The following is a 55,676-nucleotide window of genomic DNA, read 5'->3' as shown; positions in this document are numbered from 1 at the left end:
CGTGATGGCCCGGTCTTTGTGAGTCTCTGTCATTGGTCTGCTCCGCTACCTTGGTTGACGATGGGTTCTCATCATCGCTTATTGTGCCCGCTCGGGGTGTGTTGGAGGAGCGGGGCGGACCATTCCATTACTGTTTTTGCTCTGCCCAGTATCCGGGAACTGCCTCCTGCTGCCGATAAGCTAAGTAACAGTTAGAGGAGCACGGCAATGTACAGCGACCAGATCCAGACTCAACTTCAAATCCAGACTCAAGTCATCCACTCGGAACCGCAGAGTCGCGAGCACGCACAGCGGATGCACGGCGCCCTCACTGAGCTGGCGTTGCGTCATGAGAATGATCTCTATGCAAGAACGCGCGGCATCAGCCAAGCGAATCGTGCGTTTGGATGGCGGCCTGGCTACCTCAACCGTGCCACAGGCGAGATCGAGCTGTCACGGTTTGGTGACGGCAGGCCGGCGCCGATCCACGTCCTCGATGGACTTCCGGAATCATGGGTGCAGAGCCGAGACGCCGAAGGCCATGTGATCGCGACCGAGCCTGAGATCATCTCTGGCTTCATACGAGACGGCCGATTCTTTACCCGTGAGCAGGCTGCACGCGCAGCAGCCCACTGATCGACGCCGTTTCGTGAGATCATGGCGGGATGATCTGCCTCGTCTTGCCATTCTCCTGAACCGGTGGTCCGATGGCGCCGCGGCCATGGTCTTGGCGGAGCGGTAGGGTCCGGCTCGATCCGTCTGTCTTCACAGGGTATCGATCGCTTCGCGCAGGCTCAGTACAGGGCGGATCTCCAGGCCGTCGATACCCCCTTTCGGCACATTGGCTTTGGGCACGACGGCTTGCTTGAATCCATGTTTGGCGGCCTCGCGTAGTCGGTCCGGGCCGTTCGGCACCGGCCGGATCTCGCCGGATAGACCAACCTCACCAAAGACCGCAAGATCCACTGGTAACGCCTTGTCGCGAAAGCTCGAGAGCACGGCGAAGAGCACCGCGAGATCAGCGGCGGTCTCGGTCACGCGGACCCCGCCGACGACGTTGGTGAAGACATCCTGGTCGAACATCGCGATGCCGCCGTGGCGGTGCAGCACGGCCAGTAGCATCGCCAGTCGATTCTGCTCCAAGCCCACCGCCAGCCGGCGCGGATTGGCCAGCGGGCTTTGATCCACGAGTGCCTGGACCTCGACCAGCATCGGCCGTGTGCCCTCGCGCGTGACCAGCACCACCGAGCCCGGTGCTGGCTCGGAGTGGCGCGACAGGAAGATCGCCGAGGGGTTCAAGACCTGGCGCAGGCCGCGATCGGTCATCGCAAAGACGCCTAGCTCGTTGACGGCGCCAAAGCGATTCTTGACCGCCCGCACCAGCCGATGGGCATTGCCGGATTCGCCCTCGAAATAGAGCACGGTATCGACCATGTGCTCGAGCACGCGTGGCCCTGCCAGCGCGCCCTCCTTGGTGACATGGCCGACCAGAAATACCGTGGTGTCGGTGAGCTTGGCATAGCGCACCAACTGAGCGGCGGTCTCGCGCACCTGCGAGACCGAGCCGGGCGCAGAGGTCAGAGCCTCGGTAAACAAGGTCTGGATCGAGTCGATCACCAGCACGCGTGGCGCTTCGGCGGCGGCGGTCGCCAAGATCTGCTCGATGCAGGTCTCGGCGAGCAGATTGAGCCCGCCCGGCTCGAGCCCAAGCCGCTGAGCACGGAGGCTGACCTGCTGCGGTGATTCCTCGCCGGTGACGTAGAGCACCGAGCCCTTGCTGGAGGCGAAGGCCGGATTGGCATCGATCGCGGCGCTGGCCTGCAACAGCAAGGTCGATTTGCCAATACCCGGATCACCGCCGATCAGGACCACCGAGCCTTGCACCAGCCCGCCGCCGAGCACCCGGTCGAGCTCAGCGATGCCGCTCGGGGTGCGCACCTCCTGTTCGGGCGCGATCTCGGCGAGGCGATGGATCGCACTGAGATCAGCGCGCGCCGCATTACCGGCCGCGCCGGCGTATCCGCCGCCGCCCGGACGAGTTTGGGTTTTCGGCGGCAATACCCCCTGCTCGATGCTGTTCCAGGCACCGCAGTCAGTACAGCGTCCGCTCCATTTCGGTGACTGAGCGCCGCAGCTGTTGCAGACATAGACGCTGCGCGACTTTTTGGTGGTCGCGTTCAAGGCCCCTGCTCCGGTCCTTGCTGCCCGAGCGGCTCCTGCTTTTGCGTCGGCGCGAGCGCCGATTCGAGTTCTGATGCTTGCTCAGCCGCCTGGCCTTGCCCCGGCTGCCTAACCAGGGCCGGCGTCGTCTCTCGTGCCGATGCGGCGGACTTCGAAGATGGCCCCTGCTCGTGAACGACTCTGACTCGTGGCGAGAGTCTGCACAGCAGTTCATAGTTGATCGTGCCGACCTGCTCAGCCACTTGCTCAACCGGCAAGCCCTGACCCCACAAGGTGACGCTATCCCCCACCTCGGCCCCCGGTATCGGCCGAAGATCGATGCTGATCATGTCCATAGAGACGCGCCCAAGCAACTCTGCACGCTGGCCGCGGACCAGCACCGGCGTACCCGTCGGTGCATGGCGGGGGTAGCCATCGCCATAGCCAATCGCCACCACGCCAACGCGCATCGCTTCTGGGCAGCGATAGGTGCTGCCGTAGCCGATCGGCGTGCCGGCCTTGAACTCGCGCACGGCGATCAACGGGCTCGACAGGGTCATCACCGGCCGCAGATCGAGCGCTACCGCTGACCGGTTCAGTAAGGGCGAGCCACCGTAGAGCATGATCCCCGGCCGCACCCAATCACTGCGTGCCGCAGGATGGGCCAGAATGCCGGCCGAGTTACCAATGGATAACGGCAGATCAAAGCGTTCGGCGAGCGCCCTCGCCTGCTCGCATTGCCTGTCGGTCATGGCATGCGATGGATCATCGGCATTGGCCAGATGCGTCATGATCCCAGCGAGCTCCAACGCCTCAGCCAGTCTCGATGGCAGCGCGCGCAGGCGCTCGATCAGCGCCACCGCCTCTTGAGGCTGCAGGCCGAGCCGTCCCATCCCGGTGTCGAGCTTGAGCCAGATGCGTTGGGGTCTCGACTGCGGGTTTGTCTCGAGCTCGTTGAGGATCAGATCCAGATGCCGAGTTGCATGAACCACCAGCTCGACCTGCATGGGGAGCACCGCACTGGCCTCGGCCTCGTTGGCGATGCCCTCCATCACCAGCAGCGGCTTGCTGACACCGGTCGCCCGCAGCAACAGTGCCTCCTCCACCCGCGCCAGCGCAAACCCATCTGCTGCGTCGAGTGCAGCGGCGCACTGCCCCACGCCGTGACCATAGGCATTGGCCTTGATCACCGCCCAAACGCGGCTAGTCGGTGCCACGGCTCGGCAAATTGCAAGGTTATGCCGGAGTGCCTCGAGATCGATCTGTGCGACGGGTCCGACGATCATTGGTACCCCAGATCGCCGTACAGGTCTTCGGCTAGGTTCTCGAACTTGGTGAACTGCCCGAGGAACGCCAGCTTCACGACACCGATCGGCCCGTTACGCTGTTTGGCGATGATGATTTCAGCGACACCTTTATCCGGGCTGTCCTCATTGTAGACCTCGTCGCGATAGATGAAGGCGATGACGTCTGCATCCTGTTCAATCGCCCCACTTTCCCTCAGATCGGACATCTGAGGGCGTTTGTTGGGACGCTGTTCGAGGCTTCGATTGAGCTGCGACAAGGCCACAACTGGCACATGGAGCTCCTTTGCCAGCGCCTTGAGTGAGCGTGATATTGTCGAAATCTCGGTCGCGCGATTCTCCCCTTCGCTCGAGGCCTGCATCAGCTGCAGGTAATCGATGACGATCATGCCCAACTCTTTCTCTTCGCGCTTGAGATCACGCTGCAGCCGGCGCACCCGCGCACGGAGATCGGTTGGTGACAGCGCCGGGGTGTCATCAATATACATCGGCGCTTGTGAGAGCATGGTCACCGCCGAGGTCAGCCGCGGCCAGTCTTCTTCGGTCAGCTTGCCGGTCCGCACCCGATGCTGGTCGATCTGTCCTAACGACGACATCATGCGCATCGCCAGCGCATCGCCTGGCATCTCCATACTGAATACGGCAACGCCCTTACCCGTCTTGATCGCAACGTTCTCGGCGATGTTCATCGCGAAACTGGTGTTGTGCACGCAGATGTCGTTAGCGACAAAGTTGTGCGTCTCCGGGATGGTCAGGTCGTAAACCTGCCGCAAGCCGATGGGCTCAATGGATACGATCTGGTCCCAAAAGAGTTCGCTGTTGGCAAGATCGCTCAGCGTAGGTTCGTTAAGCGCTTCAGCGAGCTGTCCCAAGCGCTGCCGAGACAGCGCGCGTTTTCCGGCATGGATATTGGAAACCCCGGTAAGCCCAGCCCGCAGAGCTAACCTTGACCAGGATTCATCACCCTTCGCGGCCTGCAGCTGCTCCCAAACAGCGGCCGGAATCAGATCTACATTCGTCTGTCGGCGTTTCTGATCAAGGGCTTCCAAGACGCGTCCGAGAGCGGCCTCCTTCGAGTAGATTCCGATCTCGGTCGCGAAGGTGCGGATTGAGTCTGCGTCAGTCAAATCGAGTTGCCAGGCGCTGAACTCGGTCTGCGCTGCCGGCTGCTCGCCCAACTGCTCGCCTAGCTGTGCGCCTAGCTGTGCGCCTAACTGCTTGCGGCGAATACGGCGGTAGCGAAGCTTGGCGATGACGCCAAAGCGCAGCAGGAGATGCTGAACCTGCCGCGCCAAACGTTCACTGGCTGAGGCATAGCCAATCTGGCACTGACCGCTCGCAAGCAGCGTCGCCCAACCATCGGTTGCGAAGAGTCGATTCAGAAACAAGGCAAGTTGTGCCTTAGGCAGTTCGAAGACCGGCGCTGGAATGCACTTATCATGCGCATCGCGTTCCCAGAGCTCGAGCTCTATCAGCCAGCGAGTCAGTGCATTGGGGCCGTTCTTTACCCCGCGCTCGCGGGCGCTCGGCGCCCAAGCGACTCTGGCATTGGCAAAGAATCGTTCGATCCCATCAAACAACGCCGCACCTGGCATGTTTCGCCCTTGGAGCCAATAGCAGACGGTTGCCGGACTCGCTCCAGTGGCGAGTGCAAGCTGGCGCTGAGAGCGGCCAGACAGCGCGAGAGCATCGCGCAATGCTGTGCTGAACGCACTACTGCGCTGAGTCTCCGTTGCGTCGTGATCCGCGACCACGCAGACCTCAGACGTACGGTTTGGGCGTCGCTTCAGCAGAGCACGCACACCGCCGAAGGCATTGGCTGCGTCGATGAAGTCGCTCTGGAGCTGAGGGCTGTCGTTGATGAACGTCGGCGTTGCGCCTCTGAGGCATCCGTCACCGATCAAGCAGCCGAGCAGCCTGACCTCACAGTCGCGCATCGACTTGTTGCCGAAGACCGGCAGGCGTCGCGGCACAGCGATGCAGTCACCGACGTCGAGTTCGCTGAGCGCCTGCCAGCCATCCATGGTCAGAAACGGATGAGTGACTGTCGTATCGACGACGCGCCCGAGTCTGGTGGTGACCCGAAACACCGGTTTATGCCCGTCATCAACAAAGGCACTTGGCTGCGTCGTTCTGAAGTGCAGGCGCTGATCCAACGTCAGCAACGCTGCTTGGCGTTCCTGAACGATCGCTTCGATGGTTGTGACCCGGCCATCCGCGAGCAGGATCTCACTGCTGGCCTCTAGGCACTTGCCCATCGACGGCCTCCCAGCGCAGATGATCAGATCGGCGGGCTGCAGGCCGGAGGTCTTCATGTCGAAGTCGATGAATCCCGTCGGCAGGCCGGTGATCGGTTCATTACGGTGATAAAGCTCATCGATCTTGTTGACCGCAATAGTCAGCAGGTCTTCGATCGACTTGAAACCGCCGCCGCGGGTGAGTTGTTCGGCGATCTCGAACACCTTGGCCTCAGCGGCGTCGAGGATCTCGGCCTCGCTGCGGCCCTTGGTGTCGAACGCCAGATCGGCGATGCCGGTGCCAGCGCGTATCAGCTGCCGTAGCACTGAGTTGAAACGGACGATGCGCGCATAATGCGCGGCATTGGCGGCCGAGCCAGTGTTGCGATCGATCTCGGCCAGATACTGCATTCCGCCCATGTCGTCGAGCAGCTTGCGCTTCTCCAGCGCCTCCGCCAACGTGATGACGTCGAACGGCTGATCCTGCTCGGCCAGGATGTGGATCGCGCGGAAGATCAGCTGGTGTTCTTGGCGGTAGAAATCGGTCTCGCGCACCTTGTCCGCGACCTGCTCCCAAACGCTGTTCTCAAGCATCAGGGCGCCGAGCAGCGACTGTTCAGCCTGCAGGTTATGCGGCGGCACCCGCATCCCTGGCATGGCCTCGGCCAGCTCTGACAGCGAATCGGTCGGTGTGCTGGCCGGGGTCAGCCCAAAATCCTCAGGCAACAGCGGCGGCGGGCCTTCGGCTGTGTCCTGATCCGGATCATCAGGATGGTAGGGAGTGCTGGGCAATGCGGTCGACCTCTTCACGCTGACGGCTGTGCCGTCGATCTGGTCGCCATTCTCAGGTGTTCTGCCCGATCGAGCAATCCTAGAACCTGCTTTCAGCGCGTTACTTTAGGTTGGGTCTTACAGTATTCTCAGAGCAATTTTTCGATTGCCGCTATGAACTTCTTGCTATCAGGTGATGTGATACTTGAGAAGTAGTCGACGACCTTTCCGTCGCGATCGATCAGGTACTTGTAGAAGTTCCATTTCGGGTAGGCTCCAGTTTGGGCGGCAAGGTACTGATAAAGCGGATCAGCCACGCCCTTCTTGACGTGGATCTTCTCGAACATCGGGAACTCGACCGAGTAGGTCAGGCGGCAGAATTGCTGAATCTGCTCCTCGCTGCCCGGCTCTTGGTTGCCGAAGTCGTTGGAGGGGAAGCCCAGCACCACCAGTCCGCGCTCCTTGTACTTGTCGTAGAGTGCCTCAAGACCCTCGTACTGACCGGTGAACCCACACTTGCTGGCGGTATTGACCATCAGCACCACCTTGCCTTGGTAGGCATCGCAGAGCCTCACGGATTCATCACCCGCGAGACGTCGCAGTTCGAAATCGAGTGCTGGGCCGCAGTTAGCGGTTGCGTTCGTCGTCATGGTTAAGCCTCCTAGAACGGCGATTAGAGCCAGAAGTCGCATGGATTGGCCTCTTATATGGTTGTGCAAAGTCTTGACAACCCTGAAATGGGATGTCGATCCGCGAACACAACCGGTCGAGCGCTGGCGTTCAAACACCTGACCCTGATAGGGTTTAGCAGAAAATCAACACTGAAGGCTCGGTTTGCGAGGTCTTTGAGCCAGCGATCCGTCACTGAACATTCGCTGTACAAGGTTTGAAAAGGTCGTTCCGGAGCCACCTAGGCAAACTAAACACGTTATTGAGGTAAAGATCGATGGTTGATTGGATCGAAGGGAGAATCTCGGGGAAGCGGCATTGGTCGCAGGCACTCTACAGCCTGCAGATCGACGCACCGCTCACAGACTTCCAGGCCGGGCAGTACATCAAGGTCGCGCTAGATGTCGATGGTGAGCGTGTCGGGCGGCCCTACTCGCTGGTCAACGCACCGCAAGAACAACCGTTGGAAATCTATTTCAATGAGGTGCCGGAGGGGCCGCTCACACCCAAGCTGTCCGACCTCGAGATCGGCGATCGGATCTGGATCTCAGCGAAGGCCAGCGGTGTGTTTACGATGGACAACGTGGTCTCGCGTCGAGACCTGTGGATGTTGGCGACGGGGACCGCACTAGGCGTCTTTCTCTCGATCCTGAAGACCGCCGAGCCCTGGGAGCGCTTCGAGCGGATCATTCTGGTGCACGGGGCGCGCAACACTGGCGAGTTGGCCTACGGCGAGACCATCGCTGAACTGCAAGCCAAACACGAGGGTGCCTTCACCTTCATCTCCGCACTCACCCGCGATTCAAGCGAGACCGCCCTCCAAGGCAGGATCACGAATCTGCTCGAAAATGGCGTGCTCGAGGATGCAGCAGGCGCCAAGATCACCACCAACGATAGCCATCTGATGCTCTGTGGTAATTCAGAGATGATCAAGGACGTCCGCGCTTGGCTCGAAGCGCATGGACTACATCGACATAAGCGCACCGAGCCCGGCCACTACACCACTGAGCAGTATCACTGATACCACCTGGTACACAGCACTGACGTCGAGTCCGCGCGTCGCACAGCCATCGTCCGCGTCAGGTGCATGCCAAGCATGCTAAGGCCAAGCATCTATTGGAGAATCACTTGAACGCGGATGTCATCATTATCGGCGCAGGATTAAGCGGCTTGGCCTGTGCGCGCGCACTGCATGAGTCCAGGATCAGCTACCGCCTCCTAGAGGCCAGCGACCGCATCGGCGGCCGCATCGCGACCGACCAGGTCGAGGGTTTCAGACTCGACCGCGGCTTTCAGGTCTTGCAGACCTGGTATCCGGAAGCGCAACGGCAGCTCGATTATGCTGCGCTCGACCTGCGCCCGTTCTATCCCGGCGCCCAGGTGCGCATCGGCAATCGCTTCCATCGCGTCAGCGATATTTGGCGGCATCCAGAGCGCTTGCCAGAGATGGTGCTGTCCCCAGTCGGTAGCCTTGCGGACAAGCTGCGCTTGCTGCGCCTGCGCCAACGAGCCATCCGGGGCGATCTCGATGCCCTTTACGGCCGACCCGAAACCTCAGCGCTCACGCTGCTGCGCGAGCTTGGGTTCTCAGAGCGCATCATTCAGCGCTTTTTTAAGCCATTTTTCGCTGGGGTCTTCTTTGAGCCCGAGCTGGACGTCTCAAGCCGAGCCTTCGAGTTCGTGTTTCGCGCCTTTGCGCTCGGCGACACTGCGCTACCGGCTGAGGGGATGGCGCAGATACCGCTGCAGCTTGCGCAGCGGCTTCCCCCAGAGACTATCGAGCTAGGGCGCAAGGTCGAGCGCCTGATCGTGTCCGATCGGGCTTCAGGGGGTGGAGCTGGGGTTGTCCTCAGCGATGGTTCGGTCTGCACTGCCAAGGCCGTCATCGTTGCAACCCCAGGGCGCGAGTCCGCACGCCTGTTGGACCAACCGGCACCGGCGACGCGCGGCACAACCTGCTTCTACTTTGCGGCGCCGGTCGCGCCCATTGATGGCCCTTATCTGGTTCTCGACGGCAACGGCCAAGGTCCCATCAACAGCCTGCTCTGCCCGAGCAACCTCGCGCCAGCCTATGCACCACCCGGACAGGCCTTGGTGACCGTCAACTGCTTTGGGCATGAGCGCGCTCCTGAGCAGCTGGCGCCATTGGTCCAGCAGCAGTTGCGCTCCTGGTTCGGCAATGCGGTCGATGCCTGGCGCCGACTCGCGGTTTATCGCATCGACGACGCGCTGCCGGTGCAGGCTCCGCCAGTCACTGCAGCAAGCGCGTCTGACACCTTGCAGCCGGTTGCTGAGCGGGTTTGGGTCTGCGGTGAGCTTGCTGCGCCGCCATCGATCCATTGGGCGCTGAGCAGTGGTCGGCGCGTCGGCGAGGCTGTCGCGCGCCAGTTACATGCCGATCGCTCTTGAGCGAGATCGATCACTCAGCGCCGATCAGCACCATCGGTATCGACGGCTGCCGGGGCGGTTGGATCTGGATAGGTGATATCAGCGCAGACTGAGCCGTTTATCCACTATTTATTTCATGGTTATGAACGCGGTTGCAGCCCCCCGGGCAATCGCCTATGTTAGTGGCGCCGAAAACAACGATGAAGGCTCGACCTATTCACGCTTGAGACCTTCTCAAGCTTCGCGCAAGCGAAGCCCTACCAAAGAGAGAACGGAGCAAGTTTCGATGTCGCTGACGCGTTCGCTTCTCGCCGCGCTGGTTGCGGTTCCACTGGCCTTGATGGCAATGACCTTGCCCGTGCAGGCCGCTGACGATAACGAGGCCCGCAACGAGGCCCTAGACGACTACGAGCCAGACCTCGGAGCTGGCGAGGTGATGTTTCGCCAGTGTGCGCTCTGTCACGGTCAACGCGGCCAGGGCATCCTGGGCGGCAAATACCCTCGGCTTGCTGGGCTCCCCGAGTACTACCTGGTGAATGCGCTGCGCGACTACCAGACCGGTGCGCGCGGCTACGACGCCATGCTCGTGGTTGGTGGTCTGAAGACAGCCAATGACCAAGATCTGATGGATCTGGCTGGTTATATCTCCGATATCGATATCGAGCTCGATGTGCCGGGGCCAGAAGAAGGCAGCGCTCGCTCAGGTCGGAAGCTCTACAAGTATGATTGCAAGAGCTGTCATGGACGCAAAGCCGAGGGCAAATCACGCAAGGATTCGCCGCCGCTGCGAGGTCAGTACTACGAATATCTCGAGCGCCAGATTGCCCTGTTCAAGAGCGGCGAGCGCATCCACGCCGACGACCCTGAGGATGAGACCTTCGCTGCCTACGAGGAAGACGAACTGCTCGACATCCTCGCCTTCGTCGCATCGCTCGACGATGATCTCGGCGGCGACGATGATGACAACGAAGACAACGATAACGACGATTAACGTGAGTTGCTTCAGCGCTCGCGGATGAACACCCAAGGAGTTCTGCCCATGCTCAAACGCACCCTTGCTTCGGCCGCATTGCTGTGTCTGTTACCGCTCTCACTGCCGAACGCCTTGGCCTCTGGGGTCGCTAATGCGCCTGAGGTCAACATGTACGAGATTGGCCAAACCGTGCTAAAGATCGGTCTTGCGGATGGAGTGAATCCAGACGACGCCATCGACGCGATGAATTCAAAGGCGGTCGAGCTGAATATGAAACTGGTCGGCCATCAAAACGTCGGTGCCGAGCTGGAAGCGCGCGGCCTCGAGTCACCGAGGCTGGAGATCTTCCAGTTTTGTCGGCCCGAAGACGCCATCAAAATGGTGCGCTTCAACACCATCTACGCCGCCTACATGCCTTGCTCCATTGCGCTTATCGAAGATAACGATGGCCGCTATTGGCTCGAGATGCTCAATCTCGACATGATCATTAATGCCTATGAACTCCCGGCAGAGCTGCAGGCGATTGCGATCACGATCAATGGCGAGATGCTCTCGATTATCACCGCCGGGGCAACCGGTAATTTCTGAACGGTTGAGCACCGAGCAGCGGATTGGCACTCACAACCCGCATTGCCGCTTGCGCGACTGTGGGCCGACCGGTTGGTCGGCCCAGCGCAGTTGGCTACATCGCCATTTCAAGATCATCCTGAACCGCATCCACACCGGCCTGTGCGCATTCCTCGTCAGTCTCACCGGCAGGTGCGCCACTGACACCGACGCCGCCGACCAAGGCACCGCTGACCTGGATTGGCAGCCCCCCGGCCGACATGACCAAGAAGTCTTGGCGCCCAACAGCGGTGTCTGCGCGTGGCTCAAGTGCCGAGGTCGCGGCATTGAAGGCTGCCGCGGTATAGGCCTTCTTGTAGCTGATCGGAACGGTGATCGGTGAGGCGATGGTATCGCGCAGTTGGGCCTGGACGACGCCGTCGCGGTCGACGACGGTGACGCCGACCTGAATCCCCTTCTCGCGGCAGGCGTCGATGGTCGCCTGAGCGATCTGCTGTGCCGTCGCCAGAGACAGGCGTTTCACCGACACCATCATCGGATCATCGGCCGCAAACGCAACGCTCGTCGATAAACTCCCAGCCAGTGCGATGGCAAGGGTTGAGGCGGCCAGTACCGTTTTTTTCATTAATCGTCTCTCCGCAGTTAACGTCTTGGTGGTCGTGCGTGATGGATTCGTGCGCCATGGGCATGCGCCATGGATAACGGGCCGGGAGCAGCTTAGCCGACGAGATTATCGAGCCCCGAAACGCTCGCTGATGTACTCGTTCACCATCGCCTTGAACTGTTCACTAATGTTCGGTCCCTTGAGCGTTGTGGCCTTTTCACCATCGATATAGACCGGCGCCGAGGGCTGTTCACCCGTACCCGGCAGGCTGATGCCGATGTTGGCATGCTTGCTTTCGCCGGGGCCATTGACCACGCAGCCCATCACGGCCACCTGCAAGGTCTCGACCCCGGGATAGGTCTCGCGCCAGATCGGCATCTGATCACGCAGATAGTCCTGAATGTCTTCGGCCAGCTCCTGAAACACGGTGCTCGTGGTCCGACCGCATCCCGGGCACGCGGTAACCATGGGGGCAAACGAGCGCATTCCCATGGTCTGCAGGATCTCCTGTGCCACCACCACCTCGCGGGTGCGAGATTCGCCTGGGGCTGGGGTCAAGGAGACGCGGATGGTATCGCCTATCCCTTCTTGCAGGATCACCGACAGCGCCGCCGTTGAGGCGACGATGCCTTTCGATCCCATGCCGGCCTCGGTCAAACCGAGATGCAGTGCGTGGTCGCTCCGCGCGGCGAGCATCCGGTAGACCGCGATCAGATCCTGCACGCCACTCATCTTGCACGAGAGGATGATGTGGTCGCGGCCAAGCCCGAGTTCTTCGGCGCGCAGCGCACTGCCCACCGCGGATTCAACCATCGCCTCGCGCATCACCTCCTCAGCGGGACTGGGATTCTCGGAGCGCGCATTCGCATCCATCATCCGCGCGATCAGCTCCGGGTCGAGGCTGCCCCAGTTGACGCCGATGCGCACGGGCCGATCGTAGCGGCAAGCGATCTCGATCATGGTCGCGAACTGGGTATCGCGCTTCTCGCCACGGCCGACATTGCCGGGGTTGATCCGATACTTGGCGAGCGCCTCGGCACAGGCCGGATAGTCGGTCAGCAAGCGGTGGCCATTGAAGTGAAAATCACCAATCAATGGTACCGGCGAGCCCATCGCCTCAAGGCGATCGCGGATGCGTGGCACGGCCGCCGCGGCGGTCTCGTTGTTGACCGTGATCCGGACGAACTCAGAGCCGGCGCGGGCCAGCTCGGCGCATTGGGTCACGGTGGAATCGATGTCGGCGGTATCGGTGTTGGTCATCGACTGCACGCGCACCGGCGCGTCGCCGCCGACCGCCAGCCCGCCGATCATGACCTGAACCGATTGCCGACGCGGAATGCCAAACTGAATGCTCATAGTGCCCTCAAGACTCAAGAGTGTTGCCGGAGATGAAGTGATGAGCAGGAGATCCTGCCGCAATCAGGCCAGCGAGCGCAGCCGTTGGACGATCTCCAGATAATCGGGATGTTCGGGTGTTAGCACGCCATGGCGCACGAGGAAATCGATAATGACCAGATTGCAGTTGAGCTTGAACGCGTCGGTGTCGCGGACGATCTCAGCCACCTGTTCGATCGGCAGCAGCTCGAAGCCGGCCACCTCGCCATCTTGGCAGCATGGCTCAAAATCTACGGGCAGCTCCAGATCGTAGCAATACATCACGTCTGGCTTGAGGCCGCGCTTGGAGGCCCGACAATACGTAATGGCTCCAACCGCGATGGCGCGATTGGCAAGCTCTGCTGGCATCCCCGCCTCTTCTGCGCACTCTTTGCGCAGGTTTTCACGCAGCGCGATGCCCCAAGGCAAGCCGCCAGCCACCATATTATCGAGGTGGTTTGGGTAGACGCGGCGGTCCGCTGAGCGCCGGGCAATCCACATCATGATCCCCCCTGGGCGACGGACAAAGCCATTGATGTGCTGCCCGAAGGCGCGCACGCCGAAATAAGGGGCGCACGCGCGATCGATCAGGAACCTCGCATCCTCACGACGACCGGCCGTAACCGGGTACTGCTCGCCATGTTGATGACTAATAAGCCCGCGCGCGATCAGCTCGCTGCAAAGTCGATGCATTGCGTCGGTCCGCGCATCAAACCCGTTCGGCGCGCCCGCCCAGCGCAGCCCAGCGCTCTCTAGGACGAACGCCTGATCGTCAAGCTCGCAAAGGGCTCTGGCAAACTCAATGCGCGCCATGCCGAGCCGTTCGCCGTCGACGACGAAGGCTGTGAAATCGCCAGGCGCCCAGCGATTGCACTCGTCGATGCGCGCGAGGAAGCTCATCGGAAGATCACCTCATCACCCTCTTATTCGTCTCCAAGGCAACCAGCGCAGACGGATTTGAGACGAGTCTGAGACGAGTCTGGGCTGAGCGCGGCAATGCCCTGAAGTTCAATGTTGTTCGTTCTTGATGATCTCCCACAGCCGGTCCATCTCGGCACGTTGAGAGTGCGCTGGCACCCGCCCAGCGGCGCGAAGGCAGACTTCGATACGCTGAAAGCGCCGTTCGAAACGATGGTTGGCCGCACGCAGCGCCTGCTCGGCATCGACGCCCAGATGCCGAGCGAGATTAACGCAGGAGAACAGCAGGTCACCGACCTCGTGCACGCGCTCGGTCGGATCAGCGTGCTCGGCGAAGGTCTCCTCGCATTCCTCGAGCTCTTCCCGGATCTTCTCGACCACATGATCGAGGTCGTCGAGATCGAATCCGACGTTTGCAGCGCGCTTCTGCAGCTTCTCGGCGCGCACCAAGGCCGGCAGTGCTTGCGCGACGCCATCCAGCACGCTGATGTGAGGACGCTCGTGTTTAGCCTCGCGCTCGTCCGCCTTCATGCGTTCCCAGTTCGCTCGCACCTCGGCCTCAGAGTGCACGCGCACATCGCCAAACACATGCGGATGGCGACGGATCATCTTGTCGCAGATCGCCTCGATGACATCCTCGAAGCTGAAGACGTCCCGTTCCTCGGCCATCCGCGAATAGATCGCGACCTGGAACAGCAAGTCACCGAGCTCCTCGCGCAGCTCCGGCATATCGTCGTTCTCAATCGCCTCGGCGACCTCGTAGGCCTCCTCGAGCGTGAACGGCAGGATGCTGCGCATGGTCTGTTTGAGGTCCCAAGGGCAGCCGTGCTCCGGGTCTCGCAAGCGCGCGACGATTTGCAGCAGCGCATCAATCCTGCGGATGTCCTGGGGTGGCTGATTGTTCGGGGGATTGCTCATAAGACTGTCTTAAAACTCAATGGTCGCGCGCGGCGATCGGCTTTGGCGTTGCCTGCTCAAGGGCGGACGAGGACATCGAACAGGATGCCCAACAGCACCGCGGCGAGCCCACCCCACTTCCAGTAGCCAAGCGGGATACCGACAACCTCACCTGGCTTGATCCGACTCGGCTCCTTCAAGATGCCCCAGAGGTGCGGCCCAGCCAAGAACCAAGGAATAAAGCCAAAGAAGACCGGGACAGAGACCCACAAGGGCACCGGCTGATTGATATACATCAGCACCAACAGCGCCGGCCAGCCCACCAAATAGGCAGCGCTCAGCTTCGCATCGGTCGGCCGATCGCGCGTCTGCAAAAAGGCAACAAGTGCTCCCACAGCCCATAGGCCCGCAAGTGCGATCAACACCAGACGCATCAGAACCCTCCGAGCCGTTATCTAAGTCGCTTTCAAGCGAGCGCCTTCAAGCACCGCTCCTGTAAAGCTGGTAAAGGATACAGGATGCAAGGCCAAACTGTGGCCTGAGCGACAATCTGAACTGCGCTGATCGACCTAGCAACAAATGCTTGACATCACCACGCGCAGAAAACATAATTTGCTGCTCGCCGCGCCCGTAGCTCAGCTGGATAGAGTACCTGGCTACGAACCAGGTGGTCGGGAGTTCGAATCTCTCCGGGCGCGCCATAAAAATCAAAGGCTTAGCATCCACCAGATACTGGGCCTTTTTCATTTTGCACCGGAAAGCCAAAATCTGGGAGTGGGAGTAGCATCCGTCTATCTCCTGTCGACTGGAGGCTCCCCGCATGCCTGTTGTCGAAGCCGAGCCAACCGCACCGGCGGCTGGATAGGATCGCTGGCAGAACGCCAGGAAGGGCGCCTGCTGGACCTCGGCAGGCCAAACGCCAGTTTCGGCGGTGACTGGCCCGATGGCCAGCTCATAGCGGGCCAGAAGGTCAATGTAGTCCTTGCGGTCGCGCAACTCGATCACCACCGGGAGGTAGCTGGACCGCAACACCAGGATGTTGCGCGGATTTGGTTCAGCAGCGATTGTTGCAGGTCGTGGTCGAGTCCTTGGAGTGCTTTAGCTTGGATATCGTCATCGCTTTAGGTATCGGGCTGCGTTGGATTGCTTCGGCGATGACGACAGATGCACCGTTCCTGGCGGCAATTTCGAACGTGGCTGCGCGATCGGCACCGGATGCCGAAGTCCACCTCACCACCGGAGTACAACCTCTTGCTTACCCCACTCCCGTGCACGCTCGAGGTCATTGCCCATATAGATATCGATCCGTCGTTTCCAGCGCTTGTTCATCTTGTCACGGACGGTATAGATACCGGGCAAGCCTTCGATCTTGACCTCAACGCCGTTGGTCAGGCCACGTTTAAGGAGATCACGTGAGACGGCGATCGACTTCTCGCCGGGGGTGAGCTTGTTGTTCCAGGCGGCCGTGTACGGATCACCACTGGTTTCCGAGACGCGTGACGTGTAAGCCGTCGCCGTCACCTCGAGGCTCTTGCTTGGTGCGAACAGCAGATAACTGATGATGGCGAAGCTCAGCACCAACAGCGCAACCGAGCCGGCGAGCCAAAGCCGGCGGTTGGAGACTTTCGCTCGCTCTTCTCCAGCTGTTGTTGCCATCAAATCTTCAGTACCACGCCGTTGAACGAAAGGGCCACCGATCAGGCGACCGACCTCAGCAGCCCTAATGCTCCGAGCGGGCAGCGAGACATTCAGCGCCGCCCATCGCGACATCGCGACAGAGCTGAGGCCGCATGCTGTAGATCGAGCACCGCAAGCGTTGGCGGTCGAGCGCGATACACCAACCGTCGTCAAGGCGCTCCATCACCTCCGCGCCCCAAGCGTCAACGACCACGAAATGACTGGGGACTCTCGCATCGCCGAGCAATAACACCTCCTTGCTACAACAGCAAGCGAGGCAGTCCTCGCAATGAACCGTCGGATCGATGACTTCACTCGACTCAAACATGGCTTGGGTGAACACGGCTTGGATGGCGTCGACAACGCTCGCTACAGTATTTCACTTAATTCCAACAGGCCGCCCATTTGCGACGCCAGCTGAACGGTGGCGACGCGCTATGTACGCTAGTATAACGCCCTCGACACAAGTCACGGTTGCGCAGGGTTGCAGTTGACGTCATCGACCGGAGAAGCCCTCGCGACTTGGAGCCACGACTGGGCTTCTAGACCCTGCTTGTTGGCCCAACTTAACGTGAATTGCGCGCGATTCATCTGCCGGGGTGGCGCGGGCGCCATGAGAGTGAGTTGAACCAGATTACAACGCTGAGGAGAACATATCGTGGATACAGGCTCTTTAAAAGCCCTCGAGCTACTGGTCATCGTCGGGGTTGTCGGCTACTTCTACATTAACCAGCGCAACAACCTGCGGCGCCTCAAGGAGGAGCGTGAGGCGAAGCAGGCAACAGAGGCAACAGAGGCGAACGAGTCCAACGCGAGCAACGCGAGCAACGCCGACAAGGCTCCGCCAGCTAACGACTGATGACGATGTCCGCCACCGCCACCGCAGAGACCCTCTACCAACGCCACCGCCTCAGCGTCGATGACTACGAGCGCATGGGCCAGGCCGACATCCTCGGCGAAGACGACCGCGTCGAGCTGATCGACGGGGAGATTATTGATATGCCGCCCATCGGCAGCCCACATGGCGGTGCCGTCAAGCGCATCGCCAATCGTCTCGCGCGCGCTTTCAGTGAGACCGACGCCATCTTGGCCGTGCAAGATCCTTTCCGACTCAGCGATTTCTCCGAGCCCGAGCCCGATATCGCCCTGCTCCGTCCGCGCGATGACTTCTATGCCAAGAGCCATCCAAGGCCCGCGGATGTGCTGTTGCTGATCGAGGTCGCCGAAACCTCGCTGCGCTACGATCGCGACAAGAAACTGCCGCTCTACGCGCGCGCGAGCATCCCCGAATGCTGGCTGGTCGACCTCGCCGGCCAAGCCCTTTGGATCTATCGCGACCCCCGCTCACAGGGCTACGCTCAGGTCAGCCAGGCTGCGGATCTTTCCGCGCTGCGCCCTCTCTGCCTGCCACAAGCTGTGATCGATCTAACCGGCCTGTTTTAGCGAGAGGCCGCTGCCATGGCTCAGATTTAGCGCCCCCCGTGTCCAACGCCCACGACTGCATCCGCCTGCGCGGCGTCCGTCAGAACAACCTCAAGGACCTTGATCTCGACCTGCCGCTCGGCGAGCTGATCGTCGTTACGGGCGTCTCGGGCTCGGGCAAATCCTCGCTCGCCTTCGACACCGTTTACGCCGAAGGCCAGCGTCGCTATGTCGAGACCTTCTCGCCCTACGCCCGCCAGTTCCTCGACCGAATGGACCGGCCCCAGGCCGACCGCATCGAGGGTATCCCGCCGGCGATCGCGATCGACCAGACCAACCCGGTCCGGACTTCCCGCTCCACGGTCGGCACCATGACCGAGCTGACCGATCACCTGAAGCTGCTGTTCGCCCGCGCCGCGCAGCTGTTTTGCCACGGCTGCGGCCGTGAGGTGCGGCGCGACAGCGCTGAAGCGATCTGGGCGACGCTCCAGCGTCGCTTCCATGCGGCAGAACGGCCGGCCGAGCAGAGGCCTCATCGTCAGCCTGTTCAAGATTGCTCGGATGAGGTGGCAGCAGACAGCGCGCCCAATGAGACGCTCGAGACAAGCGAGCGCAACGAAGCGCCACCCCGTGCGCTCATCTGTTTCGAGCTCGCGATACCAGACGGCCTGAGCCCCGAACAGCTCAAGGAACTGCTCGCGCAGCAGGGCTACATCCGCTTCCTGCATGAGGACGACAAACGGCTCGAGGTCATCCAAGACCGGCTGCGGCTCGATGAGGATAACCGCAGCCGCGCCCTGGAAGCACTCGAGGCGGCGCTCGCGCACGGTGGCGGCCGGGTGCGGATCTATCCGCTCGATGCCGAACGCAATCCTGGCCAGCCCTGGCACTTCTCGCGCGACCTGCACTGCCCCGACTGCGACATCGATTACCGCGACCCGATCCCGAGCCTGTTCTCATTCAACTCGCCGGTCGGCGCTTGCGAGACCTGTCGCGGCTTTGGTCGCGTGATCGGTATCGATTGGGATCTGGTGGTTCCGGACGCGCGCAAGTCGCTGCTCGACGGCGCCATCAAGCCGATCCAGTCCGATGGCTATTCGGAGGTCCAAGAAGACCTCATCGCCTTCGCCCATCGGCGCGGCATCCCGACCGACGTCCCCTGGGCCGAGCTGACCGAGGCGGATCGACAGTGGATTCTAGACGGCGAAGGCGACTGGGACGACGACCCGCACAAGCGCGTCTGGTATGGCATCCGCGGCTTCTTCGCCTGGCTCGAAGGGCGTAGCTATAAGATGCATGTGCGGGTGCTGCTCTCGCGCTATCGCAGCTACGACCCCTGCCCCGACTGCGGCGGCGCGCGACTCAAGGACAGCGCCCTAGACTTCCGCATCGGCGATCATGCGCTGGCCGATGCGACGATGGATCGACGTCAACGCTTCCGCCATGCGCGCAGCCGCCTGCCGGAGCAGGCCTGGCTCGGGCTCCCCGGCCTGAACATCCAGGATCTGATGGTGTTGCCAATTGCTGACTTGGCGCGGTTCTTCGGCGGGCTCGCACTGCCCGGCAGCCTGGATCAGGCGATGGAGCTGCTGCTCACGAACATCCGCAGCCGACTGCACTATCTGACCGAGGTCGGACTCGGTTATCTCACCCTCGAGCGCCAATCGCGCACGCTCTCGGGTGGCGAGGTGCAACGCATCAATCTGACCACCGCACTCGGCACCGCCCTGGTCAACACACTCTTCGTGCTCGACGAGCCCAGTATCGGCCTGCATCCGCGCGACATGGATCGGGTCGTGCGCATCCTCGAGCGGCTGCGCGATACCGGCAATACACTGCTGGTCGTCGAGCATGACCCGCAGGTGATGCGAGCCGCCAACCGCATCCTCGACATCGGCCCAGGTCCCGGTGAGCGAGGCGGTCAACTGGTGTTTCAGGGCACGCCAGCAGCCTTGATGCGGGAGCCCGCATCGCTGACCGGCGACTTCCTCGCCGGACTGCGTCAGGTTGCCGAGCCGCGCGATCCACAACCACCGAGCCCAGATGAGCCCAAGCTGCGGATTCGTGGCGCGCGTGAGCACAACCTCAAGGACGTCGACCTGGAACTGCCGCTGCAACGGTTGGTGGTGGTCACCGGCGTCTCCGGCTCGGGCAAGTCGACGCTGGTGCAGCAGGTGCTGTTCCATCATCTGGCCAAGCAGAAGGGCCATCCGGAGGGACCGCTCGGCGACTGCAGCGCGGTCGAGGGCGAAGCCTTGATCAAAGACGTGGTCATGGTCGATCAATCCCCGATCGGCCGCAGCTCGCGCTCAAATCCCGCCAGCTACGTCGGCGCGCTGGACGCACTCCGCAAGCTGTTCGCGGCTGCACCGCTGGCGCGCGAGCGAGGCTTCAAGGCCGGCCACTTCAGCTTCAACGCCGGCCCCGGCCGCTGCCCGACCTGCTCCGGCTCCGGTTTCGAGCACGTCGAGATGCAGTTCCTCTCCGACGTCTACCTGCGCTGCCCAGACTGCAACGGCCGCCGCTACCGGCCTGAAATCTTGGAGGTGCGGTTGCCGCTGCTCGCCTCGCAGCCTGCCGAGGCAGAAACGCGCAAGCCGGCAATCAAGAGCCAGACCGGTTCTGCAACAGCCGACGCCGGTGCCAGCGGCGATGGCAGTCCTATCGGTCCAGCGAAAGGCCCCAACATCGCCGATGTGTTGGAGATGACGGTCGCAGAGGCGCTCATGGCATTCCCCGATCAGCGTGAGCTGCAGCGATCCTTGCAGCCACTCGTCGATGTCGGCCTAGACTATCTGCGCCTTGGCCAGCCGGTGCCGACCCTCTCAGGTGGCGAGGCGCAGCGCCTGAAACTGGCCGGTCATCTGGCGAAGACCGCGGGCCGCAAACCAAAGCGAAACACCAAGGACCAGGGAAAGCGCAAGGGCAAGGATAAGAGCGAGCAGGACAGCAATGCTTCGAGCAAGCTTCAGCCCGGCCTGCTGTTCTTGTTCGACGAGCCGACCACCGGCCTGCATTTCGCCGACATCGCCACCTTGCTTGGTGCCTTTCGGCGCCTTATCGACGCCGGCCACTCGCTGGTCGTGATCGAGCACAACGTCGATCTGATGCGCGCTGCCGACTGGATCATTGATCTCGGCCCGGAGGGCGGTGATGGCGGCGGCGAGATCGTTGCCTGCGGCACACCAAGCATGATTGCCGCCGATCTCAGCAGCCATACCGGAAGTGCGCTGCGCGAAGCGACTGCGCCGCATCACGCGCCCGAGCGGGCGCCGGCCGTCGCCGAGGCACCAGTCGGCTATTCGACCCCGCTCGCCGATAGTCAGCAGGCCCCGGCCGAGGCATCGAGTCAGCAGACCCGAGCCGAGGCATCGAGTCAGCAGGCCCCGGCCGAGGCATCGATCCTGATCCGCCATGCCCGCGAGCATAACCTAAAGGATCTGACCCTCTCGATCCCTCGCGGCCAGTTCATCGTCATCACCGGGGTCTCGGGCAGCGGCAAGAGCACCCTCGCCTTCGACATCCTGTTCGCCGAGGGCCAACGCCGCTACCTGGAGTCGTTGAACGCCTATGCCCGACAGTTCGTGCAACCGGCGGCGCGCGCCGATGTGGATGCCATCTTTGGCATCCCGCCCACGGTCGCGATCGAGCAGCGCAGCAGCCGCGGCGGACCCAAGAGCACGGTCGGGACCAGCACCGAGATCCATCATTTCCTGCGCCTGCTCTACGTGAAGCTCGGCATCCAGCACTGTCCCGAATGCCAGGTGCCGATCCAGCCCCAGAGCCGCGCCGAGATCCTGAACCACATCAGCGATGATTTCCGCGGCCGGCGTTTACGCTTGCTGGCGCCGTTGGTGAGTGCGCGCAAGGGCACCTACGCCGAGCTCGCCGACTGGGCCAAACGGCGCGGTGCCGAGCAGCTCTATGTCGATGGCGCGCTGCAACCGGTCGACCCCTGGCCCAAGCTCGACCGCTTTCGCGATCACTGGATCGATCTACCCTTTGTGCCGCTCGAGATCGATGGCTCGCATCAAGGCCTGCTCGCCGAGCAGCTCGATCAGGCCCTCGCCCTCGGCAAAGGGCTAGTGCGTGCCGTACTTGCCGAGCGGCTCGAGCCCAATCCCAGCGGAACTCCTCGCCCCGCGGGCGATCAACCGCTCACTGGCGCCACCGGACAGGTGATCAGCAGCGACAGCCGGCCGATGCTCAACGGCACCAGCAGCCAGGCGCTCAGCGAGCCGGCGACCAAAGCGAGCGATGAAGCCGACAGTCAAGCGAGCAGCCAAAGGAACGACCAAACGGTGCCGCGCACCTATTCGACGCAACGTACCTGCCCCAGCTGTGGCACCGGCTTCGATGAACCTGATCCGCGTCTGTTCTCCTACAACTCAAAGCATGGCTGGTGCCCGGCCTGTTTCGGCACCGGGCTAAAGCTAAGCGGCTTCGATGCCGAGCAGAGCGGCGAGGAAGGGCAATGGCTCGCCAGCGACGGTGGCAGCCAAGCGCCCTGCCCCAGCTGCCAGGGTCAGCGACTCCGACCGGAAGCCCTGGCGGTGACCTTCCGCGAGCGTTCGATCGCCGAGCTGTCAGCGCTCAGTGTGACCGACGCCGGCAAGCACTTCGCAACCCTAACGCTGAGCGAGCGCGAGGCCGCCATCGGCCGAGACCTGCTGGCCGAGCTGCGCGCCCGCCTCGGCTTTCTAGACCGCCTCGGTCTTGGCTATCTGAGTCTGGACCGGGCCGCTCCCACCCTCTCCGGCGGCGAGGCACAGCGCATCCGGCTCGCGGCGCAGCTCGGCTCCAACCTGCGTGGTGTCTGCTACGTGCTCGACGAGCCCAGCATCGGCCTGCATGCGCGCGATAACGAGCGACTGCTCGAGACCCTTGGCGAGCTGAAAGACAAGGGCAACAGCCTGATCGTGGTCGAGCACGACGCCGCCACCATGCGCCGCGCCGACGAGATCATCGACCTTGGCCCCGGGGCCGGCATCCATGGCGGCAAGATCGTCGCCCGCGGCAACGCCCAAGTGCTCGCCACCAACCCGGCCTCCCTGACCGGTCGTTACCTCGAGTCGCAGCGCAGCCTGGATACAAGCAGCCTGAATACAGAGGCCACCGACTGGCTTCACATCGAAGCGGCCTCGCTGCACAACCTGCAACAGCTCGATGTCGAGATCCCGCTCGCCCGCCTGGTTTGTGTGACTGGTGTCTCCGGCTCCGGCAAGTCGAGCCTCGTGCGCGATGTGCTCGGCGCCTCGCTCAAGACCTTGCTCAGCCAACTATCCGGCAGCACCAGCAGCAATCGCAGCAAGGGCACCAACAGCAGCAGCGGCAGCCGCGCCCCCAAGGCAGCGATCAGCCAACTCATCGGCTGCAATGGCTTACGCGGCTGGCAGGCCCTGAGCCGCGTGCTCGAGGTCGATCAAACGCCGATCGGCAAGACCCCGCGCTCCTGCCCAGCCACCTACATCGGCATCTGGGATCGCATCCGCCGCCTGTTCGCCGCCGCACCGGAGGCGCGCATGCTCGGCTGGGGACCAGGCCGGTTCTCGTTCAATACCGGCGGCGGTCGCTGCCCGGCCTGCGAAGGCCAAGGCGTGCAACGCATCGAGATGAGCTTCCTGCCGGATGTCAAACTGCCCTGTGAGGTCTGCGACGGCACCCGCTTCAATGCCGAGACCCGGCGTATCCAATACCTGGCGAAGGACATCGGCGAGATCCTGGCCATGAGCGTCGATGAGGCCGTCGAGCTCTTTCACGCGCATCCAGGCATTCGTCATCCGCTCGAACTGCTGCAGGCGGTCGGGCTCGGCTATCTGGCGCTCGGCCAAGCCAGCCCGACCCTCTCAGGCGGCGAGGCGCAGCGTCTGAAACTGGTCACCGAGCTGGCCAAGGCACGCCCCACGGCCGATGGCAGCAGCAGTCGTCCGACCCTCTATCTGCTCGATGAACCGACGGTTGGCCTGCACATGGCCGATACCGAGCGCCTCATCGGCGTGTTGCGACGCCTGGCTGAGGCCGGCCATTCAGTCCTGGTGATCGAGCACGATCTGGACCTGATCGCCGCCGCTGACTGGGTGATCGACCTCGGCCCTGAGGCTGGGGTCGAGGGCGGACGACTGGTTGCCGAAGGTCATCCCGCCGAGCTGATCGCCCGAGGGGTCGGCTACACCGCCGAGGCGTTGCGCCAGCATGCGACGGCCGAGACCTTCGTACCATCCAAACCCTGCGGACAATAGCGCACCGGAGCTAAGCCGCAGCTGGCCTGCAAATCGCCAAGACCGAGGCGATCGAGAAAGCCGGGGCAAGCGCCGGTCAGGCCGGGTGCAGCGCGGTCCAGGCTCAGTCAGAGATCAATGCTCAGATTCTGCTCGCTGACCTTACGCTTTAGCGCCTGGCGCCGTGACTGCAGCCAAGGCGTTGGCTCGACGAGCCCCTGCCAACCCCAACGCAGCCAGTCCAGCAAGCGCCAGGCGAGCCAGAGTGCCCAGGCCAGCATCAGCAGTCGATAGATCCAGATCGGCGCCGAGATCACGCTGACCGGTGCCGTCTGCTCGCCGTTGCGATCGAGGTACCAATTCAGCTCGGTTGCACTCGAGCCATTTCCAGCGACCTGCATCGACGGACTCCCCAGCAGCCCCTGTTGCACGGCGACTAAGAGCGCAGCGAGCGCGATGATGGTCAGCCCCACCAGCGCGACCTGGGTGAGATTGAACCGCCACGGCGCGATCGCTGTTCCAAGCCGCCGGCGCGCGCCGAGCGCAAACAGCCAGAGCACGACGAGCGCGCCCACCCAGACCGAGACCTGACTAAGGCCAACGCCAAGCAAGAGCCAATCGGCAAAGCCCAGCGGTGTCAGACGCGCGCGAGCGAGCAAAAAGGCGATGATGGCAATCACCACCAGGAGGCCCCAGAACTGCACCGCCGGTCCGATGCCAGGTCCAGCGGTCCACAACAGCCAGCGATCGGCGCCGAGCCGCACCTGGGTCTCGGCATTAACACCCGCAACGCCGAGACCGACCGGGCTCGGTCGATAAACCAGGCCAAGCCCTTCGGACGCCACCCAATCGAGCGCGATCTCCTGGGTTCCCGGCGTCAATGCCAGGTCCACCGCGTTGCCCTGGGTGATCAATGGCCATTGCTGCCCATCAACGCTGAGTCGAGTCGGCTCGGCCCCCTGCGGGAGCCGCAACAGATGCCGACCGCCCTGACTGCTGCGTAGACTCAGCTCGAGCCGGGCCTCGGTCGAGTGCGAGCTCGGCCGCACCTGATAGCGGCTACGATCCAAGGTCAGCGTGGGTCCAGCGACGGCCAGCGGCCGTGACAGACTCAGGCGCAGCACCTCGCCTGGCCAGGGCCGATAGGTCGGCAGCCAAGCAGCGTCACCCGCGGGCGGCTGCACGGCCGGCACACCCTCGGCGCTCAGGTGCCAGATCGGACTGACCTGGAGACGCCATGCTTCGGTCAGCCGCGGGTCCGTCGACGCGCTGAGCGCCAGACGATCAACCGGACGCAATGCGGAGTTCCAGCGCATGCGCGCACGCCCCGGGGGCAGTGAGACCAGAACCCCGGCCTCGTTGACCTGGGCCCCAGCCGTCGTCACCGACTCGCCTGGAATCAGGGCCACTCGCACCGTGACCGACTGGTCGAGCGGCGAGAGCCGCTCGACCTCAGTCGTCAGGCCCCAGTCGATGCCGAAGCGCAGCGTCCGCGTGATCTTGAGCAGTGGCGGTAACGCGGTCTCTGCGTCCGACGCATCCGGTACACCTGATACGCCTGATACACCTGATACATCCGACGATAGGCCCGAATCGAGGCCGTTGCTCGGCACGGCCGGCACACCGCCATTGCTCGGCACGCCGCCTTGACGGCTAAGCCGCAGCTGATCGCCAGGCGCACCATCCGCCCCAACGCCTTCCAGCTGCCAGCTTGCATCAAGACTCGCCTCGACCAGGCGTGGGCGCAGCGGCAACGGGATCTCGATCTGCTCGGCGCTGCCCAGCGGCCCGGACAACAGCAGCAGATGGCGACCTTGCGGCACCGGTACCGCAAGGTCGCCATTGGGCAGCCGCAGCAAACGCCCCAAGGCCTCGCCGTCCAGCTGCACCAAGGCCGGTGACCAGCCACTGCGGGCGCCTGGGACCGGTAAGGCCACGGCCTCAGCAGCATCTATGGCCAGCAGCAGGCGTAGCTCGGTCGCCGATGCATCCAGCACCAGCTGTGCGATCTCGGCGCAGTGCGGAACGCAATCCGGTGGCTCCAGCAGCCGCTCTCGAAGCTGCTCGAGCAGCGCTGCCGGAGGGAATGCGGCATTTACCAGCGGAAGCGAAGGCGTCGGCTCCGGGTTGGAAGCCGGCTTTGGCGTGACGCTGGCCAAGAGCTTCGGCGTGACAGCGGTAGCCAAAGGCCTCGAGGTAACGGTGACCAACGGCTGGGCATCTGAGCCAAGCGACGGCACTGCTCGAGGCGCTAGGTGTCGATCGGGCGCGGACTCAAGACCCGCAGTAGACCAAGAAGCAGCGAGAGCAGGGCTTGGCGCGAGCCAGATGCCGGCGATCAGGCCAATCCCGAACAGGGACAGGACCCCGCGTTGATCAGCCTTCATCCGCATCGGCAGCCGATCAGCGAGCCGCAGCCCCAGCAGCGGCACAAGCAGCAGCGTCACGATCGCTAGCCCCAGCGCCGCCGAGGCTGGCATCAACCAGAGCCGCAATCGATGCTCGGGCGGCATCGGCCCGCTCCAGCTCAGCTCAAAGCGGCTCCAGGTCCAGTCTGGCACCCCAGCGCCGGTCTGCAGCTGAGCCTCTGGATCAAGGGTTGGCAGCGGCCTTGGGCTCGCATCCGGAACAGCCTCAGACAGCGCCCCGGAGCGCTTGCTCAGTATCGCGCCGACTGCCGCTGGCGCCGGTGCGGTCTGCGGCATACGGCTAGCCTCGAGGTCAGCGACACGCACAGCAGCGCCATCACCAAACGCACCCAGGCTAACCAGACCGCCACCCTGGCGTTCCAGCTGCGGAAAGAGTCCATCGCGCATCTCACTGACCAGAAACGGGATCGCAATCAGTGCCAGGGTCAGCAGCGCGAGCTGATAATAGAGTCGCACCAGACCACCCAGCCAGCTCGGGCCGCGCTGGGCGGCCACCGTTTGCTCGTCGGCAGCACCCGCACTCGCGCCCGGCGACGAGCTCGGCGGCATATTGGGCGACATATTGGGCGTCATGCTAGGCGCCGAGCCAGGCGTCAGGCTAGGCATCTTATCGGGCGTCGAGTCGGAGCCAGAACGCTGCGGCAGCAGGCTGACCAGTGCCGCCGCGGCGATCAGGTTCAGCCAGGCCCAACGCGGCGCGCCTGGCTCCTGCCAGGTCAACACCAGTGTCAGCAGCGCGAGCAGCCCCCAAGGCCAGCCCCAGACGCGCGCGACCGCCAATGCCGCGATCAGCACCAGAAAGATGTCCAGCAGCGTCCAGCGCGCGAGCCAGCTATCGGGCAGATTATCGACACCGTCGACGGCCAGCAGATCCCAACCGGGCGGCAGATCGAGCCAAGTCCTGGCGCTGCTCAACGGCAGGCTCCAACCCGAGCCGGGAACATCCAGCTGCCAACCAACCGGACCGCTATTGATACGCGCATCCGCCGTGAGCTCGAGCCGACCACCGCGCAGCTCAACACCTTCGCGCTCATCCTGCCCAGCGAGACGGGTGATCAGCCGCGGCTCGCCGTCGACGCGCACCTGCCCGAGCACCAGCGGCGGCTCCGCATCGATCCGCCAGCGCTCCTGCACCACTCCGCTGAGCCGATCGCGCAGACTCAGCCCAGCGCCATCGAAGTCCAGCCGCAGGGAGCGCTCGAGCCGCACCTGATCCACCCCCGAGGCGCCACGGCTCAGCGGTTCGAGCTTTAGGGCCTGCCCGGCGCGGAGCAGATAGGCCGGCAGCTGCTGCCACGCCGATGGCAGACGAGTCTGGCGCGGGTCGATCGGGTCCGCACCGCTGATCTCGACTTGGCGCAGAGCCGGCTGGGCTGCGAAGACCCAAACCTCCTGCACGGGCCAATCCGAGGCCCCGGTCTCCGACCGCTGCGGTAGGCTAAGCGCAGCCACTGGACCAGGATGATGGCTCTCCAACGTCAGCTCCCAACGGCCGGGTCGCAGCTGCAGCTGCAACAGGGACGCGGCTTGATCGGACTGCTGATCCGGCTCGGCATCAGGCCTCGCACCAGACGCTTGGATTTCGGGCTGGCGCACCTCGACCAAGCGCGCCGGCAACGGACTCTCGAGACGCAAAGGTATGCCGCCCGGCAGGACGACCGGCCCCAGCAGCAGCTCGCGCGGCTGACCCGAGACCTCGAGCAACAGACGCGTCTGCACCCTCAGCGGCACCGAATCCTCGATGCGGCGCATCACCTCGAGCGAGAGGGTATCCGGCTCCTGCCGCGGCAACGGCCCCCGCTTTGCGCCCAGCCAAACCCCGCCCTTGGTATCCAAGCGCGGCTGATCGATCGTTCTCCCGTTCAGACTCAGGCTGAGCAGCCCGATCTCGGCCGGCACCCGCAGCACATCAGGCCGCCTCGGCCAAGCAAAACGCCCGCGAACCACAACCTCACCCGCGCCGAGCTGAATCATCGGCCGCCCATCGCGCTCGACCACCGCGATCGGCAGATCATTCGCACTCACCTGCTGCGGCCATTGTCCGCGCCCACCGGGCAGCGGCAGCCAGCTCTCCGCGGCCAGCGTCCAGGCCTGCTCGAAACGGCCGCCGTTGTCGTCGAGTTCAAGCCGCAGCAGACCCGGCCAGGTGCAGACGCGATCAGCCGCGCCGACCGCGCCGAGCGAACAGGCGCGTTGATCCTCGCCATCCAACACCCAATCGACCCAAGGCGCGAGTGGAGCCGGTATCGTTGGCCCTCCATCGGCGGAGGCTGCACTCAGCACCGCGAACAGGCCGAGCTGCAGCAAGACCAGAGGTAGGAGCAGCAACTGCCGTCGCGGTTGCGGTTGCCGCAAGCCCCGCTGCGGTGCAAGCAATGGCAACAGATAAGCGAGCCGGATCGGTGAGCCATCGCGCAGGCTTCGTTGCTGAGCAGTCGGCAAACTCTGAGAAAACAGCATAGCCTGGTGACCCCCGAGAGCTGTCAAGGAACGTCCGAAAGCCGCCTGGCATCGGTCTAAAGAACATAGCGCATCGCCAGTTAAGACGATGGAGCGCTTGTTCGCCCCTAGCTGCGCAGGTGATAAGCGATCAGAGCAAGTGCCTCATCGCCGCCAATAATCGCCGATTATCGGCCTCGATGCGCACTGCGATACGCAGATAGCGCGCATCGAGTCCCGCGTAATTGTCACAGACACGCACGGCGATACCCTCCGAACACAGCAATCGCGCAGCGAGGTCGGTCGCTGTCGGCGCCTGCTCAGGCAGTCGTAACAACAGATAATTGGCCGCGCTATCGATGACCTCCAGACCAAGCCGGCGCAACGCCTCGGTCAGCCGGCGACGCTCGGTGCCGATCAACGCGCGCGTGCGCTGTGAGAACTCAGGCAACGCCGGGTCGTTGAGGATCGCCGTGCCCGCCGCAGCGGCCAGGCTGTTGACCGACCACTCCGGGAGTAACCGCGTGAACGCGGCAGCGCGCGCCGGCGCCAAGACCGCATAGCCGAGCCGCAAACCAGCGAGCGCATAGAATTTGGTCATCGAGCGGATGACGATGAGATTCGGAAGCTCCCAGCGGACCGCGGATTCCGTCCCGCTGACGAAATCGATGAAGGCCTCGTCGATAGCCCAATCGACCTGCGGATGGTCGATCACAGCCCGGCGCAGCGCCTCGGGATCGACCAGGCGACCGGTCGGGTTGTTGGGCTGACCGATCCAGACCAGATCACCCGCGCGAAGCTGCGTCGAGAGATGTCCAAGATCGAGTTCGAAACCATCCTCCGGCAGGAGCGGAATCGACACCAGCGGTCGCTGCCAGACCTCAGCGGCGCGCCCATAATCGAGGTAGGCTGGCGCGGTGACCAGCACCCGCCTGGCATCGACCAGCCGCGGCAGCCACCAGATCAGCTGCTCGGCGCCATTCCCGACCAGGATCTGATCAGGCGCAACGCCTAGATGTTGGCCGATCGCGGCCCGTAACGCCGTGCAGGCCGGATCGGGATAATGACCAAGGGCATCGATGCCGGCGATCAAGGCCGCGCGCGCAGCCGCGGGCATGCCGAGCGGGTTGATATTGGCGCTGAAATCAAGCAGCGAGTCGGCTACGCGGCCGCTGCGGCGCGCCAGCACCTCAAGGTTACCGCCGTGGCGAAGGCTATCCTGGCCATCCTGCTTAGTCTGCTTATTCTGCTTAGCCCGAAACAAGCGGCTCATCATCCAAGTTGGTGGCGATGCGCTGCGTTCATGATCCCCACCGGATCAGCAGCCATGAGCGATCAGGCTTGGCAGGCCGCCCTCGGCGGGCAGCCGTACACGCGAGCGACAGGCGGTTGGTACCTCGAGCAGGATTAGCCGCTCGGCGGGGATGCCGAGCAGCTCGCCCAAGATGACTCGGATGACGCCTCCATGCGTGATCAGCAACAGGTGATCTCCGCTCCCGGCCAGGAGCCGACACCAGGCATCGATCACACGCTGGCGAAAGACCGCAAAGGGCTCCGAACTCGGCGGATCGTAGCCGCTCGGGTCGGCCCAAAAACGAGCCAGGTCATCGAGCGGAATCTGATCCGCGCGCAGCCCTTCCCAGGCGCCGAAATCGCGCTCGCGCAAGGCCTCGACCTGCTCGACCTGCAGCCCGAGCCGTTCTCCAAGCCAGTCAGCAAAGGCCGCGCAGCGCGAAGCCGGCGAGCAGAGGATGCGATCCCAGCGGCTGAGTCCTCCGGCTGTTTGATCGGCCGTCGCAGCCTCAAGCTGCGACCATCCCATCGCGCTGAGCGGATCATCGCGCCGGCCGCGAAAGCAGGCGCCGCCGGCGACCTCACCGTGACGGATCAGATCGACCAGGCGAGACATTAGCTGGCCTGAGCGGCGACGCCCGCCTCAGCAAAGGTCGCCATCTGCGCGTGCAGCGCACAGGCCAGACGCAACAGCGGTACCGCCGCTGCGGCGCCGCTGCCCTCGCCCAAGCGCATGCCGAGATCCAGCAACGGCCGCAGCCCGATTGCCTCGACCATCGCCCGATGCCCGGGCTCAGCGGAGGCGTGCGCAAGCAACATCCAATCAACCGCACCCGGGCAGAGCCGGCTCGCGACCAAGGCTGCCGCCGTGCTGATGAAGCCGTCGACGAGCATCGGCAGCCCTTGCTGAGCACAGGCAACATAGGCGCCCGCCATCGCGGCGATCTCGAAGCCGCCAAGCCGCGCTAGCGCACTGAGCGGATCGGCGAGTGGATCGCCAAGCTGGTTGCCAGGCAGACCGCCAGGTAGATTGCCAGGTAGATTGCCAGGCTGATCGCCAAGCTGGTCACGATGCAGCGTCAGTGCTCGCTCGATCAGCGCGCGCTTGCGCTCGATGCCGCTGCGATCAAGCCCGGTGCCAGGGCCGACCAGCTCCACGACCGGCAGCGCCAGCAGTGCGCAGGCGAGCGCCGTTGCCGGGGTCGTGTTACCGATCCCCATCTCTCCCGCAATGAAGAGCTCGGCGCCAGCCGCACGCGCCCGCTGCACCGCCGCTTTACCCTCAGCCAGCGCCAGCGCGAGCTGCTCAGCCGACATCGCCGGACCTTCGGCAAGGTTGGCGCTGCCGGCGTCTATCACCGCATCCCGGATCAGCGGATGCGCCGGCACGGGCGCCACGGTGCCAAGATTGATCAGCTCGATCCCGGCGCCGATCTCCCGTGCCAGCACACTGATGGCGGCGCCACCGGAGGCCATGTTGGCGACCATCTGCGCCGTGACCGCCTGCGGGAAGGCCGAAACCCCCGACGCGGCAACCCCATGGTCGGCGGCAAACACGGCAATCTGTACCTGCCCCAACGCTGGCTGCTCACGCCCTTGCAGGGCGGCGAGTTGAATCGCGATGTCTTCCAGCCGGCCGAGTGAGCCTAGCGGCTTGGTCAGCTCGCCCTGGCGGCTGATGGCGGCTTCGCGAGCATCCAAGTCGACCGCTGCGGCGGGGGCATGAAGCCATTCGAGATCAAGATTCACGAGATCAGGATTTACGAGATCAGGATTCAACGGGTATTCCTCGGGCGTGGTGGGTCGCCGTTCTTGAGGCGCACCTAAGGCGCACCTAAGGCGCCTCTAAGGCGCATAGCGCAGCGCGACAAAGAACGTGCGGCCGGGCTGGTTGAAAAACGCCGCGGTCTCATACTGCTCGTCGAATAGATTCTCGACTCGACCCTCGATCCGCAGGGCGTCAGTGAAGGCGTAATCAGCACGCAGATCGAACAGCTTGTAGCCATCCAGTCGCACCGTGTTAGCGTCGTTATCGAAGCGTCGGCCAGCCGCGAACAGAGTGCCACCAATGCCAATCCGGCCGAACTGCCGGTCGGCGTCGAGCCTCAAGGTCTGCTCGGCACGGCGTGGTAGCAGGTTGCCGTCGTTGGGCCCTTCGCTCTCGTTGCGTGGATCGAGCAAGGTCAGGTTGGCATCGAGCAGCCAGCCCGCCAACTCAGCCGTGCCCCAAAGCTCGACGCCACGGATGCGTGCCCGATCAATATTCATCGGCGAGTAGGTCGCGGCATCGAACGCGATCAGATCATCGATATCGGTCTGGTAGGCATTCAGCGCCCAATCACCCCAACCATGGCGGCCCGAGACGCCAAGCTCTAGGCTGCGCGAGCTCTCCGGCTCGAGGTCGGGATTGCCGTAACCGGGATAATAGAGGTCGTTGAAGGTCGGCGCCTTGAAAGCGGTACCGTAGGCGGCGGTCAGGCGTAGCCCATGAGTGAGCTCATAGCCCCAGAGCGCGTTGCCGGTGGTTTGGCCGCCGTACTGGTCGTTGTCGTCATGGCGCAGGCTGAGCTGAAGATCCTGGCCCAGCAGGCGACCAAGGTACTGGCCGAAGGCGCCCGTCGTCTCGCGCGAGGTCTCGTTATAGGCGGTCGGGGTGCTGAGCTCATCGCGCAGGTAGTCGATGCCAATGGTTGCCAGTTGCTGTGGCGCGAAGGCGATATCGTTCTGCCAGCTGAGCTGATCGCGTCGGGTATCGAGCCGGTTGATGAACACACCATCAGCGAACACCTCGCTATCGTCCCAGCTACGACCAGCGCGCAAGGTCAGCGTCCAGGGGTCGAGTGGCTTGGCGACCAGGCTCGCGCCCGCCACCTGCAGCACCTGGCGCTGTTCGTTGCCATAGAACAGGCTACCGTCGTAGTCGAGATCGCCAACCGAGCGCAGGAAATTGACATCCAGCTCGAGCCGATCAGAGAAGGCCCAGCCAGCACGCAGGGAGCCATTGCCGTTGCTGTAGCCGTCATCATCGAATTCGTAGACGCCGCAGCCGCCACCTCCGACACTCCGCGGTTGGCCGTCGCAGACGTTAAAGCCTTGGGTCTGCTCGAAGCCAAGTCCGGCATCGAACCAGCCCGTCCCATAGGCGGTCTCGGTGCCGGCGGACAGACCAAACTGCGCGTTCGCGGTGTTGTAGGTGCCGGCGCCGAGCAGCAGCCTTGGTGTCAGCGGACCACCCTGGCCTCGGCGCGTGAAGACCTGGACCACGCCACCAATGGCCTCCGAGCCATAGAGACTGGAGCTGGGACCGCGCACCACCTCGACCCGCTCGACCTGCCCCAGCGGAATCGAGGCCCAAGGCAGGAAGCCACTGCTCGCCGAGCCGATGCGCACCCCATCGATCAGCAGCAAGCTGTGGTCGGGCCGGGTGCCGCGCAGATAGACCGAGCTGTTGTGCCCAAGCCCACCATTGGTCACAACCTCGACGCCAGGCAGCCCGCGCAAGACGTCCGTCATGCTGCGCGACTGACGCCGTTCGATCTCGGCACGATCGATCACCGTGACCGAGGCCAGCGTCTCGTCGTCGGTCTGTGCCGTGCGCGTGGCGGTCACCACGATCGGGTCAAGCTCACCGACGGCTTCGACCTGAGCAAAGACCGACTGGGTAGCCATCGCCAAAACGATCGCGAGCCCCGGAATCGAGACAGACAGCTTCATTCAACATCCTACAGGCGGCGCGACCTAGGAGTCGGGCCGCAAAAAAGCCGTCTAGTATAGGCAGAGACGCGCTCGCGCCGCTTGACGCTCGTCAGCAGGCATCGCAGCGAAATCGGGAGCTGTTAACGCCCTGCTGTCCAGGCCCTGCTGTTAAGATCTGTGCCAAGCACGCAACAAGCACGCAAAGCGGCTACGCATGATGACTTGTGATTTCGGATCACATGGGCTATCAATACTTAGGATTATCTGTCTTCTTCGTCGGCAGAGCCTATCCTTTTGCGATGGTCCCACATGCGCTTTGCGAATGGTTGGTGCGGCACTCGTGACCCCTATGATGAGAATATGCACCTTTTTGGATCTTACCCGCGACTGTCTGGTCGTCGTCAGATGGCCCGGTTTGCAAGAGCGGTCACAGCGCTGTGCTTCATCCTCTTACCCTCGGCTGGATCGTCGGCGACCGAGTCGACGGCCGAGCCGGCATTGGTCTACGCGCCCCTGCCGCTGGAAAACCCCTCGCTGACCCAAGCGCGCAATCAGCCACTGGCCGATCTACTGGCGCAGTTACTGCAGCGCCCCCTCGAGATGCGTCTGTACCCCGACCATGCCGCCCTACTCGATGCCATCACAGGCGGCGCCGTCGACCTCACCGAACTTGGCCCACTGCCGTTCCTGTTGGCGCGCGAGTCGATGCCTCACCTGCAGGCGCTGGCGACCTTCCGTGAAGCGGACGGGCGAACCGATTATCGCTGTGTTCTCGTGGCTCCGGTCGATGGCCTGAGGGCGCTCTTCCAGGTCGCCGGCCGCGAGCAGCCGCTAACGCTGGCACTGACGCGCCGGGAATCGACTTGCGGACCGACCGCCAGCTTCTGGCTGCTGGCCGAGCACGGCATCATTCCGGCCGCTGTTCAAGCGACGTACCAGGGTGGTCATGACGAGGTGGCGCTGGCCGTGCTGCGGGAGTCCTTTATGCTCGGCGGGGCCAAGGAAACCCTGGCGCTGAACTTTCACGGGCTGGGCTTGCGGGTGCTCGCGGCGTCGGAGCCGGTCCCCGGCTTCGTCCTGGCCGCCAACACCGAGCGCCTGGGCGTCGAGACGTTCAACCTGTTGCAGGCGGCGCTGCTTGCCCTGCCCGAAGATCAGCTTGCCCTCCTGCAGAATGGCCGTCATGGCTTCGCGGCCTTCGAACGCCGACTCTTCGAGCGTATTGAAGCCATGCGCGCATTTGCTGCCGACTGGCTCGATCAGGTCGCGCCCTAGTGCCTCTGCCTGTTAGAGGAATCGGAGCGAACGGGGGCAGCGGCAGCAAGGTCTTCCACAGGATGACCAAAGCCCCAGCAGTCCTGCGGCGACGCCGCTGGGGGTGGGCGCTGGCCTTGGCCTGGCTGCTCGCCGCCCTCATGGCGCTGGGCCTGTTCTGGGTCGAGCATGCCAAGTCGGTGCAGGCGCTGCTGGAGCGCAATCTGTCGACGCTGGCGATCAGCTGGCAAGCGATACAGGCCCTGCAGCGCAATACGGTGGTGACCTATTTCGAGGAATATGTCGAGCAGCCGCGCACCATGGCCTTGCTACAGGCCGCGCAAGATCCCGCTCAGATCGACGCGGCGCGCCTGCAGTTGTTCCGGCATCTGAGCCCGGCCTATGCGCGCATGGTCGAGCGCGGTCTGCGCCAGTTCCACTTCCACCGCCCCAATGGCGACAGTTTTCTACGCTTTCATCATCCGGCGCGTTTCGGCGACAACCTACTGGCCGTGCGCGCATCGATTCGCATCGCCAATACCGAGCTCGAGCCGGTGTTTGGGTTTGAGGTCGGGCGCGTGGTGTCCGGCTACCGTAGCCTGTTTCCGATCATCGATGAACAGGGCCGGCATTTGGGCAGCGTGGAGTTCAGTCTGCCGTTCAAGGCCCTGCTCGAAGAGCTACAGGCGCTGATGCCGCGGCATGCGTTCCAGTTGCTGCTGCATCAGCAACGCCAGCGCGACATCCTCTTCGATGAGCAGCAGGGCCTGTACGCCGCCTGGCCGGCGTCGGCGGCCTTCCTGATCGAAGACCCACACCGCCTGCGGGCGGATTCACCACCACCGCTGCCGGCGGCGATCGAGCCACTGATCGCGCGCCTCGGCGAGCGCCCGGCGCTTATCGAGCGGCTGCGGCAAGGCCAGCCACAGGCGTTTCGACTGCGCGCGGATCATCGCCACCATTACGCGGTGCTCGCGATACCAGTGCGCGACCCCGGTGAGGCCGAGGTCGGCATGCTCGTCGCGTATGTGGTTGAGCCGGGCTTATCCGCGCTGGATCAGGCGTTGCTGGTGCGTGTCATCGGCACCTGGTTGGCGTTGCTGGTCGTGGCCCTGGTGCTGTTTTTTCTGCTGCGCGCGCTGGACGAAAAGCTCAGCGAGCGGCATCGCCTCAAGGTGATTGCCGACACCCTGGGCCAGGGGCTCTACCTAACCGATGCCGAGCACCGGATTGTCACCGCCAATCCCTATGCCCAGGATCTGCTCGGCTACAGCGACAGGGATCTCGTGGGCCAGTCACCGCATGAACTGTTTCACCACCATGAGAATAAGGAGAGCGCTGGCATGGCTGTCGGGGGGGCAGAGCCACCCTGCCCGATCATCCAGAAGTTGCGCGCCGGTCAGGAGTATCGCAAAGAAACCGCATTCCGGCGCGCTGATGGAGACTGCTTCGAGGTCTTGGTGGTCGCCCGACCCCTGATGCAAAACGGCAGCTTCGCGGGTGCCGTCACCCTGTTTGAGAATATCCATGAGCGCAAACAGGCCGAAGCCCGGCTACAACTCGCCGCCAGTGTCTTCGAGCACACCCATGAAGGCATCGTCATCACCGACGCCCAGGCCAAGATCATCGATGTGAATGCGGCCTTTACCCGCATCACCGGCTACCCGCGCGAGGACGTCCTTGGGCGCAATCCGCACCTGCTGAATTCCGGTCGACACCCTAAGGCCTTCTACCAGCAGATGTGGCAGATCCTGCAGACGCAGGGACGCTGGAGCGGCGAGATCTGGAACCGACGCCAAAATGGCGCCGAGTATGCCGAGCTGCTAACCATCAGTACGGTGTACGATGCAGCGGGTCAGATACAACGCTACATCGCGGTGTTCTTGGACATCTCGGCACAGAAAAAGCACCGTCAGGCGATCGATGCCATCTCCCAGACCATCGCCGCCGAGTACAGCGTAGAATCGATCCTCGCCACCACCTGCAAACACCTTGGCGAGGCCTTGGGGGCGGACCGAGCGCTGGTCTACGACATCGATTTCAAGCAGCAACTGATCATCGGTCTGCATGAATGGCTCAATCCCGCACATCCCAACATGCCCTCCTCCATCGGTCGCTATCCGCTGGCCACATTCAGGAGCGGGGTCACCTACATACGCCAACAGCGCACCTGGCTGGTCAGCCACGCCGATGCCATCCACCCGGCGTTGAGTGCGGATGGTTCGGCGGCCATCCTGCATGAACGGATGCACATTGGCAGCCTGTTTTGGTATCCCTTCAGCCTGCGCGAGGACGGTTACCATCTGCTGGTGTTCAACTGGTTAAATCCCCAGCCGGTGCCGGATGAACACCAACTCGGGTTCATCACCTCCGCCGCCGGACTCGCGGAACTGGCCCTCAACAAGATCCGCATGCTGGAGCAACACCAGCAGCAGTTGCAACAGATTGCCCACTTCGACACCCTCACCGGCCTGCCCAACCGCGTGTTGTTGATCGACCGGTTACGGCAAGCGATGGCGCAGACCAGCCGTCGGGGCGAGCGCATGGCCGTGGTCTATCTGGATCTGGATGGCTTCAAGGCCGTCAATGACACCCATGGCCATGAGGTCGGTGATCGCTTGCTGGTCGGCGTCGCGAAGAGATTGACAGGGGTGCTGCGCGAGGGCGACCTCCTGGCGCGCCTAGGCGGCGATGAATTTGCCGTGGTGTTCATGGATGTTCCGCCTCTCGAGGCCAGCTTGCCCTTACTACAACAGTTGCTGCTGGCCGCCGCCGAGCCACACCATGAACAGGGGCTTCAGTTACAGGTCTCGGCCAGTCTTGGGGCCTGTCTGTATCCGCAAACCGAGCCGGTCGATGCCGATCAATTGCTGCGCCAGGCCGATCAGGCCATGTATCAGGCCAAGCTCACCGGCAAGAATCGTTATCATCTCTTTGACGACGCCTATGACCGTCAATTGCGCGAGCGTCATGAAGGCCGCGAATGCATTCGCCACGCGCTCGCGCGGCAAGAATTCGTCCTCTACTACCAGCCCAAGGTGGATATGCGTGACGGCAGGGTGATCGGCGCCGAGGCGCTGATCCGCTGGCAACACCCCGAACGCGGCGTCTTACCCCCAGGCGTGTTCTTGCCGCTCATCGCCAATGATCCGCTGATCGTGGCGCTGGGCGATTGGGTGATCGAGGCGGCGCTAGCGCAAGTCAGCGCCTGGCGCGCCACCGGTCTGGTGCTGCCGGTCAGCGTCAATGTCGATGCCCTGCAACTGGCCCAGGCCGATTTCATCGCCAAACTGAGCGCGGCCTTGGCGCGTTATCCGCAGGCGCACCCCAGCGATCTGGAATTGGAGGTGCTGGAAACCAGCGCCCTGGAGGATATCGTCGCGGTGACCAAAACCCTGCGCGCCGTCCAAGCGCTGGGCCTGTCCTTGGCGCTGGATGACTTTGGCACCGGCTACTCCTCGCTGAGCTACCTGAAACGCCTGCCGGTGGAAACCATCAAGATCGACCAGAGCTTCGTGCGCGATATGCTGGATGACCCCGATGATCTGGCGATTCTCGAGGGCATCATCAGTCTGGCCGCCGCGTTCCGGCGTCAGGTGCTGGCCGAAGGCGTGGAGACCGCCGCCCACAGCGAACGCTTGCTGCAGCTCGGCTGCACCCTCGGCCAAGGCTATGCGATCGCCCGCCCGATGCCCGCCGATGACATCTCTAGCTGGTGCGCGACCCGGAGGGTCGGCACCGCTTGATGAGGCTCCGGCTCTGACCCGATCGGCATCCTGTGCTGCGCTGGCCAGAGGTCAGTCCCGCTCATTGAGCCTCCGGCGCCATGCGCTCATGCAAGCCCCGGATGAGATACCCTAACGCTCACAGCGCGGCGCCACCCCGGACAATGAATCGCGTCAGATTCACCTTAACGCGCACCTCCAACAACGACAGCAGATCGCCGTCTACGCGGCGCAAAACCATGCCGAATGATACGCGCCAACACTGCTCGCCAAGCGCGCTCGACGCCTTAGCCATTGACGCCTTAGCACTGGATGCTTTAGCACTGGACGCCTTGGCGCTCGACATCAAGGCCTGGGGACAGGCACTCGGGTTCCAGCAGGTTGGCATTGCCGACTGCGACCTTGCGCAGGCCGAGACCCGGTTACAACACTGGTTAGACGCATCGATGCACGGCGACATGGAGTACATGGCCCGGCATGGTCACAAGCGCACACGGCCCGCGCAGCTGATGCCTGGAACCCTGTCCGTGATCTCCGCGCGGATGGACTATCTTCCAGAACATCAGCAGGCCATCGACGCGGCACTTGCCGACCCAGCCCGCGCCTTCGTCTCGCGCTATGCGCTCGGTCGCGATTATCACAAGGTGCTGCGCGCACGCCTGAAACGCCTGGCGCAACAGCTCGAAGACCGCATCGGCGCTTACGGCTGGCGGGTCTTCGTCGACTCGGCGCCGGTCATGGAAAAGCCCCTGGCGGAGAAGGCCGGGCTCGGTTGGATCGGCAAGCACACCAACCTGATCAATCCTGATGCCGGCTCTTGGTTCTTCCTCGGCGAGATCTACTGCGACCTCCCGCTGCCGCCGGATCAGCCCGCAAGCGAGCATTGCGGGCGCTGCCAGGCCTGCATCGATATCTGCCCAACCAAGGCCATCATTGCGCCGTTTCAGCTCGACGCACGGCGCTGCATCTCTTACCTGACCATCGAACACTTCGGGCCAATCCCGGAGGCATTGCGCCTGCAGATGGGCAATCACATCTACGGCTGCGATGATTGCCAGCTCTGCTGCCCCTGGAATCGCTTCGCACGGCTGACCAACGAGACCGACTTTTTTGCTCGCAATGGGCTCGATGCCACCACCCTGGTTGAGCTGTTCAGTTGGGATGAGGCCGCGTTCCTGTCGCGCACCGAAGGCAGCGCGATCCGCCGCCTCGGCCATGAACGCTGGCTGCGCAACATCGCCGTCGCCTTGGGCAATGCACCGAGTTCTGAGGCGGTTCGCCAAGCCTTGCAGGCGCGCCTCAAGCATCCAAGTGCCCTGGTCCGCGAACACGTCAGCTGGGCTCTGGCCCAGCATCGTCTGTAACGACCCGTGCCTTTTCAATCGATACCATCCCATCGAGGTCGCCATCGCCGCAGCCTCCTTCCGCTGCTTGTGCGCGGCGCGCTCGCGAGTGTGCTCATCACACTCATCACGCTCATCACAGTCATGCTCAGCCAGCCGCTGATGGCCACAGAGAATCACTCCCAGAGCGCCTCGGCACCTTTGCCCTCGGTGGTCAGCACCAACCTCTGCGCCGACCTGCTCCTGTTGCGTCTAGCGGCACCTGAGCAGATCTTGTCGGTCTCGTATCAGGCACAAGACCCTGCACAATCGCCGATGGCGCGCTTGGCGAGCGACTATCCAGCGAATCGCGGAGCGGTCGAGGAGCTGCTCTACTTCGAGCCCCAGATCGCGCTGACCTATCTGGGATGGTCTGGGCGCCCACATACCCAGCTGTTGGCGCAACAAGGGATCGCGCTGGTGTCACTCCCCTACCCCCGCGAGATCGAGGATGCCTTCTCAATGACCCTAACGATTGCGCATGAGATCGGCCGCGACAGCGCTGGACAGCAGCAGGTGTCGCAGGCCAGGGCTCGGGTCAACAGCCTTGCTGAGCGCGCGGCATCTTATCGGGCGTCGAAGACGAGTCCGGCGCCCCGCGCGCTCTATCTGCGCCCCAATGGCGGCACCGCTGGCAGCGAAACCTATGTCGACGCGATGCTCCAGCTGATCGGCCTGCGCAACCTGGCCGCGGAAAACGGCATCCGCGGCTGGGGTAGCCTCCCACTCGAGCAGCTCGTCGCCGATCCGCCCGATCTGTTCCTGCTCGGCTACTTCGATCAGTCACAACCGCAATCGAAGTCTCGCTACGGACGCCACCCGTTGTTACGGCGTCTGCTCGAGCAGGTGCCAAGCATCCAGATGCCGAGCAGTAGCGCCTGGGGCTGTGGGGGACTTGAGCTGATCGATGCCGCCGAGCTCATCGCCGATCGCCTCGCGACGATCGAGCGCGAGCTGGCGCCTGTACCAGAGAGGGTTGAGCTTCAGCTAGAGATGAATGCGCCTGCACCTGAGGTGGCGCGGTGAACAGGAAAACACCACAGGTGACCAGGTGAGCGCGCGCCGACAGACAACACCGCTGAGCGCTGGAACGGCGGCGCTCAATCTCGGGCTGCTGCTGCTCCTGCTCGGGCTGAGCCTGATGTCGCTGCGCTTCGGTGCGGCGCCACTGTCCCTCAGCGAAGTGGTTGCCGGGCTGTTCGGCAACGGCCCGGACACGCATCAGCTCATCGTGCAGCAGATTCGCTTACCCCGGGTCTTGCTCGCCTGGCTGGTCGGGCTCGCGCTGGGCGTCTCAGGTGCCGCTCTGCAGGGTCTGCTGCGCAATCCGCTGGCGGAGCCCGGCCTGCTCGGCATCTCCTCGAGCGCTGGCCTGGGTGCGGTCCTCACCCTGTACTTTGGTCTCAGCGCGCTCAACGCCTGGGCGCTGCCGGCGGCGGCGATGCTGTTCGCATTGATCGCAACCCTATTTCTCTACGCACTGGCCCGCGCGGGCTCCTCGAACCTGACGCTGATCCTGGCCGGCGTCGCCGTCTCGGCGCTGGCCTCCGCGCTGACCTCCTTGGCCTTGAACCTGGCGCCGAATCCCTACGATGTGCAAGACATCGTGCTCTGGCTGCTCGGCTCGATCAGCGATCGCAGCTTTGCCGATGTGCAACTGATCCTGCCCTTCGTGCTGATCGGCGTGCTGCTGCTCCTCGCCTCCGCGCCAGCGCTGGAGGTGCTTGCCCTCGGTGAGGCGGAGGCCACCAGCCTCGGCGTCAATCTGCCGCGGCTGCGGGTCTTGATCATCCTCGGCACGGCGCTCAGCGTCGGTGCCTGTGTCGCGGTCACCGGCGCCATCGGCTTCGTCGGGCTGGTGGTCCCGCACATGCTGCGCCGCTTCGTCCGCTATCGACCGGGCCAGCTGCTGCTGCCGAGCGCCTTAGGCGGGGCCATCTTGGTGCTCGTCGCGGATATCGCCCTGCGGCTGATCGGTACGCCAAAGGAGCTCCAGCTCGGGGTGGTCACGGCGCTGGTCGGCGCACCCTTCTTCCTGGCCCTGGTGCTGCGCTCGCGGAGGGATATGCTATGAGCCTGTTGAAGGTAGAGGCCTTATCGGTCGACATCGGTGGCAAGCGACTGCTCGAGAACCTCGATCTCGAGATCATGGCCGGCGAACTCTTCGGGCTCATCGGGCCGAATGGGGCCGGCAAGAGCACCCTGGTCAAGGCCATCATGCAGCTGTTGCCCTACAGCGGAACAGTCAGCCTCGATGGTCAGCCGCTGGCGCAACTGTCAGCGCGAGCGCGCGCGCAGCGGTTGGCCTATCTGAGCCAGGACGACCGCTTGCAATGGCCGATCAGCGTGCAGAATCTGGTCGCGCTTGGCCGGCACCCCTACCGCGGGAGTTGGTGGCGCGGCGCCGGGTTAGGCAGCGCTGGGCTCGGCGGCCGCAAAGGCGGCAATGCCCAGGCCCAGGCCGACGAGCGCGCGATCGAGCAGGCAATGCAGGCGACTGATATCTGGTCACTGCGCGAGCGCCGTGCCGATGAGCTCTCTGGCGGTGAGCGCGCCCGCGCCCGTCTGGCCCGCGTGCTCGCAGTGGAGGCCGATGTCCTGCTCGCCGACGAGCCAGTCGCCGCGCTCGACCCGATGCATCAGCTCCGCGTCATGGAGCTACTGCGCGCCCGCTGTCAGGCCGGACAAACCGTCGTCGTCGTCCTGCATGACCTGACGCTAGCAAGCCGCTTCTGCGATCGCCTGCTGCTGCTCGACCAAGGCGTCGCGGTCGCAAGCGGCCCGGTCGAGACCGTGCTCAGTCCCTCGCATCTCGCCAGCGTCTATAGCGTGCAAGCGATCATCGGCGAGCATCAGGACGGCGACCAGGTGCACCGTTACATCGTGCCCTGGACTTGCGATCGTCCCGGGGGAACGTCAACGTAACGACATTGTCGTTACAGATGCGCTATGAGTTGCGCTATGATCTTAAAAAGACGGGCAAAGACAAGAGGCCGACATGACAACACCGATCATGGCAACACCGATCACGGAAACACAAGTCAAGCGCGAAAGCCTGAATCTGCGGGTGCCGCCCGAGGCGCGTGATCTGATCGACCAAGCGGCGCGCGTGCTGGGTAAGAACCGTACCGAGTTCATCCTGGAGGCGAGCTGCCGTGCCGCGGAAGATGCACTGCTGGATCGGGCGTTGCTGCGGGTGGATGATGATGCGTTCGCCGCGTTTCAGGCGCGGCTAGACCAGCCGGCAGCGCCGAACGATCGGTTGCGCAAAACCATGCAAGCTGCGGCTCCATGGGCGCTCGAGTGACGCTGCGCGCCCCTGTCGCGCTGACAGAGGCGCACGACTGCTCGACCTTCGACTGTGGCCGCCCGACCCTGAATCAATGGCTGAGCCAACGTGCGCTGCGTAACCAGATCGCCGGTGCGTCCCGCACCTATGTCACCTGCGACTCGGAGCGCGTCGTCGCCTACTACGCATTGGCGTCCGGAGCAGTCGCGGCCAAGGCGGCTACAGGCCGGTTTCGGCGCAACATGCCCGATCCGATCCCGGTCGTTCTGCTTGCGCGCCTGGCCGTGGATCGGCGTGATCAGGGTCGCGGCCTCAGCCGTGCCCTGCTGCAGGATGCCGGACGCCGGCTCGTCTCCGCAGCAGACACCATCGGCATCCGCGGGCTCTTAGTCCAAGCTCTAGACGACACCGCGCGCCGATTCTACGAGCACATTGGTTTCGATCCGTCTCCGCTGGACCCGATGACCCTGATGATCACAGTCTCTGATCTGCGTGGCTTAGTGGACGGCTGACTGGACAGCTGACTGGACGCCGGACTGGGGCATGACAGAACTGCTTGATTCAGGGCAACTCAGCTGCGGCACAACCAGGCCAGCGAGCCCCGCTGCATGATAATCTCCGAGTGTCATGCTGGCACGACGGCAAAGACTGTCAGGTTGTTGCAACGGTATCGGAGCGGTACCCTCGGCAATCGATTCGCTCAGCAACACCAATACGAGCCGAAGAAACCACCACTCTGAGCCACGAAGACGCTGAGCCACGACAACCGAATCCGGGCTGATGCAGCCATTGCCCAGGCTGCGATCGACGTGGGCCCAGTGCCCCTTTACTGCTGGTCCGCGCTCACGTGCGACGGCAAGATCCATCGGAGCTGACAATGCGAATCCTTTTTGTCCACCCCAACTATAGCGCTGGCGCGGCCGATATTGCCGGCAACTGGTCCCCAGCCTGGGTTACCTATCTCGCCGGCTATCTGAAGCAGGGCGGCTACACCGATTACCACTTCGTCGATGGCTTGGTGGACAACCTCGACGAAGAACAGCTGCGGGTCGCCATCCGTGACGCCAAGGCGGACATCGTCGCCACCACGGCGATGACGCCGATGATCTACACCGCGCAGCGGCTGTTGCAGATCGCCAAGGAAGAATGTCCCAACGCCATCACGGTGCTCGGCGGCATCCATCCCACCTTCATGTACCAGCAGGTGTTCGGCGAGGCACCCTGGATCGATGTCATCGTGCGTGGTGAGGGTGAAGCGGTCACGCTGAACCTGGTGCGCGCCATCGACGAGGGCCGCTGGCCGGCAGAGCGCGAGAAGATCAAGGGCATCGCCTATCTGAACGAGGAGCAGCAGGTCGTCGCTACCCCGGTCGAGCCCTCGATCAAGGATGTGGATTCGATCTGGCCCGACTGGAGCATCCTCGATTGGAAGAAGTACATCTACATCCCGCTCGGTGTCCCTGTCGCGACGCCCAACATGGCGCGCGGCTGCCCCTTCACCTGTAGCTTCTGCTCGCAGTGGAAGTTCTGGCGCGATTACCGCGTGCGCGATCCGAAGAAGATGGTCGACGAGATCGAGGAGCTGGTGAAGGTCCATGGTGTCGGCTTCTTCATCCTCGCCGACGAAGAGCCGCAGATCAACAAGGCCAAGTTCGTCGAGTTCTGCCAAGAACTCATTGATCGCGATCTCGGTATCCATTGGGGCATCAACACCCGCGTCACCGATGTCATGCGCGACGAGGATCTGCTGCCCTTCTACCGCAAGGCTGGCCTGGTCCACGTCTCGCTCGGCACCGAGGCGGCGGCACAGCTCAATCTCGATCGCTTCGTCAAAGAGACCACGATCGAGCAGAACAAGCGCGCGGTGCAGCTGCTGCAAGAGAACGGCATCGTCACCGAGGCCCAGTTCATCGTTGGCCTCGAGAACGAGACCCGCGAGACCCTGGAAGAGACCTATCAGATGGTCATGGACTGGGGCGCGGACATGGCCAACTGGTCGATGTACACCCCCTGGCCGTTCTCCGACATGTTCACCGAGATGGGCGATCGGGTCGAGGTGTTCGACTACTCCAAGTACAACTTCGTCCAGCCGATCATGAAGCCGGACAGCATCGACCGCGCCGAGCTGCTCGATGGCGTCATGGCCAACTATCGGCGCTTCTATATGAAGCGGATGCTGTTCCAGTACCCTTGGGTCAAGGACCCCTTCCGTCGCAAGTACCTGATCGGCTGCATCAAGGCCTTCTTCAAGAGTGCCTATGAGCGCAAGTTCTACCAGCTTGGCAAGCAGAACTACTGGGGGCCGATGTTCAAGAAACTGATCAAGTTCGACTACGACAAGAGCAAGTCGAAGATCGTCGAGCCGGATCACAATGCCTGGAAGCAGGCGCCGGCTGCCAAGCGCCCGGCGCTCGGCACCAGCCAAGCCGTGCCCATGGCCTGCGGCGGTGGCAATCAGCAGATGGACGACTTCGAGATCGGCGGCGAGGCCTCGCCGAAGTGTCAGCCGGGCGGTTGCGGCGGCGGCATCAAGCCGGCGTCGTCCTCCGCCACTGTTGCGATGCCTGAACTGCAGACGAGCAAGCAGCGCGAGGCGGTGGCTGAAGAGGCCTAGTCGTCACGTCCATCTTAGCCTCGCCACAAGCAAGTGGGGCGAGGCTAAGGTGCAGCCAAATCTCACCTCCGAGTGGCGATCACATCGCCTTCATCCTGATATTTGATCGTGCCTGCCGTGATCACCACGGTAAGGCGCGACCTTGTATCATTGGGGAGCCGCTTTTTGAGAGGATTCGCCATGACTGAACTCGCTTCTCTCTATCAGACCGACTACTCCCAATGGACGCAACGCAACGCCGAATTATTACGCGCCGGTCGCTTCGAGGAACTGGATATCGAACACTTATTGGAAGAGTTGAGCGACATGAGTAAAAGCGATCGGCGCGAATTGCATAGCCGTTTTTTAATCCTGATCGCACATCTCCTCAAGTGGCAATTCCAATACCAAACGCTTAGCGAACGCTGGCGCGAATTCAAGGGCGATAGCTGGCGTTCAACGATCATCGAACAGCGCCAGCAGATCAGTGTCCTGCTGCGCAAGTCGCCCGACCTAAAGTCGGTCTTAGAAGAAACCAGCATTGATGCCTATGCCGATGCTGTTGAACTTGCGCATAAAGAAACCCGCCTAGCGCGGACAACCTTCCCGAACGCTTGCCCCTATTCCATCAAGCAACTGCTGGATGATGGCTTTTATCCCGATCGGTGATAGGGGTGAGTAGGCGACCATTAATGCCAGACACCGCACCGACGATCGACCTTCAGCTACCCCCGCTGCTCGACCATGGCCCACGCCGCGCGCGTACCCTGATGATCCAGGGCACGGCCTCCGACGTCGGTAAGAGCCTGCTGGTGGCTGGACTCTGTCGCGCCTACAGCCGGCGCGGGCTCGCCGTGCGTCCATTCAAGGCGCAGAACATGAGCAACAATGCGGCGGTGACCGCCGATAGCGACGCGCCCATCGGCGCCGATGGCGAGCAACCGCGCGGCGAGATCGGGCGGGCGCAAGCGCTGCAAGCACGCGCCTGCGGCGTCGCCCCTTCGATCCACATGAACCCGGTCTTGCTCAAGCCACAGACCAACGTCGGCTCGCAGGTGGTGCTGCGGGGGCGCTCGCTCGGCAACTGCCCGGCGAGGGTCTACCACCAGATGCGCCAAGGCATGATGCCGGCCATCCTCGACAGCTTCGAGCGCACCTGTGCCGAGGCCGATCTGGTGCTGGTCGAGGGCGCCGGCAGCGGCGCCGAGATCTATCTGCGCGACTGCGACATCACCAACATGTACTTCGCCGAGCAGGCGCGGGTGCCGGTGATCGTGCTCGGTGATCTCGACAAGGGCGGCACCATGGCCTCACTGGTCGGCACCTGGCTGCTGCTCGATCAGGCCGACCGAGACCGCGTGGTCGGCTATCTGGTGAACAAGTTTCGCGGCGACTTCTCACTCTTCGAGCCCGCCTGCGACACCATCACCGAGATCACCGGCTGGCCCTTCCTCGGCGTGCTGCGCTGGTTCGAGGGCGCTGCGCGCCTGCCCGCCGAGGACTCACTCGCACTCGAGCGCCCAGCCGAGGGCGATTGGGCCAACGGCGGCGGCAGCATCAACATTGCCGTGCCGCGCCTATCGCGGGTCGCCAACTTCGACGATCTCGACCCGCTGGCCGCCGAGCCGGCGGTGAACCTGCGCTGGATTCAGCCCGGCGAGCCGATCCCGGCCGAGACCGACGTCATCATCCTGCCCGGCTCCAAGGCGACTCGTGTCGATCTGGAAACGCTGCGCCGCGAGGGCTGGGACATCGACATCCTTGCCCATGTGCGTCGCGGCGGCCGCCTGCTCGGCCTCTGCGCCGGCTTCCAGATGCTCGGTCAGGTGGTGCGCGATCCCGAGGGCATCGAAGGCGAGCCTGGCGAAACCCCCGGCCTCGGGCTGCTCGAGATCGAGACCACCATCGGCGGCGACAAGCGCCTACTCGATCTGGACCTGAACGACCAACGCAGCGGCTGCCGCGTCACCGGCTACGAGATGCACATGGGGCGAACCCGCGGCGCCGGGCTCGAGCGCCCCTGGTTGCTGCTCGATGATGGTCAGGGCGGCGTCCGGGCGGAAGGTGCGATCTCCGCGGCTGGCCGCGTGATGGGCGGCTATGTGCATGGCATTTTCGCTAGCGATGGCTTCCGCGCCCACTGGCTGGAGCAGGTTGGCGCGCGCGCCGCGGCCCTCGATTTCGAGCAACGCATCGAAGCCGCGCTCGACGCCCTTGCCGATCATTGCGAGGCCAATCTCGATCTCGACGCCCTCCTCGCCCTCGCCCGCTAGGCTGCTCCTCGGCTCACAGGCGTAGCCATTACGGGCCGCACCAAGGCGGCGGGCCGCTCTCTACGTGTGTGGCGGCCGCCGACCAACTGGATCACGAAAGTTGACGGTGCCGAACAGTTGCCGCACCCCGTCAAGATCCCTTGCCACGGAACTCTGCATCGCAGCAACCCGACGACTGACATCTCTTATCGAAGCGAGACACACCGGCACATCGACCTTCTGCCCACTGCGAGTTTGCTTAACGCCACTGACCATAATGAGACCCCTATCACGATGCTAGCGATCGACTTTTCCATTATGAGTTTTACAGCTCGAGGCGTGATAAGCAAGGTCTCTTAATCCTTCTTCATATAAAGGGATAGGCGCACCTCATTCTCATGGCGCGGCACCATCACCCTGAAGCGTGAATCGCGTGAGATTCACGTGAACAGCGCCTGGCACCAAAACTTTACAAAGCTTCATTTTCCAGCACTTGTCAAACGACAGCGCTCAGTGTTTACTTAGAGGTAATATGGTCTAACCTTCCCGAACTCGATCATCCGCATGAAGATGGAGGATAATAGTCATGAATTTGCAGGGGTTCTTCGAAACAGAAGCGAGGCGCATGGATGCGCACCGTGACAATCACCAAGATCACCATCTGGAGATACTCGGTAGTGATTACGAACAGTCGGCTTACTATCAATCTCTGATTGAAATCTCAGTCTCTCGCATCACCAGATACACCTCAGCCATCATCAGGCCTCATCCACATTTAGATTTCGGGTGTTCGCCAATGGCATTAACAACCTTGCTTGGTGAGCCCGAGCTCAATATCTACACCCTTAACGAACATCTCTTGTTTTATCGAAGTGAAACAGCAGGCTACAAGCAGCGGCTTGAGTTTCATTTTCACAAATCGCGCCTCTTTTACGTTAAGCGTACTTTCAGCAAACTCAGTTTTACCGATGCAAACGAGGTATTTTGCGCCTTAAGAGCGAAATATCTCGATGATAGACTTTTTGATCCTGAGCACGAGAAGATCCTTGACCCCCAAGGCAACGAGATCTTTGCTCGTGACAACGATGAACTGCAACTCGAATACCTGCAAGCACATCACCTTACCTTTGGCAAACTTTGAATCATAACAGCGACCACTTAACAATCAAAATGCCAGCTTTGCCAGTCTCGGCGAATAGCAGCTAAGCCCACATCAAAAATAGCTGCGCCGCTCGTCCCCCCCATTCAGCGAGCGGTATATGCGGGACAGCCCCCACTCTTGCAGCCTTGCCCGTTGATACACCACTGATGCAAGAGCCCGTGCAGCGCAAGGGGGCCCTTATTGACTCTCGTCGAGTTCCGGGTGAACTATCTGGGATGGGATTGTAGAAAATGGAAAGGATCAACAAGCCGGAGTCTGAAGCCGAGATCATCGTTGTTGAAGACGACCCAAGAATGGCATGCATGATGGAACGCAACCTTCATGCTGCAGGATATCGCGTAAGGCGAGCGGAAACCGGCCGTGAGCTGCGCATCGCCTATCAGTACAACGCACCAGATGTTGTCCTGCTCGACCTCAACCTGCAAGCCGAGGATGGTATTGATCTCGCCGTTGAATTGGTTACAGCCACCTCCGCGGCGGTCATCATCGTCACTGCACGGGACAGTCTGGAAGACCGAATTCTAGGTCTGGATGTCGGTGCCGATGATTACATCATCAAGCCATTCGAGATCAAGGAGCTACTTGCCCGCATTCGTGCCGCGCTCCGTAAGCGATCGCTCGCGCCATCGCTGAGTCGCGAGATTAATCTTGGGCCCTACCATCTCAACAGAATAGCTCAAACGCTTTCTCACGATGGCTATCCACCAACCAAGATCAGCCTTACCAACACCGAGGTACGTATACTCACGGTACTCCTGCTCAATCACAGTCGCGTGGTCTGCCGTGAACAATTAACGTCGCATGAAATTAAAGAATCCGTAGACCGTAGTATCGACGTCCATATCGGTAATATTAGGCGCAAGCTGCGCAAAGCCGAAATGCATGATCTTGTTATTTGTCCAGTCCGAGGTCTAGGCTACCGCTTACGGCACGGTGCTTGATAGTAAAAAAATCGGCAATTCTGTCATCAGACGCAATATGCCTGCACACTTCTTCACAAATCAACACTACTCATTCCTTAACATTTTTTCATTGTCCGCCTATCCCGTGGCTCGGTTTTCTTCATCATAATTCATATTCTTAACAGGTCTTCATTTTCGATTCATAAAACTTCACTGAAAGCTTCTTGATCATTGCCGCAAGATCGCCTTTGCTACCAGTCTGACAGCCGCTGGAACCGAACGGCTTGATCCTTCAGACAGGGAGCTATCTCATGTTAGCCAAGCTAGGCAAATTGTTCGAAAACGATTCGCACTCTGGAGCACAAATACAGCAGCCAGATGAACAGCCGCTACGCAGTGCCGACAATGACTCGAATACCTATCAGGCACTGAGCGAAGCCTCAGTGATGCGGGCACCCAAAAAGACATTCATCATCATCAACCCCTACCCGGGGATTCAATTCGACTGCACCCCCGCTGACCTACAGAAAGTGCTAGGCGAGCCCGAGCTCAATATCTACACCCACCAAGAACATTTGCTCTTCTATCGGCTCAAGCGCGCCGGCTATAAATTACGCACCGAATTCCATTTCTACCAATCTCGCCTATTTTATGCAAGACGCACATTTGAACAGATCAACCTTGTCGGCAAGGACGAGGTTATTTCTGCGTTACGTGCGAAGTACTTGAAAGATGGTATCTTCGATCCGGAACAAGAAAAGATCGTCGATCCGCTCGGCAATGAAATCCTTGTGCGCTCGAGCAGCGGCCTACAGCTCGATTATCTCCGCTCCTGAGCATATCGACGAATTCATGAAATCAAATCTTCTGCACTTTGACTCCTCAAGATGACAGTGACGGCGCACGTACCGGCAGCGTCCAGGATAAGCTTCGACCAGCGTTCTGGCCACTTTGCTGCCGGGTACGCCGACATCAGTCGGCACCTGGGGCGGCGGACTTCGGTCCGCCGCCGCGCAACCATCCGTCGTCCCGGCTCATGCCTACGTCGTCCCGGCCGGGAAGCCGGGACCTAGGCCAGTGAGGGTGAGCGGGCAGCAACCTGCCGAGCTTCGGTGTTTGCTGCAAGGTTGCTTTCCCTGCACGGGATTCCGGCTTCCCGGCTGCAATGATGGAGAGCATCCTCCCCAATGATGCCGCTTTTACAACGGTGCCTTCTCGATCACCAATAGGCCTTCTTGAGCAGACCTTGCAAAGGCTCGGATCTCAGGGGCATGCGAGCGCAGCAGCGCAGCGATGGCGGAGGTGCCGGCATTGCCAATCGACAACCAAATCACTTTCGGCGGAGGACCCTCTACAAACACGCGTTGGCGGAAGTCGTTGTCCTTGGACACAATGGCAAATCCATGCTCGCGGGCGTAATCCCAGATCGTCTGATCGGATGCTCCTCGCAGACCAAGCTGCCGGGGATGTGCGCTGTCTGGAAACTCGGCGGCAAGCAGGCCGACTAGGCGATGGCTGAGATTCTCGTCTAACAGCAGCTTCATGCTCATGCCGCAGACGAGATCACCAGTCGACGCTCGCGTGCTGCCGCGAAGGCCAGCACGGCCTGAATATCTTCTCGACTGAGATCAGGAAAATCCTCAAGCAGCTCCGCTTCCGACAGACCGCCCGCTAGATACTCAAGAACATCGTAGACGGTCATGCGGGTGCCCCTGATACAGGGCTTTCCGCTTCGGATGGCCGGGTCAATCATAATGCGGTCGTCGAGGTTCATCGGCTTGCCATTGCATCGTGTCAGCGCATCTTTCAGTCTAAGGCCTCGCCGCTGACGAGCGCCAGGCCCTTGTGCAGCCCATGAACCGCGAAATCCTGGCCTGATCCCTAGAGCGAGCCCGAGCGCGACTTCAACTGACCGGCCGCAATGACGGAACTCTTGCTCCTCCACCTGCGACGCACAACCCGCGTGATACAGCCGCGCGGCCTCCCAGACTCGATCCGAGCCCCGATGCAGTCGCGGCCGCAGATCCCCAATCAACAGCGGCTGTACGGCACCACCCAGCACTATGATGGCATCAGCCGGCTCACAATCCGCTGCGACCTGCGGCGGATAATCCCCCTCGAGCTGACTCATCAACGCCGTCGCCACCACCGGCAATGAGCAGGCCCCGATCAGCCCCAAACCCAACCCAGCAACGAAGACGCCGAGCCACCGCACCCGCCACACCAAGAGGAGACCAGCCAACCCGAGCAGCAACCCCAGCGACAGCGGCATGACCAAGGCCGTCGCGAAGCGTTGCATGTCGAGCCAATCGATCAAACCAAACATCTAGGGTCTCACCACCTTAATCGCCAACAGGCGACCGGCCAGCGCCGCCTGGGCGCCGGTGTCGGCGAGCAGATCGGGCAGCCGTCCGACGTGGTCGATGTGGACTGAATGACCAGGGCTTGGATGGAGGCGATCGGGAAGCCGATCTCCAGCTGCTGGGCACCAGCGCCGTCGGGGCCGGCCTCGGCGCCTTGGAAGAGGTTGCCGCGCCATGGCTTCTAATGGTCCCTGCGCTGCTTGGCTAACCAGGCTTCGATGGTGGCAGGATCAAGCCCCTTGAGGCGCTCTTCAGGTTCGAGCCCCTTGAGGCGTTCCTCGGGATCATAGCGCTGAAGTATTTCGTCCGGATCAAGCCCCTTGAGACGCTCTTCAGGATCAAGCCCCTTGAGGCGCTCTTCTGGAGTCATGTTGGCGAGGACCAGCTCATGGGTCTCGCGGAGAAAGTCTTCCATCGTGTAGGCCATCTCAAGATTCTCCCGTTGATAGATGAGGTGCATGCGCTCGAGCAGTTCCCAGTGCCCACCCCGGCTTGGATGCGGATGGCGAGGCTAGCGCGCTGCTAGCGCAATGCAGTAGCACAAGCGGCAGGAGCGCAATCTGCAGTGGGCTCGCATTGGATGCTCACAGCCAGATGCCGGCCGGAGACAGAAGACGTCGTCCCGGCCGGAATGACCAAACAGCTGAAGCGGGAGCAAAAAACAGGTACGGGATAACACCGAAACGATCGATCAAAGCAGATCGCCTGAGCAGCAGGGATCAAACCGGGTCCTTGCTGGACTGACAACGCCAGGATCCTGGATCGATTGCCATCTTCGTGCTACAAATACGGTTAATATGTAGTGCGAAGGTGACAGATGCCAACTCCTCACAACCCTCCCGCTGCCGTGCGCCGAGCGCTGCGCAAGCTCGGGGCGGACATCCGTGATGCCCGCCGGCGTCGGCGGCTGCCAATGGCAATCGTAGCCGAGCGCGCCTTCACATCGCGCTCGACGCTGCAGAAAATCGAGGCCGGCGATACCAGCGTCAGTGTCGGCATTTATGCCAGCGTCCTTCAGGCACTCGGCCTACTCGACGGCCTGAGCCAGATCGCCGACATCGGCAACGACCCCGTCGGACAGGCGCTGGCCAGCGCCGAGTTGCCCAAGCACGTGCACCTCAAGCGGACCTCCGGAGCGTCCCGCGATGAGTGACTTTGAAGTGCACATCGACCTTGCAGGTCGCACGCGCCCTGTGGGGCTGGCGCGCAGTAATCGCGCCCGAGGTACGGCCACCATTGTCTTCGAGTATGACCGCCCCTGGCTCGGCGATCCCGCCCGGTTCTCGCTGGAGCCCGCCCTCGCCCTGACCCGCGGCACCTTCGCGCCTCCGGCCGGACTTGCGACTTTCGGCTCCATCGGTGACTCCGCGCCGGACACTTGGGGCCGCCGCCTGATGCAGCGTGCCGAACGCCGCCGCGCCGAGCGCGAAGGCCGCGCAGTTCGCACCCTCGCGGAAAGCGATTACCTGCTCGGTGTCGCGGACGAGACCCGGCTGGGTGCTCTCCGTTTTCGCCGGGTCGGAGAAGACATCTTCCAGGCGCCTACTCGCACCGGCGTTCCCGCCCTGATCGAGTTAGGCCGACTGCTCCAGATCACCGGGCGGATCCTTCGGGACGAGGAAACCGACGAAGACCTGCAACTCATCTTCGCGCCCGGTTCGTCTCTCGGCGGCGCAAGGCCGAAGGCATCGGTGATCGACCAGCATGGGCACCTTTCCATCGCCAAGTTCCCGAAGGAGACCGACGAGTACAGCTTGGAAACCTGGGAGGAGATCGCGCTGCGGCTAGCCGATCAGTGCGGCATCGCCACCCCGCAACATGCGCTGATCGAAGTGGCCGGCAAGGCCGTCCTGTTGTCGCGACGCTTCGACCGCGCCGGTGACATCCGTCTCCCCTTCCTGTCGGCAATGGCGATGCTGGGCGCCAGAGACGGGGAGCACGGCAGCTATCCGGAGATCGTCGACGCGCTCTCGCAACATGGCGCGCGGGGGAAGAGCGACGCCCAGGCACTCTATCGGCGTGTCGTCTTCAATGTGCTGATCTCCAACGTCGACGATCACTTGCGCAACCACGGCTTTCTGTGGGACGGCAACGCAGGATGGTCTTTGTCTCCGGCCTACGACCTCAATCCGGTGCCGACGGATCTCAAGGCACGCGTACTGACGACACACATCGATCTCGACGAAGGGACCTGTTCGCTCGACCTGCTCGAGGCCGCATCGGCGTTCTTCGGGCTCAGGCTGGCACAGGCCCGCGCGATCATCAAAGACGTCGCGACGGTGACCGCGACCTGGCGAGAGACCGCCCGGGCAGTCGGCGCCCGTCCGATGGAGATCAACCGGATGGCCAGCGCCTTCGAACACAAAGATCTCAAGCAAGCGTTGGGCCTTTGACGCGGGTCCGCGCCCCGGGGTGCCGGCGGCTTGGTAGCCGGCGGCGAGCAGATAGGGTAGGCGCCCGACGTGGTCGATGTGCACATGCGTGATGACCAAGGCTTGGAGGAGGCGATCGGGAAGCCCCTCGCCCGACCCGTGCGGCCGCGTCAGTCCGTTTTTTCAAGACCTGACCGTATGCCGTAACAGGCTGATTAACTTGCGGGTTGAAGTCCCGCCGATGGAGTTGCTCGTACACCACTGTAGTGCCCCGGAGCGGCGTTTGGGTAACCAAGGGTCGTGAGTTTCGTGGGTGCAAAACCGCAGGCCGCAGCGCAAGCGAACCTAGAGGTAGCCTCGTCACTTA

43 protein-coding genes, 1 tRNA gene and 1 pseudogene are annotated in these 55,676 nt (G+C 62.7%); 25 read left to right on the top strand and 20 right to left on the bottom strand.

Going from position 1 to position 55,676, the window contains the following annotated elements; all coding sequences use genetic code 11:
- Positions 1-207: 207 nt before the first annotated feature.
- Positions 208-615 carry a hypothetical protein gene (locus CKO42_RS16905; RefSeq protein WP_200246566.1) on the top strand — a complete coding sequence of 136 codons (408 nt, stop codon included), beginning with the start codon at positions 208-210 and terminating at the stop codon, positions 613-615.
- 129 nt (positions 616-744) lie between these two features.
- Here the strand turns inward: CKO42_RS16905 and radA are convergent, their stop codons facing one another.
- The 4 genes from radA to CKO42_RS16885 all read right to left on the bottom strand — a co-directional run bounded on the left by radA (position 745) and on the right by CKO42_RS16885 (position 7,101).
- Positions 745-2,160: a DNA repair protein RadA gene (gene radA / locus CKO42_RS16900; RefSeq protein ID WP_200246563.1), complete on the bottom strand. Its 1,416-nt coding sequence runs from the start codon at positions 2,158-2,160 to the stop codon at positions 745-747.
- Positions 2,157-3,425, bottom strand: coding sequence for an alanine racemase (gene alr / locus CKO42_RS16895; protein WP_200246561.1), 1,269 nt, complete (start codon positions 3,423-3,425; stop codon positions 2,157-2,159). Before alr ends, radA begins: the two co-directional genes overlap by 4 nt.
- Entirely contained in the window at positions 3,422-6,328 is a 2,907-nt protein-coding gene (gene dnaB / locus CKO42_RS16890) for a replicative DNA helicase (RefSeq protein ID WP_200246579.1), read from the bottom strand. The genes alr and dnaB overlap by 4 nt, the downstream gene beginning before the upstream one ends.
- 272 nt (positions 6,329-6,600) lie before the next feature.
- Positions 6,601-7,101 (bottom strand): glutathione peroxidase, encoded by a 501-nt coding sequence (locus tag CKO42_RS16885; protein WP_242479460.1) that lies wholly within the window; start codon positions 7,099-7,101, stop codon positions 6,601-6,603.
- 296 nt (positions 7,102-7,397) lie between these two features.
- On the opposite strand from CKO42_RS16885, the gene CKO42_RS16880 reads away from it, so the two are divergent.
- The 4 genes from CKO42_RS16880 (at position 7,398) to CKO42_RS16865 (ending at position 11,069) form a co-directional block, all read left to right on the top strand.
- On the top strand, positions 7,398-8,141 hold the full coding sequence (locus CKO42_RS16880; RefSeq protein WP_200246556.1) for a ferredoxin--NADP reductase: 744 nt from the start codon (positions 7,398-7,400) through the stop codon (positions 8,139-8,141).
- A gap of 107 nt (positions 8,142-8,248) precedes the next feature.
- The gene (locus CKO42_RS16875; RefSeq protein ID WP_200246554.1) at positions 8,249-9,529 is read left to right on the top strand and encodes a protoporphyrinogen/coproporphyrinogen oxidase; all 1,281 of its coding nucleotides are present in this window, start codon (positions 8,249-8,251) and stop codon (positions 9,527-9,529) included.
- Positions 9,530-9,794: 265 nt separating this feature from the next.
- Positions 9,795-10,499: a c-type cytochrome gene (locus CKO42_RS16870; protein ID WP_200246552.1), complete on the top strand. Its 705-nt coding sequence runs from the start codon at positions 9,795-9,797 to the stop codon at positions 10,497-10,499.
- A 48-nt stretch (positions 10,500-10,547) separates the two neighbouring features.
- Complete coding sequence (locus CKO42_RS16865; protein ID WP_200246550.1) at positions 10,548-11,069, top strand: DUF302 domain-containing protein; 522 nt, start codon at positions 10,548-10,550, stop codon at positions 11,067-11,069.
- Positions 11,070-11,163: 94 nt separating this feature from the next.
- Here CKO42_RS16865 and CKO42_RS16860 read toward each other — a convergent pair whose 3' ends face one another.
- The 5 genes from CKO42_RS16860 to CKO42_RS16840 all read right to left on the bottom strand — a co-directional run bounded on the left by CKO42_RS16860 (position 11,164) and on the right by CKO42_RS16840 (position 15,275).
- Entirely contained in the window at positions 11,164-11,673 is a 510-nt protein-coding gene (locus CKO42_RS16860) for a GlcG/HbpS family heme-binding protein (protein ID WP_200246547.1), read from the bottom strand.
- 105 nt (positions 11,674-11,778) lie between these two features.
- Positions 11,779-13,008, bottom strand: a complete 1,230-nt coding sequence (gene ispG, locus CKO42_RS16855) for a flavodoxin-dependent (E)-4-hydroxy-3-methylbut-2-enyl-diphosphate synthase (RefSeq protein WP_200246544.1) — start codon at positions 13,006-13,008, stop codon at positions 11,779-11,781.
- Positions 13,009-13,071: 63 nt separating this feature from the next.
- Entirely contained in the window at positions 13,072-13,926 is an 855-nt protein-coding gene (locus tag CKO42_RS16850) for a DUF4743 domain-containing protein (protein WP_200246542.1), read from the bottom strand.
- A gap of 108 nt (positions 13,927-14,034) precedes the next feature.
- Positions 14,035-14,862, bottom strand: coding sequence for a nucleoside triphosphate pyrophosphohydrolase (gene mazG, locus CKO42_RS16845; RefSeq protein WP_200246539.1), 828 nt, complete (start codon positions 14,860-14,862; stop codon positions 14,035-14,037).
- Between the two features lie 56 nt (positions 14,863-14,918).
- Entirely contained in the window at positions 14,919-15,275 is a 357-nt protein-coding gene (locus CKO42_RS16840) for a hypothetical protein (RefSeq protein ID WP_200246537.1), read from the bottom strand.
- A 190-nt stretch (positions 15,276-15,465) separates the two neighbouring features.
- Here CKO42_RS16840 and CKO42_RS16835 point away from each other — a divergent pair.
- Positions 15,466-15,542: transfer RNA gene (locus CKO42_RS16835), tRNA-Arg, on the top strand.
- A 529-nt stretch (positions 15,543-16,071) separates the two neighbouring features.
- On the opposite strand, the gene CKO42_RS16830 is transcribed toward CKO42_RS16835, so the two are convergent.
- Positions 16,072-16,497, bottom strand: coding sequence for a 3D domain-containing protein (locus CKO42_RS16830; RefSeq protein ID WP_200246535.1), 426 nt, complete (start codon positions 16,495-16,497; stop codon positions 16,072-16,074).
- Positions 16,498-16,561: 64 nt separating this feature from the next.
- Positions 16,562-16,846, bottom strand: coding sequence for a YkgJ family cysteine cluster protein (locus CKO42_RS16825; RefSeq protein ID WP_200246533.1), 285 nt, complete (start codon positions 16,844-16,846; stop codon positions 16,562-16,564).
- Between the two features lie 330 nt (positions 16,847-17,176).
- Between CKO42_RS16825 and CKO42_RS16820 the strand changes: the two genes are divergently transcribed.
- The 3 genes from CKO42_RS16820 to CKO42_RS16810 are packed head-to-tail and all read left to right on the top strand — an operon-like array spanning position 17,177 to position 24,179.
- The gene (locus CKO42_RS16820; protein ID WP_200246531.1) at positions 17,177-17,377 is read left to right on the top strand and encodes a hypothetical protein; all 201 of its coding nucleotides are present in this window, start codon (positions 17,177-17,179) and stop codon (positions 17,375-17,377) included.
- Between the two features lie 5 nt (positions 17,378-17,382).
- A complete protein-coding gene (locus CKO42_RS16815; protein ID WP_242479459.1) occupies positions 17,383-17,961 on the top strand; it encodes a Uma2 family endonuclease in 579 nt (192 codons plus the stop codon).
- Between the two features lie 38 nt (positions 17,962-17,999).
- Positions 18,000-24,179, top strand: a complete 6,180-nt coding sequence (locus CKO42_RS16810; protein ID WP_338034938.1) for an excinuclease ABC subunit UvrA — start codon at positions 18,000-18,002, stop codon at positions 24,177-24,179.
- Positions 24,180-24,286: 107 nt separating this feature from the next.
- Here the strand turns inward: CKO42_RS16810 and CKO42_RS16805 are convergent, their stop codons facing one another.
- From CKO42_RS16805 to btuB, 5 genes are all read right to left on the bottom strand, one after another.
- Positions 24,287-28,915 carry a hypothetical protein gene (locus CKO42_RS16805; RefSeq protein WP_200246527.1) on the bottom strand — a complete coding sequence of 1,543 codons (4,629 nt, stop codon included), beginning with the start codon at positions 28,913-28,915 and terminating at the stop codon, positions 24,287-24,289.
- A 262-nt stretch (positions 28,916-29,177) separates the two neighbouring features.
- Entirely contained in the window at positions 29,178-30,299 is a 1,122-nt protein-coding gene (gene cobD, locus CKO42_RS16800; protein ID WP_200246525.1) for a threonine-phosphate decarboxylase CobD, read from the bottom strand.
- Positions 30,300-30,344: 45 nt separating this feature from the next.
- Positions 30,345-30,935 carry a histidine phosphatase family protein gene (locus CKO42_RS16795; protein WP_200246523.1) on the bottom strand — a complete coding sequence of 197 codons (591 nt, stop codon included), beginning with the start codon at positions 30,933-30,935 and terminating at the stop codon, positions 30,345-30,347.
- The gene (locus CKO42_RS16790) at positions 30,935-32,068 is read right to left on the bottom strand and encodes a nicotinate-nucleotide--dimethylbenzimidazole phosphoribosyltransferase (protein WP_200246575.1); all 1,134 of its coding nucleotides are present in this window, start codon (positions 32,066-32,068) and stop codon (positions 30,935-30,937) included. Before CKO42_RS16790 ends, CKO42_RS16795 begins: the two co-directional genes overlap by 1 nt.
- A 96-nt stretch (positions 32,069-32,164) precedes the next feature.
- A complete protein-coding gene (gene btuB / locus CKO42_RS16785; RefSeq protein WP_200246521.1) occupies positions 32,165-34,033 on the bottom strand; it encodes a TonB-dependent vitamin B12 receptor in 1,869 nt (622 codons plus the stop codon).
- Positions 34,034-34,420: 387 nt separating this feature from the next.
- Here btuB and CKO42_RS16780 point away from each other — a divergent pair, with 387 nt between their 5' ends.
- The 14 genes from CKO42_RS16780 to CKO42_RS16705 all read left to right on the top strand — a co-directional run bounded on the left by CKO42_RS16780 (position 34,421) and on the right by CKO42_RS16705 (position 51,410).
- Positions 34,421-35,290: a PhnD/SsuA/transferrin family substrate-binding protein gene (locus CKO42_RS16780; protein ID WP_200246519.1), complete on the top strand. Its 870-nt coding sequence runs from the start codon at positions 34,421-34,423 to the stop codon at positions 35,288-35,290.
- A gap of 62 nt (positions 35,291-35,352) precedes the next feature.
- Positions 35,353-39,015 (top strand): EAL domain-containing protein, encoded by a 3,663-nt coding sequence (locus CKO42_RS27410; RefSeq protein WP_242479458.1) that lies wholly within the window; start codon positions 35,353-35,355, stop codon positions 39,013-39,015.
- Positions 39,016-39,233: 218 nt separating this feature from the next.
- Positions 39,234-40,358, top strand: a complete 1,125-nt coding sequence (gene queG / locus CKO42_RS16760; protein ID WP_200246517.1) for a tRNA epoxyqueuosine(34) reductase QueG — start codon at positions 39,234-39,236, stop codon at positions 40,356-40,358.
- A gap of 90 nt (positions 40,359-40,448) precedes the next feature.
- Entirely contained in the window at positions 40,449-41,402 is a 954-nt protein-coding gene (locus CKO42_RS16755; RefSeq protein WP_338034937.1) for an ABC transporter substrate-binding protein, read from the top strand.
- 25 nt (positions 41,403-41,427) lie between these two features.
- On the top strand, positions 41,428-42,450 hold the full coding sequence (locus CKO42_RS16750) for a FecCD family ABC transporter permease (protein WP_338034936.1): 1,023 nt from the start codon (positions 41,428-41,430) through the stop codon (positions 42,448-42,450).
- Positions 42,447-43,301, top strand: a complete 855-nt coding sequence (locus tag CKO42_RS16745; RefSeq protein ID WP_200246512.1) for an ABC transporter ATP-binding protein — start codon at positions 42,447-42,449, stop codon at positions 43,299-43,301. Before CKO42_RS16750 ends, CKO42_RS16745 begins: the two co-directional genes overlap by 4 nt.
- A gap of 73 nt (positions 43,302-43,374) precedes the next feature.
- Positions 43,375-43,683 (top strand): type II toxin-antitoxin system TacA family antitoxin, encoded by a 309-nt coding sequence (locus CKO42_RS16740; RefSeq protein ID WP_242479457.1) that lies wholly within the window; start codon positions 43,375-43,377, stop codon positions 43,681-43,683.
- Positions 43,668-44,177 (top strand): GNAT family N-acetyltransferase, encoded by a 510-nt coding sequence (locus CKO42_RS16735; RefSeq protein WP_200246510.1) that lies wholly within the window; start codon positions 43,668-43,670, stop codon positions 44,175-44,177. The genes CKO42_RS16740 and CKO42_RS16735 overlap by 16 nt, the downstream gene beginning before the upstream one ends.
- A 365-nt stretch (positions 44,178-44,542) precedes the next feature.
- Positions 44,543-46,279: a magnesium-protoporphyrin IX monomethyl ester anaerobic oxidative cyclase gene (gene bchE / locus CKO42_RS16730; protein WP_200246508.1), complete on the top strand. Its 1,737-nt coding sequence runs from the start codon at positions 44,543-44,545 to the stop codon at positions 46,277-46,279.
- Between the two features lie 180 nt (positions 46,280-46,459).
- The gene (locus CKO42_RS16725; RefSeq protein ID WP_200246506.1) at positions 46,460-46,927 is read left to right on the top strand and encodes a DUF29 domain-containing protein; all 468 of its coding nucleotides are present in this window, start codon (positions 46,460-46,462) and stop codon (positions 46,925-46,927) included.
- A 23-nt stretch (positions 46,928-46,950) separates the two neighbouring features.
- Positions 46,951-48,531 carry a cobyric acid synthase gene (locus CKO42_RS16720; RefSeq protein ID WP_200246504.1) on the top strand — a complete coding sequence of 527 codons (1,581 nt, stop codon included), beginning with the start codon at positions 46,951-46,953 and terminating at the stop codon, positions 48,529-48,531.
- 565 nt (positions 48,532-49,096) lie between these two features.
- Positions 49,097-49,651, top strand: a complete 555-nt coding sequence (locus CKO42_RS16715) for a hypothetical protein (RefSeq protein WP_200246502.1) — start codon at positions 49,097-49,099, stop codon at positions 49,649-49,651.
- Between the two features lie 251 nt (positions 49,652-49,902).
- Positions 49,903-50,613 (top strand): response regulator transcription factor, encoded by a 711-nt coding sequence (locus tag CKO42_RS16710; protein WP_200246500.1) that lies wholly within the window; start codon positions 49,903-49,905, stop codon positions 50,611-50,613.
- A 272-nt stretch (positions 50,614-50,885) separates the two neighbouring features.
- Entirely contained in the window at positions 50,886-51,410 is a 525-nt protein-coding gene (locus tag CKO42_RS16705) for a hypothetical protein (protein WP_200246498.1), read from the top strand.
- Positions 51,411-51,773: 363 nt separating this feature from the next.
- Here CKO42_RS16705 and CKO42_RS16700 read toward each other — a convergent pair whose 3' ends face one another.
- From CKO42_RS16700 to CKO42_RS16690, 3 genes are all read right to left on the bottom strand, one after another.
- Positions 51,774-52,124, bottom strand: a complete 351-nt coding sequence (locus CKO42_RS16700; RefSeq protein WP_207148761.1) for a DUF5615 family PIN-like protein — start codon at positions 52,122-52,124, stop codon at positions 51,774-51,776.
- Positions 52,121-52,900 (bottom strand): DUF433 domain-containing protein, encoded by a 780-nt coding sequence (locus CKO42_RS28740; RefSeq protein ID WP_476737474.1) that lies wholly within the window; start codon positions 52,898-52,900, stop codon positions 52,121-52,123. Before CKO42_RS28740 ends, CKO42_RS16700 begins: the two co-directional genes overlap by 4 nt.
- Positions 52,901-53,118: 218 nt before the next feature.
- Complete coding sequence (locus tag CKO42_RS16690; protein ID WP_242479456.1) at positions 53,119-53,397, bottom strand: hypothetical protein; 279 nt, start codon at positions 53,395-53,397, stop codon at positions 53,119-53,121.
- A 357-nt stretch (positions 53,398-53,754) separates the two neighbouring features.
- On the opposite strand from CKO42_RS16690, the gene CKO42_RS16685 reads away from it, so the two are divergent.
- Positions 53,755-54,090: a helix-turn-helix domain-containing protein gene (locus CKO42_RS16685; RefSeq protein ID WP_200246494.1), complete on the top strand. Its 336-nt coding sequence runs from the start codon at positions 53,755-53,757 to the stop codon at positions 54,088-54,090.
- Positions 54,083-55,330, top strand: coding sequence for a type II toxin-antitoxin system HipA family toxin (locus tag CKO42_RS16680; protein ID WP_200246492.1), 1,248 nt, complete (start codon positions 54,083-54,085; stop codon positions 55,328-55,330). The genes CKO42_RS16685 and CKO42_RS16680 overlap by 8 nt, the downstream gene beginning before the upstream one ends.
- A 30-nt stretch (positions 55,331-55,360) precedes the next feature.
- Here CKO42_RS16680 and CKO42_RS28570 read toward each other — a convergent pair.
- A pseudogene (locus tag CKO42_RS28570) lies at positions 55,361-55,438 on the bottom strand (MBL fold metallo-hydrolase); the annotation flags it as partial.
- Positions 55,439-55,676 lie beyond the last annotated feature (238 nt).

It is taken from the genome of Lamprobacter modestohalophilus, from assembly GCF_016583905.1.
Taxonomy (GTDB): domain Bacteria; phylum Pseudomonadota; class Gammaproteobacteria; order Chromatiales; family Chromatiaceae; genus Lamprobacter; species Lamprobacter modestohalophilus.
The sequence above is the reverse complement of the archived record's forward strand: the minus strand, read 5'-3'. Positions and strand labels throughout refer to the sequence as shown.

Excerpts from the sequence above, each read along its gene's own strand:
- bchE (WP_200246508.1), top strand. The coding sequence starts at position 44,543 with ATGCGAATCCTTTTTGTCCACCCCAACTATAGCGCTGGCGCGGCCGAT.
- CKO42_RS16815 (WP_242479459.1), top strand. The coding sequence starts at position 17,383 with ATGTCCGCCACCGCCACCGCAGAGACCCTCTACCAACGCCACCGCCTC.
- CKO42_RS16685 (WP_200246494.1), top strand. The coding sequence starts at position 53,755 with ATGCCAACTCCTCACAACCCTCCCGCTGCCGTGCGCCGAGCGCTGCGC.
- CKO42_RS16865 (WP_200246550.1), top strand. The coding sequence starts at position 10,548 with ATGCTCAAACGCACCCTTGCTTCGGCCGCATTGCTGTGTCTGTTACCG.
- CKO42_RS16795 (WP_200246523.1), bottom strand. The coding sequence starts at position 30,935 with ATGTCTCGCCTGGTCGATCTGATCCGTCACGGTGAGGTCGCCGGCGGC.
- CKO42_RS16780 (WP_200246519.1), top strand. The coding sequence starts at position 34,421 with ATGGCCCGGTTTGCAAGAGCGGTCACAGCGCTGTGCTTCATCCTCTTA.
- CKO42_RS16840 (WP_200246537.1), bottom strand. The coding sequence starts at position 15,275 with ATGCGTCTGGTGTTGATCGCACTTGCGGGCCTATGGGCTGTGGGAGCA.
- CKO42_RS16850 (WP_200246542.1), bottom strand. The coding sequence starts at position 13,926 with ATGAGCTTCCTCGCGCGCATCGACGAGTGCAATCGCTGGGCGCCTGGC.
- CKO42_RS16680 (WP_200246492.1), top strand. The coding sequence starts at position 54,083 with ATGAGTGACTTTGAAGTGCACATCGACCTTGCAGGTCGCACGCGCCCT.
- CKO42_RS16700 (WP_207148761.1), bottom strand. The coding sequence starts at position 52,124 with ATGAGCATGAAGCTGCTGTTAGACGAGAATCTCAGCCATCGCCTAGTC.
- CKO42_RS16690 (WP_242479456.1), bottom strand. The coding sequence starts at position 53,397 with ATGCACCTCATCTATCAACGGGAGAATCTTGAGATGGCCTACACGATG.
- CKO42_RS16740 (WP_242479457.1), top strand. The coding sequence starts at position 43,375 with ATGACAACACCGATCATGGCAACACCGATCACGGAAACACAAGTCAAG.
- CKO42_RS16885 (WP_242479460.1), bottom strand. The coding sequence starts at position 7,101 with ATGACGACGAACGCAACCGCTAACTGCGGCCCAGCACTCGATTTCGAA.
- CKO42_RS16735 (WP_200246510.1), top strand. The coding sequence starts at position 43,668 with ATGGGCGCTCGAGTGACGCTGCGCGCCCCTGTCGCGCTGACAGAGGCG.
- alr (WP_200246561.1), bottom strand. The coding sequence starts at position 3,425 with ATGATCGTCGGACCCGTCGCACAGATCGATCTCGAGGCACTCCGGCAT.
- queG (WP_200246517.1), top strand. The coding sequence starts at position 39,234 with ATGCCGAATGATACGCGCCAACACTGCTCGCCAAGCGCGCTCGACGCC.
- CKO42_RS16860 (WP_200246547.1), bottom strand. The coding sequence starts at position 11,673 with ATGAAAAAAACGGTACTGGCCGCCTCAACCCTTGCCATCGCACTGGCT.
- CKO42_RS16715 (WP_200246502.1), top strand. The coding sequence starts at position 49,097 with ATGAATTTGCAGGGGTTCTTCGAAACAGAAGCGAGGCGCATGGATGCG.
- CKO42_RS16710 (WP_200246500.1), top strand. The coding sequence starts at position 49,903 with ATGGAAAGGATCAACAAGCCGGAGTCTGAAGCCGAGATCATCGTTGTT.
- CKO42_RS16830 (WP_200246535.1), bottom strand. The coding sequence starts at position 16,497 with ATGGCAACAACAGCTGGAGAAGAGCGAGCGAAAGTCTCCAACCGCCGG.
- btuB (WP_200246521.1), bottom strand. The coding sequence starts at position 34,033 with ATGAAGCTGTCTGTCTCGATTCCGGGGCTCGCGATCGTTTTGGCGATG.
- CKO42_RS16825 (WP_200246533.1), bottom strand. The coding sequence starts at position 16,846 with ATGTTTGAGTCGAGTGAAGTCATCGATCCGACGGTTCATTGCGAGGAC.
- CKO42_RS28740 (WP_476737474.1), bottom strand. The coding sequence starts at position 52,900 with ATGTTTGGTTTGATCGATTGGCTCGACATGCAACGCTTCGCGACGGCC.
- CKO42_RS16880 (WP_200246556.1), top strand. The coding sequence starts at position 7,398 with ATGGTTGATTGGATCGAAGGGAGAATCTCGGGGAAGCGGCATTGGTCG.
- CKO42_RS16870 (WP_200246552.1), top strand. The coding sequence starts at position 9,795 with ATGTCGCTGACGCGTTCGCTTCTCGCCGCGCTGGTTGCGGTTCCACTG.
- dnaB (WP_200246579.1), bottom strand. The coding sequence starts at position 6,328 with ATGCGGGTGCCGCCGCATAACCTGCAGGCTGAACAGTCGCTGCTCGGC.
- CKO42_RS16905 (WP_200246566.1), top strand. The coding sequence starts at position 208 with ATGTACAGCGACCAGATCCAGACTCAACTTCAAATCCAGACTCAAGTC.
- CKO42_RS16745 (WP_200246512.1), top strand. The coding sequence starts at position 42,447 with ATGAGCCTGTTGAAGGTAGAGGCCTTATCGGTCGACATCGGTGGCAAG.
- CKO42_RS27410 (WP_242479458.1), top strand. The coding sequence starts at position 35,353 with ATGACCAAAGCCCCAGCAGTCCTGCGGCGACGCCGCTGGGGGTGGGCG.
- mazG (WP_200246539.1), bottom strand. The coding sequence starts at position 14,862 with ATGAGCAATCCCCCGAACAATCAGCCACCCCAGGACATCCGCAGGATT.
- CKO42_RS16725 (WP_200246506.1), top strand. The coding sequence starts at position 46,460 with ATGACTGAACTCGCTTCTCTCTATCAGACCGACTACTCCCAATGGACG.
- CKO42_RS16720 (WP_200246504.1), top strand. The coding sequence starts at position 46,951 with ATGCCAGACACCGCACCGACGATCGACCTTCAGCTACCCCCGCTGCTC.
- ispG (WP_200246544.1), bottom strand. The coding sequence starts at position 13,008 with ATGAGCATTCAGTTTGGCATTCCGCGTCGGCAATCGGTTCAGGTCATG.
- cobD (WP_200246525.1), bottom strand. The coding sequence starts at position 30,299 with ATGAGCCGCTTGTTTCGGGCTAAGCAGAATAAGCAGACTAAGCAGGAT.
- CKO42_RS16705 (WP_200246498.1), top strand. The coding sequence starts at position 50,886 with ATGTTAGCCAAGCTAGGCAAATTGTTCGAAAACGATTCGCACTCTGGA.